Origin of the sequence: Pseudomonas sp. HTZ2, from assembly GCF_033173945.1 — a bacterium.
In the GTDB taxonomy this organism is placed as follows: domain Bacteria; phylum Pseudomonadota; class Gammaproteobacteria; order Pseudomonadales; family Pseudomonadaceae; genus Aquipseudomonas; species Aquipseudomonas guariconensis.
Genome location: NZ_CP137332.1, coordinates 3,638,174 through 3,693,068 on the forward strand (window position 1 = coordinate 3,638,174; position 54,895 = coordinate 3,693,068).

Consider the following 54,895-nt stretch of genomic DNA (forward strand, 5'->3'; position numbering starts at 1 on the left):
GGCGATTTCATCGGCGTTGGTGTTCAGGGTGATCTCGGTGCACAGGTTCGAGCTGTGGACCACGCCCACGTGCTGCTGCGGCGAACGCAGGTTGCACGGGTCCTTGAAGGTCAGCCATGGGTGGCCGGTCTCGAACAGCATCGACAGCATCTTGCGCCACAGGTCTTTGGCCTGGACAGTCTTGAACACCTTGATCTTGTTGTACTCGGTCAGGGCTTCGTAGTACTCGTAGCGCTCTTCGAAGGCCTTGCCGGTCAGGTCGTGCAGATCAGGCACTTCCGAAGGCGAGAACAGGGTCCACTTGCCGTCGTCGAAGACGCGCTTCATGAACAGGTCCGGGATCCAGTTGGCGGTGTTCATGTCGTGGGTGCGACGACGGTCGTCACCGGTGTTCTTGCGCAGCTCGAGGAATTCCTCGATGTCCAGGTGCCAGGTTTCCAGGTAGGCGCAGACCGCGCCCTTGCGCTTGCCGCCCTGGTTGACCGCGACGGCGGTGTCGTTGACGACTTTCAGGAACGGCACGACGCCTTGCGACTTGCCGTTAGTGCCCTTGATGTACGAACCCAGGGCGCGTACCGGAGTCCAGTCATTGCCCAGGCCACCCGCAAACTTCGACAGCATGGCGTTGTCGTGGATGGCTTTGTAGATGCCCGACAGGTCATCCGGCACGGTGGTCAGGTAGCAGCTCGACAGCTGCGGACGCAGGGTACCGGCGTTGAACAGGGTCGGGGTCGAAGCCATGTAATCGAACGAGGAGAGCAGGTTGTAGAACTCGATCGCACGGGCTTCTTTGTCTTTTTCCTGCAGCGCCAGGCCCATGGCCACGCGCATGAAGAACACCTGTGGCAGCTCGAAACGTACGCCATCCTTGTGGATGAAGTAGCGGTCGTACAGGGTCTGCAGGCCCAGGTAGGTGAACTGTTGGTCACGCTCGTGCTCGATGGCCTTGCCCAGACGCTCCAGGTCGTAGCCTTTGAGGGCAGGGTCGAGCAGCTCGAACTCGACGCCTTTCTCGACGTAGGCCGGCAGGGCCTTGGCGTACAAGTCGGCCATTTCGTGGTGGGTGGCGCTGTCGGCCACGCCCAGGAAGCCCAGGGCCTCGGCACGCAGGGTGTCCATCAGCAGGCGCGCGGTGACGAAGGAGTAGTTCGGCTCGCGCTCGACCAGGGTACGGGCGGTCATAACCAGGGCGGTGTTGACGTCCTTGATGGCCACGCCGTCGTACAGGTTCTTCAGGGTGTCGCGCTGGATCAGCTCGCCATCGACTTCGGCCAGGCCTTCGCAGGCTTCGCTGATGATGGTGTTCAGGCGCGCCATGTCCAGCGGCGCCAGGCTGCCGTCGGCCAGGGTGATGCGGATGCTTGGGTGCGGCTCGACCACGGATTCGGTGTTGGCGCGGGTGGCACGCTCCTTGGCGCGCTGTTCGCGGTAGATCACATAGTCACGGGCGACTTTTTGCTCGCCGGCGCGCATCAGGGCCAGTTCGACCTGGTCCTGGATTTCCTCGATGTGGATGGTGCCACCCGATGGCATGCGACGTTTGAAGGTCGCGGTGACCTGCTCGGTCAGGCGAGCGACGGTGTCGTGGATGCGCGACGAGGCAGCGGCGGTGCCGCCTTCAACTGCGAGGAACGCCTTGGTGATGGCCACGGTGATCTTGTCGTCGGTGTAGGGAACGACAGTACCGTTACGCTTGATCACGCGCAGTTGACCGGGTGCGGTCGCGGCCAGATCCTGGTTCGAATCGGCGGCCTGCGGCACCTTGGCCTGCGGGTTCTCGCGAGTTGTGTCGGTTTGCATGGGTGGGTGTCTCCACAGTTTCTATATTGTTCAGGCGCCTTTGGGGCGCCCACCGTTCCATCCACTAGCCTGATGGCCACGCGCGGGGACGCGCATGCACGCGCATCCGCCCGCTCGGGCGTACCGACTTCGGGACAGACTCAGGAATAAGGGGCAATAACCTGCCGCTCCCTGGCCGAAGTCAAAGGTTTTGGGCTGAGCCCAAAAACTGTTGCTGATGAGTGCCAGGCCTGGCCTGCAACACCCATGCCCGAACAAGTCCCTGGATGGGCTTGCCTCGGTCGCCTCCGCAGGAGCGGTTTGGCTGTTGGAATCACGTTAAGTTCAGCCAGACAAATCGCTTGAACTTCTCTGTTGACTTGTGTTTGTGATTTTGCTCGAACCCCAATATCTAGTGGTTCGCTGCGATGGGGATACAAGATAATGCGGTATCAGGGGCTTTGCAAGGTGAGCGCCTGTGGATAACTTGTGCGTACTTTGTGTGTGATCCGTGGGTATTCGCTGTAGGCCTTGTCCTAGCTGGCCTTCACTTTTTTTCTGCGTTCCCATGCCCTGTCGCTGATTTTTTCGGGCGCGAACCCTATCACAAAAATCGTCCCGGCCGAGGGCCTGCGACAGGCGGCTTGGCGTGGTTGGCAGGGGCGAGGGTGGGACGTAGTATCCGGGGGCAATGTTGCCTTTTGGTGAACGGTGGCTGACGGGCCCGATGCCATCGCCGGTTGTACACTGCAACGCCAGCAGGCGGCTCCAGAACAAGAATAATCAGTGAAGGCGGACCATGGACCAGCCCAACAATCGGATTTTGATCGTCGAGGACGACCAGCGACTGGCGGAACTCACCGCCGAGTATCTGCAGGCCAACGGCTACGAGGTGGCAGTGGAGGGCGATGGCGGTCGGGCGGCGCGGCGTATCATCGACAGCCAGCCGGACCTTGTGATCCTCGACCTGATGCTGCCCGGCGAAGATGGCCTGAGCATCTGTCGACGCGTCCGCGGGCAATACGTCGGCCCCATCCTCATGCTCACCGCTCGCAGCGATGAACTCGATCAGGTCCAGGGCCTGGACATGGGCGCCGATGACTATGTGTGCAAACCGGTGCGTCCACGCTTGCTGCTGGCGCGCATCACCGCCTTGCTGCGGCGCAGCGAAGCCCCGCAGAGCAAGCGTCAGGAGCTGCAGTTCGGTGCATTGCGCATCGACAGCCGCGTGCGCGAGGCCTGGTTGGGCGAGCAGGCGATCGAACTGACCGGCGCCGAGTTCGACCTGCTCTGGTTGTTGAGCAGCAATGCCGGGCGGGTGTTGTCTCGCGAAGAGATCTTCACCTCCTTGCGTGGCGTCGGCTACGACGGCCAGGACCGCTCGATCGATGTGCGTATTTCCAAGATCCGCCCCAAGATAGGTGATGACCCGATCCACCCGCGTCTGATCAAGACCCTGCGTAGCAAGGGCTACCTGTTCGTCGGCGAGACCGCCCAGGCAGCGGCCCCGTGAATTCGATCTTCTTGCGCATTTACGGTGGCATGCTCGCCGTGCTGGTGCTGGTGGCAGTGCTTGGGGTGCTCAGCCTGCATCTGGTCAACCAGGTGCGCGCTGAACGGCACCGCGAGGGACTGGCCCAAGGCACCTTCAGCCTCATGGCGGACAACCTGGCCCTGCAAGATCCGGTCGAGCGCAAGCGCTCGCTGTTGATCTGGGAGCGCTTGCTCGGCGTGCCGCTGGACTTGCAGCCGGCCTCGGCCTTCACCTTGGATGGTGGCCAGCGCACGCGCCTTCGTCGGGGCCTGGTGGTGGTGGAAAAGACCGGCCCGCATGCCGTGCGCGTCTTGCGCCAGATCGGCGATGAAGACCAGCTGTTGGTGGCCCAGGTCAAGCAGGTCAGTGAACAGTTGGCCCGCGCCACGCTCTATCTACTGGCCGATGAGCTGGTGCGCTACCCGGTCGCCGAACAGCAGCGACGTCTGGCCGAGATCAGCAAGAGCAAGGGCTTTGGTTTCGACATCGCCCTGCAGCGCCTGGAGCGGGCAGGGCTGGACGACGACCAGCGGCGCCGGGTCGAGGAGGGCGACACGGTGATGGCGTTGGGCAAAGATGGCGATTCGGTGCGGGTGTTTTCCGGATTGACTGGCTCGCCCTGGGTGCTGGAGATCGGGCCGTTGCATCAGCTCAACCCGTATCCGCCGCAGTTGCTGGTCCTCATCGCCTTCCTTGGTTTGTGCCTGATCGGCCTGGTGGTGTACCTGCTGGTGCGCCAGCTGGAGCGACGCCTGTCGGGGCTGGAGGTCGCGGCCACGCGCATTGCCCAGGGTAGCCTGGAGACCCGCGTGCCCGAGGGGGACGCCGACTCGGTGGGGCGCCTGGCCGAGGCCTTCAATGGCATGGCCGAGCATCTGCAGCGTTCCTTGACCATGCAGCGCGAGCTGGTGCGGGCGGTGTCCCATGAGTTGCGTACACCCGTGGCGCGCCTGCGCTTTGGCCTGGAAATGATCGAAAGCGCCAGCAACGAGCAGGCCAGGGCCAAGCACCTGGCTGGGATGGACAGCGACATCCAGGACCTGGACAAACTGGTGGACGAGATGCTGACCTACGCCCGCCTGGAGCAGGGCACACCGGCCTTGAAATTCCAGGCGGTAGACCTCGACGCCCTGCTCGAGCGCGTGATCCAGGAGCTGTCGCCGTTGCGGGTCGAGGTCAAGGTGGTACGCGGCGACTGCCAGGGTGCGGATGCGGCAGGCGCCTGGGTCGATGCCGAACCCCGCTACCTGCACCGGGCGCTGCAGAACCTGGTGGGCAATGCCATGCGGCACGCCGAATCCCAGGTCAGGTTGAGCTATCAATTGGGCCTGGAGCGCTGCCGCATTGATGTGGAAGACGATGGGCCCGGAATTCCCGAAGGGGTCTGGGATCGCATCTTCACCCCTTTCACCCGCCTCGACGACAGCCGTACCCGCGCCTCCGGCGGGCATGGCCTGGGGTTGTCGATCGTGCGCCGGATCATCTACTGGCACGGGGGCCGGGCAATGGTCGGACGCAGCGAGGCGTTGGGCGGGGCCTGCTTCAGCCTGATCTGGCCGAGCCACCGGCCGCAGGTCTAGGGGTTATACGTTGATCAGGCTGAGCAGGTAGCCATCCTGGACACAGAACTGACCTTCCAGCTCGCGGCCAGCCTGCCAGTCGGCTGAAAGGTCGGTGAGCAGGCGCAGGCGGGCATAACCCTCGACAGACCATTCCAGCAGCTCGGCGTGTTCGAAGTAGAAGCGCTGCCGGGTCAAGGGGTAGAGCGCTTTGAACAGGCTTTCCTTGAGTGAGAACGTCAACGTCACGCCCAGGCCGAGCTGGCTATAGTCCAGGCGCTGGAGCTCGGCGGGGGTGAGGATCTCGCCAGCCAGGCGTTCGGCGCGTTCGTCGTTCAGCAAGGATTCCTGGTCCAGGCCCAGGCCAGCGCTGTCGCCATCGGCAGCAACCACAGCGGCGGCCCAGCCTTTGCCATGGGTGATCGAGCCGTGAATGCCGGCCGGCCAGATCGGCGAACGGTCCTCATGGGTGGCGGGCACGTAGTCGCGTCCATCCAGCGCATGCAGCGCCGCACGTGCGCAGACCCGGCCTGCCAGGTACTCGGCCTGGCGCTTGGCCACCGAGCGCTGCAGGCTGGCGCTTTGTTCGATGCCGGCGCGCTGGAAGTCGTCCGGCGCCAGGCGCGCGGGGTCGAAGGTGCAACTGACCAGCACCGCGCCGGGAACCGGGCGGGGCAGGGGCCAGTGGTGCTTGAGGGGGGAGCAGCAGGTGGGGTGTCTGGTCATGGTGAGTATTGTGCCAGTGGCGCCCTGATGCGCAAACCAGGCGAGTGCCGCACCCTTGACTGCCACCCCGACAGTCTTCAGTCGAAGGATTTCTTGAGGAAGGCCTGCATGTCCGCCCACGAGCGGTCATCCGCCTCTTTGTTATAGCCAATGTCCGGCCCGCCATGGTCGCCGTGGCTCAAGCGGTCGGCATCGGGATTGGTGAATCCATGCTTGGCTCCGGCAATGGAGACGAATGTCATGTCGGCGCCGGCGCTTTGCATTTCCTGCTTGAACGCTGCCACTTGCGCTGGCGGGATCATGCTGTCGGCCTCGCCGTGCTCTACCAGGATTTTCGCCCTGATCACACCCGGCTTGGCTGGCGTCTGAGTGGCCAGTGGGCCATGGAAGCTCACCACGGCGTCGAGTTTCTCGCCTCGGCGCGCGGCATCGAGCACCACCTTGCCGCCGAAGCAGTAACCCACCGCCGCCAACTGATGTTTATTGGTGTTGGGCTGGATTTTCAGCAACTCAAGCCCCGCATCGAAGCGCCGTGCAGCAGCCTTGGGGTCCTTCGTCGCCGCCGCCATGAACGCTTGGGCGTCCTTCGGATGTTCGGTGTGCTTGCCATCGCCATACATGTCGATGGCCAAGGCGTTGTAACCCAGCGCCGCCAGGTCCCGGGCCCGGCGCTTGGCATAGTCGTTCAGCCCCCACCATTCATGCACCACGATAATGCCGGGGCGCTTGCCCTCGACTGCATCGTCGTAGGCGTAGTAGCCCACCAGGCGCTGGCCATCGGCGTCCTGATAGGGAATTTCGCGGGTCTGCACCGCCGCCTGGGCGACGGCAGCGCTGCACAACAGGGCCAGGGCAAGCAGGGAACGCATGGTCGGTACTCCTTGGGCAAAGGGTGCGATTCGTTCAGCCGGGGTTCAGTCAGGGTTCAGCCGCGGTTCAGGGCTCACTCCCTACTCTAGCCACCAGACACAGACATCGCATCCAACTGGAGTATCCCACCATGAAAACACTCAATACCTTGATGGTCGCCATGGCCGTATGTGCCGCCAGTCTCACCGCCCAGGCCGCCGATGACACCTTCGCCAGCCTCACCTATGGCCAGACCAGCGACAAGGTCCGCAAGTCCGGCCTGCTGCAACGCAACACCGATCACCTGAACGCCGACGGCATCATCGGCAAGGACGGCACCTGGGGCGTGCGCGTGGGCAAGATCAATGACGATGCCCGCTATTACCTGACCTACGACAATGTCTCGGGCGACCACAGTGGCATCAAGCTGCGCCAGGAAAACCTGCTTGGCAGCTACGATGCGTTCTTGCCGGTGGGCGACACCACCAAGCTGTTCGGTGGCGGCAGCCTGGGCTTGACCAAACTGTCCCAGGAATCCTCCGGTTACAGCCGTGACACCGATGTGGGTTATGCCGTAGGCCTGCAGGCCGGCGTGCTGCAGCAGATCACCAACAACGCCTCGGTGGAGCTGGGCTACCGTTACCTGCGCAGCAACGCCAGCACCGAACTGGCCGAACATGGCGGTCCCAAGGCAGGCACCCTGCGTCTGACCAGCAGCGCCCAGACCTACCTGTCGGCCAACTACACCTTCTGACCCACAGGAGGGGCCAGGGCAACGCTGGTATGCTGCACCGGTCCCTCCGCGACCAAGCCCGCTCCTGCCGCCAGGCGTCGTGCAGAAGCGGGCTTGACCGGCACGGGAGGCGGATACAGGTATGAATCAAGGAGAGTGACATGAAGCTGCTGGTGGTCGAGGACGAGGCGCTGCTACGCCACCACCTGTACACGCGCCTGGGCGAGAGCGGGCATGTGGTCGAGGCGGTGGCCAATGCCGAAGAGGCGCTCTACCAGGCCGAGCAATACAACCACGATTTGGCCGTGGTCGACCTCGGGCTGCCGGGCATGAGCGGTCTGGACCTGATCCGCCAGTTGCGCAGTCAGGGCAAGACCTTTCCGATCCTGATCCTCACCGCCCGCGGCAACTGGCAGGACAAGGTCGAAGGCCTGGCCGCCGGGGCCGACGACTATGTGGTCAAGCCGTTCCAGTTCGAAGAGCTGGAGGCGCGCCTGAATGCCTTGCTGCGCCGCTCCAGCGGTTTCACCCAGTCGACCATCGCGGCAGGGCCCCTGGTGCTGGACCTCAATCGCAAGCAGGCGACCTTGGACGAGCAACCGCTTGCCCTGACCGCCTATGAATACCGCATCCTCGAATACCTCATGCGCCATCACCAGCAAGTGGTGGCCAAGGATCGTCTGATGGAGCAGCTCTACCCCGATGACGAGGAGCGCGATCCGAATGTCATCGAGGTGCTGGTCGGTCGTCTGCGACGCAAGCTCGAGGGCGACCGTGGTTTCAAACCGATCGACACGGTGCGTGGCCTGGGTTACCTGTTCACCGAGCGCTGCCGATGATCCGCTCCCTGCGGGTGCGCCTGATGCTGGCGGCGGCGCTGTTGGCGTTGTTGTTCATGCTGGCGCTGCTACCGGCCCTGCAAAAGACCTTCAGCCTGGCGTTGCAGGAGTCGATCGAACAGCGCTTGGCCTCGGATGTGACCACCTTGATTTCCGCCGCGCGGATCGAGCAGGGGCGGCTGCAAATGCCCGAGCAGTTGCCCGACGAGCGCTACAACCTGCCCTACACCGGCCTGCTCGGCTACATCTTCGATCGCCAGGGTGCTCTGGTGTGGCGTTCGCGCGCCACTAACGGGCAGAACATCAACTACCGCCCCCGATATGACGGGCGCGGCAATGAGTTCGCCCGGATCCACCAGGATGACGGCGAGGAATTCTTCGTCTACGACGTGGAGGTCAAGCTGCTCGGGGGCAAGAGTGCCGCGTTCAGTATCGTGGCGCTGCAGCCGGTGCGTGAGTACCAGCACACCCTCGATGGCCTGCGTGAAAAACTCTACTTGGGTTTCGGGGCGGCCCTGCTGGCGCTGATGGTGCTGTTATGGGCCGGCCTGACCTGGGGGCTTCGTTCGTTGCGCAGGCTGAGCCTGGAGCTTGACGAAGTGGAAGCGGGTGCGCGTGATGGCCTGAGCGGCGAGCACCCGCGTGAACTGCTGCGCCTGACCGGCTCGCTCAACCGCCTGCTGCGTAGCGAACGTGAGCAGCGCCAGCGCTACCGCGATTCGCTCGATGACCTGGCGCACAGCCTCAAGACGCCCCTTGCGGTGCTGCAGGGCGTCGGTGAAAGCCTCGGCCAGGGTGACAGCGAACGCGAGCAGGCGCGGGTGCTGCAAAGCCAGATCGAACGCATGAGCCAGCAGATCGACTACCAACTGCAGCGCGCCAGCCTGCGCAAGAGCGGTCTGGTCCGTCATCGGGTGCAACTACGACCGGTGCTCGACAGCCTGTGCAACACGCTGGACAAGGTCTATCGCGACAAGCGCGTGGCCGTCAGCCTCGACATGCCCCGGGATGCTTGGGTGCCGATGGATCAAGGGGCAGCGCTGGAGCTGTTCGGCAACCTGCTGGAGAACGCTTATCGGCTGAGCCTCGGCCAGGTGCGTGTGAGCCTGCAACAAGCGCCTGGGCAGTTGGTGCTATGCGTCGAAGACGATGGCCCTGGCGTACCGGGCAATCAGCGTGAGCGCATTCTCAAACGGGGCGAACGGCTCGATCGGCAGCATCCGGGGCAGGGCATCGGCCTGGCGGTGGTCAAGGACATCATCGACAGCTATGACGCCGAGCTGAGCCTGGATGATTCGACACTGGGAGGCGCGGCGTTCCGGATCGTGTTCCATCTGGACTGAAACCCACTGAGGCGCTGCGCGGCACGTCCCAAGGCCTCACCCATCCTGGGGCTTGTGGATCCTGTGGGATTTACCCCGAAGTTAACGCCACAGGGCGAGCCGGCCGGGGTACGTTCTCCCTTCCTGGGCGGATTCCCGCCAACAGCCTTGTTCCAAACCCGCCAATGGGCGGAAATCCGCCAACCTCAAACTGCGCGCCTGCCCCGCCATGGGGCGCCGAAAGCCCCGAAATCCGCGGGCTGCACTGATTGCGAGCATTTTGGCATCGGCCTTGCTATCGACCTGGCAGAGGCCTGTCACAAGGCAGCTCGAACACAACGACAAATCCCTCCAAGTGCAGGAGGGTTCGCGCTTTAGGTGCCCCAACGCCCTGGGAAGGGTGGGCTCGGCACACTTGAGGAAAAACTAGCCATGACGACACGTCAGCCGTTGTACAAATCCCTGTATGTCCAGGTGTTGGTCGCCATCACCATCGGTATCCTGCTCGGTCACTACTACCCGGAAACCGGCGTAGCCCTCAAACCCCTGGGCGACGGGTTCGTCAAACTGATCAAGATGGTCATCGCCCCGATCATCTTCTGCACCGTCGTCAGCGGCATCGCTGGCATGCAGAGCATGAAGTCGGTCGGCAAGACCGGTGGCTATGCGCTGCTGTACTTCGAGATCGTTTCCACCATCGCCTTGATCATCGGCCTGGTCGTGGTCAACGTGGTCCAGCCCGGTGCCGGCATGCATGTCGACGTCAGCACCCTGAACGCCAGCAGCGTCGCCGCCTACGCCGCCGCAGGCGCGCAGCAGACCACCGTGGGCTTCCTGCTCAACATCATCCCCAACACCGTGGTGGGCGCATTCGCCAATGGCGATATCCTGCAGGTGCTGATGTTCTCCGTGCTGTTCGGCTTTGCCCTGCACCGCCTGGGCAGCTACGGCAAGCCGGTGCTGGACCTGATCGACCGCTTCGCCCATGTCATGTTCAACATCATCAACATGATCATGAAGCTGGCTCCGGTCGGCGCTTTCGGCGCCATGGCCTTCACCATCGGCCAGTATGGTGTGGGCTCGTTGGTGCAGCTGAGCTACCTGATGATCTGCTTCTACGTCACCTGCCTGCTGTTCATCCTGGTGGTGCTGGGCGGTATCTGCCGGTTCCATGGCTTCAGCGTACTCAAGCTGATCCGCTACATTCGTGAAGAGCTGATGATCGTGCTCGGCACCTCCTCCTCGGAATCGGCCCTGCCACGCATGCTGGCCAAGATGGAGCGCCTGGGTGCCAAGAAGTCGGTGGTCGGCCTGGTGATCCCTACCGGCTACTCGTTCAACCTGGATGGCACCTCGATCTACCTGACCATGGCTGCGGTGTTCATCGCCCAGGCTACCGACACCACCATGGATATCACCCACCAGATCACCCTGCTGCTGGTGCTGCTGATCGCCTCCAAGGGTGCAGCAGGCGTCACCGGTTCCGGCTTCATCGTGCTGGCCGCGACCCTGTCCGCCGTGGGCCACCTGCCGGTGGCAGGCCTGGCGCTGATCCTGGGTATCGACCGCTTCATGTCCGAGGCGCGTGCGCTGACCAACCTGATCGGCAACGCCGTGGCCACGGTAGTCGTGGCCAAGTGGGTCAACGAGCTGGACACCGACACGCTGCAGGCCGAGCTGGCCTCCGGTGGTTCGCCGCTGGTCGACCCTCGTCCGGTCGATGACTTGGGCGTGGCTGAAGGCCCGGCGCGCTGATTGCGTTGTGAAATCGAAGAAGGCGACCCTCGGGTCGCCTTCTTTATTTGTAATGCCTGCCGGCCTGTTCGCAGGTAGACCCGCTTGCACAGGTTTGGCGCAAGCCTTGTGGGGGCGGGGTTAGCCGCGAATGCTGCTTGTCATTCGATGCGGGTCTCGCCGCTGTAAACCAGGATCTCACGACACCGCCTGCACAGATAGCGTCGCCCCTGGCGCACCAGCTTGTGCCGCTGGGCAGTGAACGGGAAGTCACTTTCCGGGCAGGGGCAGCGGTAGATGTAGCGGGTGGCCACGCGCCGCTTCACTTCATAGTTGTGGCAACGGTTCGGTGGCAATTCATACACGCCCCGCATGATCAGTTGCCATTCCTCGCCATGGGCCTGGATCTTGTCGCCGAACAGCTGGTGCGCCACCAAGTGTGCCACTTCGTGGGCAACGGTCTGACGCAGGAAGTCTTCCTGGTTCTCCCGGTACAGCTGCAGATTGAAGCGCAGCAGGTTTTCGTGCAGATGAGCGACGCCGGCCTTCTGGCCGCGCAGCTTGAAGCTGACTTGCGGGCGAGGGAAGGTGCGTTTGAAGAAGGCTTCAGCTTGCTGGTAACAGGTTTCGACGCGTTGTTTGAGCAGCTCGGGCATGGCGGGGTGGTTCTCCTGAGCGGGCAATTATGCCGCAAGCGCCAGGTGCCTGCCGGGCCATCTGTCAGCACACAGCCAGAGGCCGCCTTGCGGCGGCCCCGGGGTGACGCTCCTATGTTGCGTTGGATCTAGTTGGTATAGACAGGCCCCACACCCAGCCCCCAGATGATCACCGTGGAGGCCATGATCGCCACCAGCACCACCAGGCCTACCGCCAGCACGGAGCTGGAGAACAGGAAGCCTTCGTCGGTGGGGATATTCATGAAGGTCGGCAGGCCGACATAGAGCAGGTAGACCGTGTAGCAAATGGCCGCCGTGCCCACCAGCATGCCAAGCCAGAGGTGCGGGTAGAGCGCCGCCAGGCCGCCGATGAACAGCGGGGTGGCGGTGTAGGTGGCAAACGCCACGCATTGCGCCATGGATGGGGTGGCATCGTAGGTGCGGGCCATCCAGTGGATGAAAGCCCCCATGACCGCGACCCCGGCGAGCATCGCCAGGTAGGACATGATGCTCATCCATAGTGCGCTTTCCATCGTCAGCATCACCGCCGGTCGATCGCCTATGACCCAGCCGACCTGGGTGGTGCCGATGAACGCCGACACAGCCGGGATCGCGGCGAGTATCAGCGTGTGGGTCAGGTACATGTGGCTGATGCTTTCGTCCTCGCCACGAATCTCCTTCCACTCCTGGTCAGGGTGGGTAAACAGCCCCAGAACGTGATGGATCATGCCGGTCACTCCTATCGTCGTTGTCAAACGCCCCCCAAGTGGAGCGCTTGCGGCCCGAGGCCTGGACACCGATGCAAGCGGTCGTGTGGCCTTATCTCGCAGTATAGGAAGCCGTTACCTACATAAACCTGGGTTTTTAGAGCAAATTGCGCTGTCAGATGCGCGCTTGATTCTTTATCGGAATGGCCTACGCCCCCGCTCGGTTTGTGCGTAAAATAGCCCGCTTTTGTCACACCTCGCGGATCCAAGCGCTATGGGCACCCTCTCGGTCAACCAGAACAAACTGCAAAAACGCCTGCGTCGCCTCGCTGGCGAAGCCATCACCGACTACAACATGATCGAGGATGGCGACAAGGTCATGGTCTGCCTGTCCGGCGGCAAGGACAGTTACACCATGCTCGACGTTCTGTTGCACCTGCAGAAGGTGGCGCCGATCAAGTTCGAGATCGTCGCTGTGAACATGGACCAGAAGCAGCCAGGCTTCCCTGAGCACGTGTTGCCGGCCTATCTCAAGGAGCTGGGCGTCGAGTACCACATCGTCGAGAAGGACACCTACTCGGTGGTCAAGGAGCTGGTTCCGGAAGGCAAGACCACCTGCTCGCTGTGTTCGCGCCTGCGCCGCGGCACGCTGTACACCTTCGCCGACGAGATCGGTGCGACCAAGATGGCCCTCGGGCACCATCGCGACGACATCGTCGAGACCTTCTTCCTCAACATGTTCTTCAACGGCTCGCTCAAGGGCATGCCGCCGAAGCTGCGCGCCGACGACGGTCGCAACGTGGTGATCCGCCCGCTGGCCTACTGCAGCGAGAAGGACATCCAGGCCTACTCGGACATGAAGGGCTTTCCGATCATCCCTTGCAACCTGTGCGGCTCTCAGGAAAACCTGCAGCGCCAGGTGGTCAAGGACATGCTGGTGGAATGGGAACGCAAGCACCCGGGCCGCACCGAGAGCATCTTCCGCGCTCTGCAGAACGTCGCGCCATCGCAGCTGGCCGATCGCAACCTGTTCGATTTCACCAGCCTCAAGATCGACGAAAGCGCCACTCCGCGTTTTCTCGATGTACTGAACATCTGACCCATGCGCGACTACCAATGGCTGCATGAGTACTGCCTGAACCGCTTCGGCTCGGCACAGGCCCTGGAGGCCTTCCTGCCGCAGCCGCGCACGCCAGCGCAATTGCGTGACATCAGCGATGACCGCTACCTGTCGACGCTGGCCCTGCGGGTGTTCCGTGCAGGGCTCAAGCACAGCCTGGTGGACGCCAAGTGGCCGGCCTTCGAGCAGGTGTTCTTCGGCTTCGATCCGGAAAAGGTCGTGCTGATGGGCGCCGAGCACCTTGAGCGGTTAATGCAGGACGAGCGGATCATCCGCCATTTGGGCAAGCTCAAGAGCGTGCCACGCAATGCGCAGATGATTCTCGATGTGGCGAAGGAGCGGGGCAGTTTCGGCGCGTTCATCGCCGATTGGCCGGTGACCGACATCGTCGGACTATGGAAGTACTTGGCCAAGCATGGCAATCAGTTGGGCGGGTTGTCGGCGCCGCGTTTCTTGCGCATGGTCGGCAAGGACACGTTCATTCCCACCGATGACATGAGCGCAGCCCTCATCGCCCAAGGCGTGATCGACAAGCAGCCGACCAGCCAGCGCGATTTGGCGCTGGTGCAGCAGGCGTTCAATCAGTGGCATGAGCAGAGCGGGCGACCGCTGTGCCAGCTGTCGGTGATGCTGGCGCATACCGTCAATCATTGAGAGGTGCGACGCGGCTTCGCGGCTAAACCCGCTGCCACAGGGGCGGTGCAGTACTTGTGGCAGCGGGTTTACCCGCTAAAAGGCCGCCGCTTCTACTGCCCTTCACCGGCCACACGCCGCTCATGCTGGAACTTCCAGCGCACATACAGCAGGGCACTGACGAACAGCCCCAGGCTCACCAGCACCTCCATCCAGCCGAACACCGCCCGTGCCGGGTCGAACGCCGCCAGCACTCCCTTGATGAAATAGATATTCACCACGAAGCACGTCCAGGCATGGGCCCGGGCGCTGCCCGTCAGCATGCTCGGCACCAGCAGCAACAGAGGGATCAGCTCGATGGCCAGGATCACTTCGACCCGTGCCCCATGCAGGTCCGCGAACCACAGGTTGTTGACCGCCAGCAGGGCGATCAGGCCAAAAAAGCAAGCCAGGCTCAGCGCCCGGGTGACGCGCACCCGTGGCGTGAGCCATTCCAGCGGTGGCAATACCTTGGGCTTTCTAGCCACGCTCGCCCCCCAAAGCCTTGGCGGTGCTCGCCAGGCGTTGGCCCAGGGCGCGGCACAGGGCGATTTCGTGCGGGTCGAGTTCGCGCTTGCCATCAGCTCCAGCGTGGTGGCTGGCGCCATAGGGGGTGCCGCCGCCACGGGTCTCGAGCAGCGCCGACTCACTGTATGGCAGGCCAAGCACCAGCATGCCGTGGTGCATCAGCGGCAGCATCATCGACAGCAGCGTGGTCTCCTGACCGCCATGCAGGCTGGCGGTCGAGGTGAACACTGCCGCGGGCTTGCCGACCAGCTCTCCGCCCAGCCACAAGCTGCTGGTGCCGTCGAGGAAGTACTTGAGCGGCGCGGCCATGTTGCCGAATCGGGTCGGGCTGCCCAGCGCCAGGCCCGCGCAGTGGCGCAGATCGTCGAGGGTGGCGTAGAGCGCGCCGCTGGCCGGGATGTCCGGGGCCACGGCTTCGCATTCGGTGGAGATCGCCGGCACAGTGCGCAGGCGCGCCTCCAGGCCGGCCATCTCGACGCCGCGGGCGATATGCCTGGCCATCTCGCTGGTCGAGCCGTGGCGGCTGTAATAGAGCACTAGAACGTAGGGATCGCTCACGGCAGGATCTCCAGTACTTTCTCCGGCGGACGGCCAATCACCGCCTTGTCACCGGCGACCAGGATCGGACGCTCGATCAGCTTGGGGTGCTGGACCATCGCGTCGATCAGTTGCGCGTCGCTCAGGGCGGGGTTGGCCAGATCCAGGGCCTTGTATTCTTCTTCACCGGTGCGCAGTAGCTGGCGCGGGGCGATGCCCAGCTTGCCGAGCAGGGTTTTCAGGGTGACGGCATCCGGCGGGGTGTCCAGGTAGCGCACGATGGTCGGGGCCAGGCCGCGCGCTTCGAGCAGTTCCATGGCGCCGCGGGATTTCGAACAGCGCGGGTTATGATAGAGGGTCAGATCAGTCATGACGGGTCGCATCCAGCTGGGTGTGGCGGCTATTCTAACCGCAGCGACTGTGTCGTTTGCTTGAAACTTCTAGAAGGATTGACCCATGGCAAGGCGTTTGGCAGCAGTACTGGCCATCACCGCGAGCCTGTTGCTCGGCGGTTGCGGTGCGGACTACGGCGTGGACCAGCACGGCAACACGGTAAAGGCCGAGCAGATCGACGGGCACTGGCTGGTGCTCAACTACTGGGCCGAGTGGTGCGGCCCGTGCCGTACGGAAATTCCCGAGCTCAACGCTGCGGCCAAGCAGTGGGAGGCCCAGGGTATCAAGGTGGTCGGGGTGAACTTCGATGGGTTGCAGGGCCAGGATCTCAAGCAGGCCGCCGAAACTCTCGGCATCGCCTTTACCGTCCTCGCCCAGGACCCGGCCGAGCGCTACGAGCTGCCGCGCAGCGAGGCGCTGCCGGTGACCTACATCATCGATGACAAAGGCAAAGTGCGTGAGCAGTTGATGGGGGAGCAGACCCTCGAAGGACTGCAAGCCAAGATCAAGGCCCTCAAGGGCGCTTAAGCGCTTCGAGCTGCAAGCTTCAAGAAAGAGCGGACCGTGTCGGGCTTGCTTTTCTTGCAGCTTGCAGCTGCTCTTAACCTTCCTCAGGCCAGAAGCGCAGTGGCTTGCCCTCGGCCGGCCAGAAGCGAATCTGCTCGATCGATGAGACGTCCCAGCGTTGCACGGCCTCCAGCGCCTGAAGGAAGCGTTTTTCCTGGTCCATCAATGCAGGGGCGCACAGTTTGCGGGTCTTGCCGACCTTGCCGAAGCTGATGCGGTCGCCTTGCAGGGTGTAGGACGCGAACCAGTGATTGCAGCCAGCATTGCCATAAGCACGGCCGTCCTCGCCGAGGATCAGGGTCAGGTGGCTGTAGTCGATCAACGGGCGCTCGCCGATCCACTCCAGCACATAGCTTTGCTCCGGTTGCAATTTCGAAGGCTCCGATGCGCAGCCGAGCAGGCCGACGGCAATCAGTGCACCGGTCAACAGATGCTTCACTGCGCGCTCCCTTGGCAGGCCGGGCACAGGTGCTGGTCGCCACGGCTGGCCCAACCCAGCTCGGCGATGCGGGCGCTGGCCGCGGGCTGGCGGGCCTTGTTGCCGAGCTTGCCGTCGACGGCGAACTCGAAGTCCAGCTCAGCCTGGCAGCTGTTGCACTTGACCTTCCAGTTGAGGATCTCCAGCTCGTTGAAGATCGGGCCGCTGGCCACGGCGACCCATTGGCCGCGCGGGTTGATCAGGTGGCGCACGCTCTCCACGGTAAGGCGCATGGAAAGATCCTTGCTGCCTTTTAGAGTCACCAGCAGGACATCGTCCTTCTGGATCGAGCCACCGTTGCCAGTCACCTGATAGCGGCCCGGCACCAGGGCGCGGCATTCGATCAGGGTGTGTTGCGGGTTGAAAAGGGTGTAGCGGAAATCGTGTTCGACCATGGGTCCTCCAAAATTGCCGCGTATCCTAGCATCAACCGTTCACCAGATTCTGCGGATCGCCCTCCGTCCAGCGGATGATGTTGTCCAGGGTGGTCGAGGCGATGGCCGCCAGCGCTTCATGGGTGAGAAACGCCTGGTGTGCGGTGACGATCACGTTGGGGAAGGTCAGCAGCCGGGCGAGCACGTCATCCTGCAGCGGCAGGTCGGAACGGTCCTCGAAGAACAGCTGCGCCTCCTCTTCATAGACATCCAGCCCCAGGTAGCCGAGCTGGCCGCACTTGAGCGCGTCGATCAGGGCCGGCGTGTCGACCAGCGCGCCGCGCCCGGTATTGATCAGCATGGCGCCGGGTTGCAGGGTGGCCAGGCTCTGGGCGTTGATCAGATGGCGGGTGTGCTCGGTCAGCGGGCAGTGCAGGCTGATGATGCGGGCCTGGCTCAGCAGTTCGGGCAATTCCACGTAGCGGGCGCCCAGGGCAAGCAGTTCAGGGTTGGGGTAGGGGTCGTAGGCCAGCAACTGGCAGCCGAAACCGGCCATGATGTGGGCGAAGGCGGCGCCGATCTGGCCGGTGCCGACCACGCCGACCGTCTTGCCGTGCAGGTCGAAGCCGGTCAGGCCATGCAGGGTGAAATCACCTTCGCGGGTGCGGTTGTAGGCCCGGTGCAGGCGTCGGTTGAGCGCCAGGATCAAGGCCACGGCATGCTCGGCCACGGCATGGGGTGAATAGGCCGGTACCCGCACCACCGACAGTCCCAGGCGCCGGGCGGCGGCCAGATCGACGTGGTTGTAGCCTGCCGAGCGCAAGGCGATCAGACGGGTCCCGCCGGCAGCCAGGCGTTCGAGCACCGTGGCATCGAGCTCATCGTTGATGAACGCGCAGACCACCTCGAAATCCTGGGCCAAAGCGACGGTGTCCTGGGTCAGCCGGGCCGACTGGTAGTGCAGCTCCAGGCTACTGTCGCGGGAGGCCTGGGTGAAGCTTTCCTGGTCGTAGTGCTGGCTGCTGAACAACAGGACACGCATGGTGTGAATCTCCAGGTTTCGTCATCGCGGCAGTGTAGACAGCCTGCGAAGAAGGACGTTGATCTTGCTCAGTGGCGTCACTGTTCGGATAGTGCAACGCCCCCGATTTTGGGGCCGTCCTGCGGCCCCAGGGCTTTGCGCTCAGGCGCTCAGCCGAGCCTGAGCCGCGAGCCGCACGATGGCCCGGTCCAGCTCGTCCAGGGCTTGCGCCGCCTGGGGGCTGTCCTGTTTGAGCAAGGTCTCGCTGCGCTGGCAGGCCGCGCGCAGTTGCGGCACGCCACAGTAGCGCGATGCGCCGTTGAGGCGATGGACCCGTTCGATCATCGCCGTGCGATCACCCAGCTCGCGGGCGACGCGGATCGATTCACGGTCGGTCTCAAGAGACGCCAGCAGCATGGCCAGCATGTCCGCGGCCAGGTCCGGCTTGCCGGCGGCCAGGCGCAGGCCTTCCTCAGGGTCGAGCACCTTCAGCTCGTTACTGTCGATGGCCCGTTCGCTGCCGCGCTCCTGCATGGACGGCACCAGGCTCATTCCGGTCCATTTCATCACCACCTGGGACAGCTGGCGCTCGCTGATCGGCTTGGTCAGGTAATCGTCCATGCCGCTGTGCAGCAAGGCCCGTTTCTCGTTGGCCATGGCGTGTGCGGTGAGCGCGACGATGGGCAGCGGGCTGCCGCTCTGGCTGGCTTCCCAACGGCGGATCTGCTCGGTGCAGGCGCGTCCGTCCATTCCCGGCATCTGCACATCCATCAGCACCAGGTCGAAAGGCTCGTCCTGCACTGCCTTGACCGCGGCATAGCCGTTGTCCAGCGCCAACACCTCGGCGCCCAGGCCTTCGAGCAGGGTCTGCACCAACAACAGATTGGCAGGGTTGTCGTCCACGCAGAGAATCCTCGGCGCCCGGGTATTGCCGCTGGCGCGCGCGTCGTTGGTCGCTCGGCGCGGTTGCACCAGTTCGAGCAGCAGGCGGCGCAGTTTGCGCGTGCAGGTGGGCTTGGACAGCAACTGGCCATGGGGATTGGGCAGGTAGGGGTGATAGAGCGCCTGCTCGGTAGTCGGGCAAAGCACCACGCACAGGCAGCCCAGGCGTTCCAATTGCTGGTGATAATGGCCCAGTTGCTCCGGCGAGAGCGTACCCAGGTTGGCCCCCAGCACCGCGAACTCGAAGGGTTGGCCTGCCTGGCTCGCCGCCTGCACGCCTTGCAGCAACTGGTCGAAGGAGGCGAACAGGCTGACGCTCAGGCCGCAATCTTCCAACTGGTGCTCCAGGGCTTGGCGCGCCAGCTCGTGGCCATCGACGATGGCGGCGCGGCGCCCGAGCAACGGTTGCAGCGGTTGCTCCTGCGCGTCGTCATGAGCGCGCGGTAGGCTGAGGCTGATCCAGAACTGCGAACCTTCGCCTGGGGTGCTGTCCACGCCGATCTCGCCACCCATCTGCTCGATCAGGCGCTTGGAGATCACCAGGCCCAGGCCGGTACCGCCGGGCTGGCGTGACAACGAGTTATCGGCCTGGCTGAAGGCCTGGAACAAGGTGCGCACATCCTGGGGCGAGAGGCCGATGCCTGTGTCTTGCACGCTGATGCGCAGTTGTACGCTGTCCTCCTGTTCATCCTCGATCATGGCACGCACGACGATGGTGCCTTCGCGCGTGAACTTGATGGCGTTGCTCACCAGATTGGTGAGGATCTGCTTGAGCCGCAGCGGGTCACCGATCAGCGACAGCGGGGTGTCGCGGTAGACCAGGCTGAGCAGCTCCAGCTGCTTGGCGTGGGCCGCAGGGGCGAGGATGGTCAGCGTGTCCTGGATCAGATCGCGCAGGTTGAACGGAATGCTGTCGAGCACCAGTTTGCCGGCCTCGATCTTGGAGAAGTCGAGGATCTCGTTGATGATCCCCAGCAGGTTGTCGGCGGACTTCTCGATGGTATTGAGGTAGTCGAGCTGGCGCGGGGTCATCTCGCTGCGTTGCAAAAGGTGGGTGAAGCCGAGGATGCCGTTGAGCGGTGTGCGGATCTCGTGGCTCATGTTGGCCAGGAACTCGGACTTGATGCGGCTGGCCTCCAGCGCCTCCTTGCGCGCCATGTCCAGTTCGATGTTCTGGATCTCGATGGTTTCTAGGTTCTGGCGCACGTCTTCGGTGGCCTGGTCGATACTGTGCTGCAGTTCCTCATGGGCATTTTGCAGGGTCTCGGCCATGCGGTTGATGCCCGCCGCCAGTTCATCCAGCTCATGGCTGCCCATCGCCGGCAGGCGCTGTTCCAGGTTGCCTTCCTTGAGTTGGGTGACGGCGTGCTTGATGCGACTGAGCGGATCGTTGATCGTCCGGCTCATGCGCAGGGCGAGCAACACGGTGAGCGACAGGCAGCCGAAGATTAACAACAGACTGGTGAACAGGTTGCGATAGCCGCGCAGCAAGGTGCCGTCGTGGGACAGTTCGATTTCGACCCAGCCGAGCAGGCGCTCGGCTTCGGCGGGGACCGCCTGGGAGGCCAGGTCACGATGATGGCCGAAGACGGGCATCAGGTAGCGAGTAGCGTCATTGCCGGTGCGTTGCAGCAATTGAGTGCCGGTGCCCCCGGTCGGCGCCTGGTTGAGCATGCTCGGGCCGGCATGGGCCAGGCGCGAGCGGTCGGGGGCCAGGAATGCCACGGCGCGCACATCGGCTTGCTCCAGGGCTTGGGCGGCGATGCGTTCGAGCAGCTCCTGGGCTTGGGCCGGGTTGGCCAGGGAGGGCGCTGCCAAGGGCGCGAGCTGCTCGGCGAGCATCTTGCCGCGCTGGAGCAACTGAGTCCGCAGCTCGTTTTGCTGTAGCCAGTTGAAATAACTTCCCAGCACCAGGGCCATCAGGCTGGCTGGCAGCAGGGCCAACAGCAGGACCCGGCTTCTGATTCCCAAACGATCGAGCACATTTGTCTCCTGTCATGTGCTTGCCTGCCGTCAGCATAAAGACGGCCCCAGGCGGAACGTTACTCTCCAGGGCCGTCTGATGCACTTCTTTGTAGCTCTTTTTGCGGTTCCCAGCCTTGGCGGCTGAATCATCAGTGGCGCCTGCGTTGGCCTCAGGTCATCGGCGAGCGCGACCCGGTTGCCTTGGGCGGATGCATGGCCAATAATCGCGCAGTTGAGAATTAATGTCAGAAGCCAATGAATCCCGAAGCTATTCACCCGTCTACCATTCTGGCCATCGAGGACGACCCGGTGCTGGGTGCCTACCTGCACGACGAGTTGCAGCGCGACGGCTTCCTGGTGACTTGGTGCCGTAACGGCCTCGAAGGCCTGGAGGCCGCCAGCCGCCAGGCCTTCGATGTGGTGTTGATGGATATCCTGTTGCCCGGCCTCAATGGTCTGGACGCCTTGGCCCGGCTGCGCAAGCACAGCACCACGCCGGTGATTCTGATGTCCGCGCTGGGCGCCGAGTCCGATCGCATCAGCGGTTTCAAGCGTGGCGCCGATGACTACCTGCCCAAGCCCTTCAGCATGGCCGAATTGCGGGTACGCATCGAAGCGATCCTGCGACGGGTGGCGCTGGAGCGCCGGCACCAGGCGCCACGGGAGGTGGTCAGCGGGCAGCTGCGTTTCGACGAAGCGGCTTGCGATGTTTGGCTCGACGGCCGTTCGGCAGGGCTCACACCCAGCGAGTACCGCCTGCTCGAGACGCTGCATCGCAGCCAGGACGAAGTGCTCAGCAAACCCTTCCTTTATCAACAGGTCTTGCAGCGCGGTTATTCCCGCCATGACCGTAGCCTTGACATGCATGTCAGCCAGATACGTCGCAAGCTCAAGGCGCTCGGCTATCACGAACGGCAAATCCGTACTGTCTGGGGCAAGGGCTATACCTTGTGCGCCGGCGAGGCCGAATGACAGTGCTGGATCGGCATTCGCTGTTCTGGAAGCTGGCCATTCTGCTGGTGGGCTTCTGCCTGTTGATGATTGGCCTGAGCTACACCTGGGGCCGGCACATGGAAACCCGCAACGCCTTCCTCGACGCGCCGGCCCAGGCACAGCTGATCGGTTATGCCGCCGAAGCCGAGCAGGCCTGGCGCCAAGAAGGCAGGGCGGGGGTGGACCGCTGGCTAGCCGGCATGCACCAGCGCGAGCCCGGCTGGGTGAATGTGCTCGATGCCCAACTGCGCCCTTTGGGCAGCGCCACGCTGTCCACCGATGAAATCCAGCAACTGACACGTCTGCGTGGAGTCGACTGGCCCATGAGCCGACGCAGCATCACCCAGCCTTGGCTGCGCCTGCCGTTTCCCGAGGCGCCGGAGCAGGGCATGTTGGTGATCGAGTTGCCGCAGCGGCTGAATCCCGGGCGATACCTGCTGTTCTGGCAGATCCTGACCAACGGCGTGATTCCTGGCCTGTTCACCTTGTTGTTGTGTGTCGGTCTGTACCGGATGCTGATCGTGCCGCTGAACCAGTTGCGCGAGCAGGCCAACGCCTGGCGTGCCGACCAGCTGTCGGCCCGTCTGGATTCGCGTACCGTTGGGCGGCATGACGAGCTGGGCGAGCTGGCCAGGGCGTTCGATCAGATGGCCGAGCGCCTGCAGGAGAGCGTGGCCATGCAACAGCAGATGCTGCGCGACCTTTCCCATGAGATGCGCACACCCTTGAGCCGCTTGCGCGTGGCCTGCGACGGCGAGACCGATCATCAATGCCTGCGCGAGCGGGTGGCGCGGGAAATCGACTGCATGCAGCAATTGGTCGAAAACACCTTGCAACTGGCCTGGCAGGATGCCGAGCGGGCACCGATGAACCTCGAGCCGATCCAGCTCCAGGCCCTGTGGGACATGCTCGCCGAGGATGCCTGCTACGAAAGCGGCTGGCCGCCTGAACGCTTGCGCTGTGAATTGCCCGCCCAATGCTGGGTGCAAGGCAACCTCAACCACCTGGCCCAGGCACTGGAGAACATGCTGCGCAATGCGATCCGCCATTCGCCCGAACACGGGCTGGTGCGCTTGGGCGGTTACCGCGAAGGCAATTATTGGCGGCTATGGCTGGAAGATCAGGGGGGAGGCGTGGACGAGGCGGATCTGGATCGGATCTTCGCGCCGTTCTCCCGCCTCGATGGCTCCCGACCCGGGGATGGCGGCTTCGGCCTGGGGCTGAGCATTGCTCGCAGTGCGATTCAGCGCCAAGGTGGCACGTTGTGGGCCGAAAATGGCAAGCAAGGGCTACGCCTGTGCATGCGTTTGCCGGCGCATGTGGCGTCGGATCGCGAGGCAGGTCCGCGCGTTCAGGTTTGGACCGGTACGAGCTTATAGCTTGTAGCTATAGCGACTACAGATTGCGTGATATGGCGAGCAAAGGTTTGCCGGTATGATAGTCGCCCCTGCCGTCCGGATTGCGAACAACGCCATGACCTTGCAGTACCCAACCATCGCCGATTGCGTCGGCAATACGCCTCTGGTTCGCCTGCAGCGTATCGCCGGCGAGACCACCAACACCCTCCTGCTCAAGCTCGAAGGCAACAATCCCGCGGGTTCGGTCAAGGACCGCCCAGCGCTGTCGATGATCACCCGCGCCGAGTTGCGTGGCCAGATCAAACCGGGCGACACGCTCATCGAAGCCACGTCCGGCAACACCGGCATCGCCCTGGCCATGGCGGCGGCGATCAAGGGTTACAAGATGATCCTGATCATGCCGGACAACTCGACCGCCGAGCGCAAGGCGGCGATGACCGCCTACGGTGCCGAACTGATCCTGGTCACCAAGGAAGAGGGCATGGAAGGGGCGCGAGACTTGGCCGAGAAGCTGCAGGCCGAAGGTCGCGGCCTGGTGCTCGACCAGTTCGCCAACGGCGACAACCCGATTGCCCATTATTCCAGCACTGGCCCTGAGATCTGGCAGCAGACGCACGGCACCATCACCCATTTCATCAGCTCCATGGGCACCACCGGGACCATCATGGGCTGCTCCCAATACCTCAAGGAGCAGAACCCGGCAGTGCAGATCGTTGGCCTGCAACCGATGGAAGGCTCGGCCATCCCTGGCATTCGCCGCTGGCCCGAGGAGTACCTGCCGAAGATCTTCGACGCCACCCGGGTCGACCGCGTGGTCGATATGTCCCAAGACGAAGCCGAGCAGACCACCCGTCGTCTTGCTCGTGAAGAAGGGATTTTCTGCGGCGTTTCTTCCGGTGGTGCGGTCGCGGCAATGTTGCGCCTGTCCCGCGAGGTCGAGAACGCGGTCATGGTGGCGATCATCTGCGACCGTGGCGACCGCTATCTGTCCACTGGCCTGTTCGACGCAACCTGATGTCCAGAAAGAAAAGCAACAGCGGCCTGCGCTTCCAGCCGGCCGGCGGCAATCGTGCGCCACAAGTGCCGGTCGGCAAGAAACAACGCCTGCAAATCGAGCGTCTGGCCGGTGACGGTCGTGGCATCGCCTTTGTCGAGGGACGCACTTGGTTCGTCAGTGGCGCTTTGGCTGGGGAGTCCGTCGAGGCCCGCGTGCTGGGCGCCCGTGGCAAGGTGGTCGATGCACGCTTGGAGCGGGTGCTGCAGGCCAGCCCCGAACGGCGCGAGGCGCCGTGCCAGTATTATGAGCGTTGCGGTGGCTGCAACCTGCAGCACCTGCCTCACGACGGCCAATTGACACTCAAGCAGCGGATGCTCGCCGAGCAACTGCAGCGGGTGGCCGGCGTACAACCCGAGCAATGGGCCACGCCACTGGTCGGCCCTGAATTCGGCTATCGGCGCCGGGCCCGGATCGCCGTGCGCTGGGACCCGAAGGCGCGTCATCTGGACGTGGGCTTTCGGGCCGAGGCCAGCCAGGACATCGTCGCCATCGACGAATGCCTGGTGCTGGTACAGCCCTTGCAGGCGATTTTCCGCCATCTGCCGACGGTGCTGCGCAGCCTGAGCAAACCTCAGGCGTTGGGGCATGTCGAGCTGTTCAGCGGCACCGCGCAAGCGGTTCTGGTGCGGCATGTGGCGCCGTTGCCGGCGGAGGATCTGGCGCGCCTGGAGGCCTTCTGCAAGCAGGCTGACGCCCAGCTGTGGTTGCAGGGCGACGGCGAACCGGCGCCGGTCGAGGCCGGTCAGACACTTGGTTTTGCACTCGAGCCTTGGGGGCTGGAGTTGGCCTGGCGGCCGGGGGATTTCGTCCAGGTCAATGCTCAGGTCAATACGTTGATGATCGAGCAGGCGCTGGCGTGGCTGGCCCCTCAACCCGAGGATCGGGTGCTGGATTTGTTCTGCGGCTTGGGCAACTTTGCCCTGCCGCTGGCCCGGCGGGCCCGGGAAGTGGTGGCCGTGGAAGGTGTACAGGCCATGGTCGAACGGGCCGAGGCCAATGCCCGTAGCAACAATGTGCATAATGCACGGTTTTTTCAGGCCGATTTATCGCAGCCTTTGGCGGGCGCCGGATGGGCCGCCGAGGGCTTTTCTGCGGTACTCTTGGATCCACCGCGCGACGGTGCTTTCGAGGTGGTGCAAGGCATCGCACGCCTCAAGGCCAAGCGGCTGGTCTATGTGTCCTGCAACCCGGCCACGCTGGCGCGAGACGCCCAGGTTCTGGTCGGGCAGGGGTACCGGTTAACAAGGGCCGGGATCCTCGACATGTTTCCTCAGACGGCACATGTCGAGGCCATGGCGTTATTCGAAGCGGGCTAGCCAGGCTGGCCCCTTGGTGCGGCGTCCAGGGACTGGGCGGCGTACGGTGATTGCCAGCGCACCCGCGTGGTGCGCTGTATGGAAAGGTAAAAGAAAGATGGTACAGGTGAGAGTGCACCAGCCGGTCAATACCGACGGTAGTATCAATCTCGAAGCATGGCTGGATCATGTGGTGAGCGTCGACTCGGCTCTGGACCGCAAGGCGCTCAAGGAGGCCTGCGATTTCGCCCAGGAGGTCGAGAAGAAGGGCAACCCGGCCAAGCATTCCTGGGCCGACGGTACGTCCAGCTTCCAGGCGGGTCTGGAGATCGCCGAAATTCTCGCCGACCTCAAGCTCGACCAGGATTCCCTGGTGGCTGCGGTGATCTATCGCTCGGTGCGCGAGGGCAAGGTGACCCTGGCCGAGGTCGGCCAGCGCTTTGGCCCGGTGGTGTCCAAGTTGATCGACGGCGTGCTGCGCATGGCCGCCATCAGCGCCAGCCTCAGCCCGCGCCAGTCGCTGGTGCTCGGTTCCCAGGCGCAAGTCGAGAACCTGCGCAAGATGCTGGTGGCCATGGTCGACGACGTGCGCGTTGCCCTGATCAAGCTGGCCGAACGTACCTGCGCCATTCGGGCGGTCAAGGCCGCCGATGACGAGAAGCGCCTGCGTGTGGCGCGCGAAGTGTTCGACATCTATGCTCCGCTCGCCCACCGCCTGGGCATCGGTCACATCAAATGGGAGCTGGAGGACTTGTCCTTCCGCTACCTCGAACCCGACCAGTACAAGCAGATCGCCAAGCTGTTGCATGAGCGCCGGCTCGACCGCGAGCGCTTCATCAGCGACGTGATGAACCAACTGCAGAACGAGCTGCTGGCCACGGGCGTCAAGGCCGACATCAGCGGCCGGGCAAAACACATCTATTCCATTTGGCGCAAGATGCAGCGCAAGGGCCTGGAGTTCAGCCAGATCTACGACGTGCGCGCCGTGCGTGTACTGGTCCCGGAGATCCGCGACTGCTATACCGCGTTGGGCATCGTCCATACCCTGTGGCGGCACATCCCCAAGGAATTCGACGACTACATCGCCAACCCCAAGGAGAACGGCTACCGCTCCCTGCACACCGCAGTGATCGGCCCCGAGGGCAAGGTGCTGGAAGTGCAGATCCGCACCCATTCCATGCACGAGGAAGCCGAGCTCGGTGTGTGCGCCCACTGGCGCTACAAGGGCACCGACGTCAAGTCCAGCTCCAACCACTACGAAGAGAAGATCTCCTGGCTGCGCCAGGTGCTCGAGTGGCACGAGGAACTGGGCGATATCGGCGGCCTGGCCGAGCAACTGCGGGTGGACATCGAGCCGGACCGGGTCTATGTGTTCACCCCCGATGGCCATGCCATCGACCTGCCCAAGGGCGCCACGCCGCTGGACTTTGCCTACCGTGTGCACACCGAGATCGGCCACAACTGCCGCGGCGCCAAGATCAACGGGCGTATCGTCCCGCTCAACTACAGCCTGCAGACCGGCGAGCAGGTGGAGATCATCACCAGCAAGCACGGCAGCCCGAGCCGTGACTGGCTGAACTCCAACCTCGGCTACGTCACCACGTCCCGCGCACGGGCCAAGATCGTCCACTGGTTCAAGCTGCAGGCCCGCGACCAGAACGTCGCTGCCGGCAAGACCCTGCTCGAGCGTGAGCTTAGCCGCCTGGGCCTGCCCCAGGTGGACTTCGAACGCCTGGCCGAAAAAGCCAACGTCAAGACTGCCGAGGACATGTTCGCTGCCCTGGGCGCAGGCGACCTGCGCCTGGCGCATATGGTCAACGCGGCCCAGCAGTTGCTCGAGCCGGAGCGCAGCGAGCAGATCGAACTGATCCCACGCAAGGCCAGCGGTACCCGCTCCGGCAAACGTGGCGATATCCAGATCCAGGGTGTCGGCAACCTGCTCACCCAGATGGCCGGCTGCTGCCAGCCGCTGCCGGGCGACGCCATCGTCGGCTATATCACCCAGGGTCGCGGGGTGAGCATTCACCGCCAGGACTGCGCCTCGGTGCTGCAATTGGCCGGCAAGGAGCCGGAGCGGATGATCCAGGTCAGCTGGGGGCCGATCCCGGTGCAGACGTATCCGGTCGACATCATCATTCGCGCCTATGACCGTCCGGGGTTGCTGCGCGACGTGTCGCAGGTGCTGCTCAACGAGAAGATCAACGTGCTGGCGGTCAACACCCGCTCGAACAAGGAAGACAATACCGCGCTGATGTCCTTGACCATCGAGATCCCAGGCCTGGACGCCCTCGGGCGTTTGCTGGGCAGAATCTCGCAGTTGCCGAACATCATCGAGACGCGGCGTAACCGTACCCCTTGAGACCGAGGTGCCTTTTTCGCGGGTGAACCCGCTTCCACAGCGATTTCACCCCGCTTGTGGAAGCCGGTTCAACCGCCAGAAGCCGCCGCCGAAGGACCTGCCCGATGACCTACACTGTCGATGACCTGCTGCACCTGATGGCCCGTCTGCGCGACCCGCAATACGGCTGTCCGTGGGACCTGAAGCAGGACTACGCGAGCATTGTCCCGCATACCCTTGAAGAGGCCTACGAGGTCGCCGACACCATCGAGCGTGGCGATTTCGAGCACTTGCAGGGCGAGCTGGGCGACCTGTTGTTCCAGGTGGTCTACTACAGCCAGCTGGCGCGGGAGGAGGAGCGTTTCGAGTTCGCAGGCGTGGTCGACGCGATTACCCGCAAGCTGATTCGCCGTCACCCCCATGTGTTTCCTACCGGCGACCTGTATGCCCCGCTGGACACTCCGCGTCTGGACGAGGCGCAGGTCAAGGCGCGCTGGGAAGAGATCAAGGCCCAGGAGCGTGCCGAAAAGAGCGAGCCCGAACAGTTGTCGTTGCTCGACGACGTGCCGGCGGCCCTGCCGGCCTTGTCCCGTGCGGCCAAGCTGCAAAAGCGCGCGGCCACGGTCGGTTTCGACTGGCCGGATGCCCTGCCGGTGCTGGACAAGGTCCGTGAGGAACTGGACGAAGTGCTGCAGGCCATGGCCGATGGCGAAGCTGATGCACTGGAAGATGAAATCGGCGATTTGCTGTTCGCCGCGGTCAACCTGGCCCGCCATCTCAAGCAAGACCCGGAAAACGCCCTGCGCCGGGCCAACCGCAAGTTCGAGCGGCGTTTTCGTTTCATCGAACAGGCATTGCGCGACAATGGCCGGCCGATCGAAGATTGTACCCTCGATGAACTGGACGCCCTGTGGGGCGAAGCCAAGCGTCAGGAAAAGAACCTGCCCAGCTGCGGCTGAGCTGTTGCATAAGTGAGTGAATACATGAGCCTTTCCCTTCGCGACCAATTGCTCAAGGCCGGTCTGGTCAACCAGAAACAGGTCAAGCAGGTCAACAAAGCCGAGAAGAAACAAAAGCGTCTGGAGCACAAAGGCCAGGCCGAGGTCGACGACACCCAGCAGCGCCTGGCCAAGGAGGCCATGGCCGAAAAGGCCAAGAAAGACCAGGAGCTGAACCGCCAGCTTCAGGAAAAGGCCGAGCAGAAGGCCCGCGCCGCGCAGATCAAGCAACTGATCGAGGCGACCCGTCTGCCCAAGCTCAATACCGAGGACTACTACAACTTCGTCGACGACAAGAAGGTCAAGCGCATCGCCGTCAACGCCTTGATGCGCAGCAAACTGAGCAACGGCGCCCTGGCCATCGTGTCTTTCGGCGGCGGTTACGAAGTGATCCCGCGTGAAGCGGCGGTGAAGATCCAGGAGCGTGACCCCAATCGCATCCTGCTGCTCAACACCCATGTCGAAGAAGCGGACGAGGACGATCCGTACGCGGCCTACAAGATCCCTGACGATTTGATGTGGTAAAAGACGAAAACCCCGCTCAGGCGGGGTTTTTCGTGGGCAGTGCGGTCATTGCGGGCTGTGCTGGTTCTCCAGACATTCCAGCTCGCTGCGGTACTGTTGGGCTTCGTGTTCGGAGTGGAACATCCCCACCAGCTCGCCCTGCTGATGCACATCCCAGATCCGCAGGCCGTGGGCCTGGCTTTCGTGGGACATTTTCGATTCGTCGCGTTCGGTTACTTGGACAGTCATCGTTAAACTCCACTTTCGGTTGGCTGCGGCAACATGTCGCAGGCCTTCTTTATAGAGTTAGTTAGCAGGCTAAGTAAATAAAACGACGATGAAACAAAGTTCATGAAGGGCTGTTTGCGGCTAAACCCGCTCCCCTAGGTAAACAGTGTTTATAGGAAGCGGGTTTGCCCGCAAGCCGGCGGGACAGGCAACAAAAAGCCCCGCACTAGGCGGGGCTTCGGGGGCTCACAACGGTGATCAGTTGCCCTTCACCGACTTGCCGTCGACCGTGCCATCCTGCAGCACGATCACGTATTCCTTGCCATCGGTCTCGACCTGGCGCAGTTGCACCAGCAAATAGTCCCACTCTTTGGCGAACCACAGCTCGGTGATGCGCTTGCTCTGGCTCGGGTCGCGGACGCGCTCGACCTTCACGGCATCGACCTGGCCGGTCTTGGTGGTGACTTTCTCGGTACCGAGCACGCGGAAGTCATAGGTGTCGATCTCGTCACCGTCGACGACCTGGTAGGTCATGCTCTTCTTGCCTGCGGCCACGTCATGCTGCAGGGCCAGCTGATAGGACGATTTGTCCAGCACGCCGCGGTTGAGCGGCAGGTTGATCGCATCGCCACGGTCGGTGCCGGTGACCTTCTTGCTGTTCCAGTCGAAATCCAAGTCGACTTTCTTCGCCTTGCCCAGGCCGCCGCGTTCGAAGTGATACTTCTGCGGCAGCAGGGTGTCGTTGTCCAGGCGCAGGGTACTTTGCTCGGTCAGGCTGGCGATCATCATGGACGCCTTGAAGTTCAGGCTCCAGGTACCGTTGGCGTTTTTTTCCAGGCTGCGCTCGGCGGTGCCGCTCATGGGCAGCTGCTTCCAGTCGGCGGTGTAGCTAGCCGAGAAAGGCTTCAGATCAGCTGCCTGGAGGGGCAGGGCGAGCACGGCGAGAGCCAAGAGCAGGGCACGACGCATAAATTCTCCTAGGGTCGAATCAAGTGACCGCTGGCCGCCAGGGGCTGGCCATCCAGTAGTGCACCTTGTTCGCCCAGACGCAAGCGTCCTTCGGCGAACCAGCGCACCGCCAGCGGGTAGATCTGGTGTTCCTGGCGATGAACGCGCTGTGCCAGGCTGTCGGCTGTATCGCCTGGCTCCACCGGTACCACAGCCTGTACGACCAGAGGGCCGCCATCGAGTTCCTCGGTGACGAAGTGTACGCTGCAACCATGCTCCGCGTCGCCCGCCTCCAACGCACGCTGGTGGGTGTGCAGGCCCTTGTACTTGGGCAGCAGCGACGGGTGGATGTTCAGCAGGCGGCCTTGGTAGTGGCGCACGAAGCCGCCGCTGAGGATGCGCATGAAGCCCGCCAGCACCACCAGATCAGGCTTGAAGCCGTCGATCAACGCCATCAGCGCCGCGTCGAAGGCTTCACGGCCATCGAAGCCACCGTGCGCGAGCACGGCGGTCTCGATGCCCGCTGCCTGGGCCCGTTGCAGGCCATAGGCATCGGCGCGATTGGAGATCACGCCACGGATGCGCACCGGGCTGTCTTCGCCACGGCTGTTGTCGATCAGCGCTTGCAGGTTGCTGCCGGAGCCCGACAGCAGTACTACGACATTGCAGGTCTTGCTTGGCATCAGTGCGCCTTGAGGTTCTGCAATTCGACCTGGGCGGCGCCAGCCGGCGCTTCGGCGATGCGGCCGATGACCCATGGCTGTTCGCCGGCGTCACGCAGCACTTGCAGGGCGCTGTCGACTTTGTCCTGGGCCACGCAAATGACCATGCCCACGCCGCAGTTCAGCACGCGGTGCATCTCGTGCTCGTCGACGTTGCCTTTTTGCTGCAGGAAGTCGAATACCGCCGGGCGCTGCCAGCTGGCCACGTCGATGATGGCCTGGGCGTTGTCGGGCAGGACGCGTGGGATGTTGTCCAGCAGGCCACCGCCGGTGATGTGGGCCATCGCCTTGACTGCGCCGGTGTCCTTGATCAGCTTGAGCAGCGGCTTGACGTAGATGCGGGTCGGAGCCATCAGCAGATCGGCCAGAGGCTTGCCGTCGAGCTGGGTATTCTCGATGTCGGTGCCGGAGACTTCGAGGATCTTGCGGATCAGCGAGTAGCCGTTGGAATGCGGGCCGGAGGATGGCAGGGCGATCAGGGCGTCGCCGGTGACGACCTTGGAGCCGTCGATGATTTCGGATTTTTCCACCACGCCGACGCAGAAGCCGGCCAGGTCGTAATCCTCGCCTTCATACATGCCAGGCATCTCGGCGGTTTCGCCACCGACCAGCGAGCAGCCGGCCAGTTCGCAGCCGGCGCCAATGCCGGTGACCACGGTGGCGGCCACGTCGACGTTGAGCTTGCCAGTGGCGTAGTAATCGAGGAAGAACAGCGGTTCGGCACCGCAGACCACCAGGTCGTTGACGCACATGGCGACCAGGTCCTGGCCGATGCTGTCGTGCTTGTTCAGGTTCAGCGCCAGGCGCAGCTTGGTGCCGACGCCGTCCGTGCCGGAGACCAGAACCGGCTGCTTGTAGCCGGCCGGGATCTCGCAAAGGGCGCCGAAGCCGCCCAGGCCACCCATGACTTCAGGGCGTGCGGTGCGCTTGGCCACGCCCTTGATGCGTTCGACCAGTGCTTCGCCGGCGTCGATGTCTACACCGGCGTCCTTGTAGCTCAGGGAGGGTTGCTTGCTCATTGATCCAGGCCTTTAAGAGGGAGGGATTCGGGAAAACGACCGCGACGGCCAAGGCCGGCTCGAAGGGCGGCGGCTGCCTGTACGTCACTGGTCTGCGAAGGCGCGCGATTTTATCAGGGTTGCCGGGCAGCGGCCATCCTCAGGCCGACGGGCAGGCCGCGAATCTGGCAAAAAACATCCTTTCACAGGCCGCGACTGGTTGCCGCGCCAGTGCCTGTATAAGGTAATAGCAATGGCGGCGGGCCGAATCTGTCCGGCATGGCGGAGCGTTTTGCGCGGTGTCGTGGTCACAGCAGCAGATTCGGGGCTCGGTGCCCCTTGGTCATCTGGACAGGAATCCTCCATGCGTTTTCTCAATTACCTGGCTGCCGCCTGCCTGATCGCGGGCAGTGTCGTCGCACAGGCCGAGCCGGTTTCCGGGCTCTACCAAGTCCGTGAACCGATCGAAGGGCAGGGCAGCGACGCCCGCGCCCAAGCCACTGGCAAAGCTTTGGACACACTGGTGCTGCGTTTGACCGGCGATCCCAAGGCCGCGCAAAGCCCAGCCCTGGCGGCCCTGCGCAAGGACCCGCAACAAATCATCAACCAGGTGGGCTCCGAAGCCGGTCCGCCTGAAACCCTGTTGGTGGAATTCGACCCCGGCAGCACCGAGCGTGCCCTACGCCAGGCTGGCCTGGCACTGTGGGGCAGCAACCGTCCCTCGATACTCGGCTGGTGGCTGAACGACAGTGCCGAGGGCAGCAACCTGGTCGGCGACGGCCAGTCGACAGCTGCGCCACTGCGCCGCGCCGCCCAGCACCGAGGTTTGCCGCTGCGCCTGCCTTTGGCCGATCTGCAGGAGCAACTGGTCGCCAACGCCAAGCAGCTCGAAGGCAGCGACCCTGCGCCGCTGCGCGAGGCATCCGAGCGCTACGGCGCCGATGCGTTGCTGGCTGTGCATGCCCACGAGGCCGATGGCAAGTGGCAGGGCAAATGGCAGTTGTGGCTGGGCGACCAGCGTGAGCAAGGCACTGCCGAAGGCGCCGACCAGGCCGCCCTGGCCGATGCGGTGATGCTGGCGATCAGCACGCGTCTGGCGCCGCGCTACGTCACCCGCCCGGGCGCCAGCAGCGAGCTGCAACTGCAGGTGCAGGGCATGAACCTGCAGCATTATGCAGAGCTCAGTCGGGTACTCGAACCCTACGCCCCGCGTTTGCGGCAAGTCGACGGCGGTACCCTGACCTACAGCGTCACCGGTAACCGCGAACAGTTGCGTGCTCAGCTGGGGCTGGCCAAGTTGCAGGAGTTGCCCCCTGAGCAGTCCTCTGCTCCGGCACCTGCTCCGGCGGCAGATGGACAGCCCGCCGCCGCCCAGCCGGCTGCGCCCAAGCCGTTCGACGGCCTGCGTTTTCGCTGGTAAGGAGTGCCAGGCATGATCGAGGTTCGCCGTTGGGCGTGGCTGGGTGTGGCGCTGCTGGTCGCTGCGCTGCTTTATTTCCTGCACAACATCTTGTCGCCGTTTTTGGTAGGCATTCTTTTAGCGTATCTGGCCGACCCGCTGGTCGATCGGCTGGAGCGCATGGGGCTGTCGCGCACCTGGGGCGTGGTGGTGGTGTTCAGCCTGTTCACGCTCATTTTCCTGGCCTTGCTGCTGGTGCTGGTTCCGATGCTGGCCAAGCAGCTGGTGCGCCTGTACGAACTGACACCACAGATGCTCGACTGGTTGCAGCATGTCGCCTTGCCCTGGGTGCAGAGCCGCCTGGGCCTGGCCGATGGGTTCTGGAAGTTCGACAAGATCAAGGCCGCCATCGGTGCGCACATGGGCCAGACCACCGATATCGTCGGCATGCTGTTGTCCCAGGCCACTGCCTCGGGCCTGGCATTGCTCGCCTGGCTGGCCAATCTGGTGCTGATTCCGGTGGTGGGCTTCTACCTGCTGCGCGATTGGGACCTGATGATGGCCAAGCTGCGCAGCCTGCTGCCGCGTCAGCGTGAGCGCCAGGTGATGGGGCTGGCGGGCGAGTGCCATGAAGTGCTGGGGGCGTTCGTGCGTGGCCAGTTGCTTGTAATGCTGGCGCTTGGTTTGATCTATGCAGGAGGTCTGATGCTGGTAGGCCTGGAGCTGGGCCTGTTGATCGGCCTTCTGGCAGGGCTTGCGGCCATCGTGCCATACATGGGCTTCATCATCGGTATCGGTGCGGCCTTGATCGCCGGTCTATTCCAGTTTGGCGGCGACCTGTACCCGATGTTGGGCATCGTTGCGGTGTTCATGGTCGGCCAGGCTCTCGAGGGGATGGTGCTTACGCCACTGTTGGTGGGCGATCGAATCGGGCTGCACCCGGTAGCGGTGATTTTCGCCATCCTGGCCGGGGGCGAGCTGTTCGGCTTTACCGGTGTGCTGCTCGCGCTGCCAGTGGCGGCGGTGATCATGGTGCTGTTGCGCCATGTGCACGACCTCTACAAGGAGTCGGACATGTATGCGGGGGATATCGATCCGCAGCTTTGATGCGAGAGGGCTGCTTTGCGGCCCTTTTCGTAGGCAAGGGGGGCGATGGGCTTCAAACGGTAAAATGCTCTCGCAACTCCTTGATTTTCCTTATGCTCTTACCCTCGCGCATTGTGCCGCCCGCGCTGCGGGTATAGACTTTGCACACTATTCACCAAAGGCCCCCTGTGGTCCTCGCGACCGCCCGCCAGCATGAAACCGATCCAGTTGCCCCTGGGTGTGCGCCTGCGCGATGACGCCACCTTCATCAACTATTATCCGGGCGCCAATGCCGCGGCATTGGGCTACGTCGAGCGGCTATGCGAAGCCGACGCCGGCTGGACCGAGAGCCTCATCTACTTGTGGGGCAAGCAGGGCGTGGGTCGTACCCATCTGCTCCAGGCCGCCACCCACCGCTTCCAGCAGTTGGGTGAACCTGCGGTCTACCTCCCTCTGGCACAACTGCTCGACCGAGGCGTGGAATTGCTCGATTACCTTGAGCAGTACGAGCTGGTGTGCATCGACGATCTGCATGTCATCGCGGGCAAGGCGGATTGGGAAGAGTCCATGTTCCATCTGTTCAACCGCCTGCGCGATAGCGGTCGACGCCTATTGCTCGCGGCCTCCGCCTCGCCGCGCGAGCTGCCGATCAAACTCCCTGACCTCAAATCCCGGCTGACCTTGGCGCTGATCTTCCAGATGCGCGGATTGTCCGACGAGGACAAGCTGCGCGCTTTGCAACTGCGCGCTTCCCGGCGCGGTCTGCACCTTACCGATGAGGTCGGTCATTTCATCCTGACACGCGGTGCGCGCAGCATGAGCGCGCTGTTCGACCTGCTCGAGCGTCTCGACCAGGCTTCGCTTCAGGCCCAGCGCAAGCTGACCATTCCGTTTCTCAAGGAAACCTTGGGCTGGTAACCCCCGAAAAGCGCGGGCCAGAGCCCGAAAACAGAAAAGTCACATTTTTTTCGATAAAATTTGCAAATGGCCATGATAGAGGGCATAGTTTCACCCTTCTAAAGGATTACAGACACGGTCGTGCCCATGCTGAAGCGCTTCGCACCCCTCGTGCCACTTGCACTCGTGACCCTGCTTTTTGGCTGCGCCTCCCAAGGCCCCGTTTCCCAGCCGCAGGATCAACACTCGATCGCCGCGCACTCCGCGAGCCTGATCAAACCCTCTGCCTCTTCCGTCTTCGGTGAAGAGCCGCTGGCCACTGAAGAAGACTTGGAAGCCTTTTCCAGCAACAGCAAGCCCTACGAGCTGCCAGCCCTGGCCGACAGCATCCTGGAGCGTGGCATGTCGCTGATCGGCACCCGTTACCGTTTTGGCGGTACTTCGGAGAAGTCCGGCTTCGATTGCAGTGGTTTCATTGGTTATCTGTTCCGCGAAGAAGCCGGTCTGAACCTGCCGCGCTCGACGCGTGAAATGATCAACGTCGATGCGCCGAAGGTGTCCCGCAACAAGCTCAAGCCTGGCGACCTGCTGTTCTTCAGCACCAACGGCCGTGGCCGTGTCAGCCATGCCGGCATCTACCTGGGTGACAACCAGTTCATCCACTCCAGCAGCCGCCGCAGCGGCGGTGTACGCATCGACAGCCTTGGCGATCGTTACTGGAGCAAGACCTTCATTGAAGCCAAGCGCGCCTTGGCGATGGCGCCGACCACAATCTCGCGCAACTGATATCAAAATGATGTACCCTGCCGCGGCGGCGATGCTGAAAAGCTCGCCGCCGTGCGCATTTACAGAAAGCGTCTAATCTAAATTCTCACCACTTTTGGCTTCGGCTGCGGCCGAACGGTTCCAGACAGGATGTTCTGACCATGGCGATGTTGGCGCGCTTCGCATTCCTTTCCCTGGCGGCACTGCTCGCGGCCTGCTCCAGCCATGCTCCGGCACCGGCTCCGGTGGTCAAGCCGAAGGTCATCTTCAATCAGCAAGGGTCGTCTTCGCCCATGGCCGAGGACGTGCTGTTCCGTGCGATCGGCCTGGTAGACACGCCGTATCGCTGGGGCGGCAACACGCCGGATTCGGGGTTCGATTGCAGTGGCCTGATCGGCTACGTCTATCGGGACGCCGCCGGGATCAGCCTGCCGCGTTCGACCCGCGAGATGATCGTCATGCGGGCGCCCAATGTGGACATCAACGCCCTGCAGTCCGGAGATCTGGTGTTCTTCGCCACCAGCGGCGGGTCGCAGGTCAGCCACGCCGGGATCTACGTGGGGGAGGGGCGTTTCGTGCATGCGCCATCCACAGGCGGCACGGTGCGCTTGGATTACCTCTCCAACAGCTACTGGTCCCGGGCCTATCTGCAGGCCAAACGCGTATTGCCAACCGGGCATCTGGCTCAAAATCCCTGAGCTGCGCTCACTTTCGGCTCACGCGCCAAACCACATTGCCCACATCATCTGCCACCAAGAGCCCGCCTCGGTCATTGACCACGCCCACCGGGCGTCCCATGGCCTTGCCCTTGCCATCGAGAAAACCGGTCAACAGGTCGATCGGTTTGCCTGCGGGCTTACCCTCGCTGTCGAACGGCACGAAGATCACCTTGTAGCCACTGTGCGGCTTGCGGTTCCAAGACCCATGCTGGCCCACGAAGGCTCCCTGCTCGAAGGGCGGCGGCAACGCGCCGGCCTGGGCAAACGCCAGCCCCAGCGATGCGGTATGGGCCCCCACTGCGTAGTCTGGGACGATCGCCTGGGCGACTTTGCCAGGATCCTGCGGCTCGACCCGTTGATCCACATGCTGCCCGTAGTAACTGAAAGGCCAGCCATAGAAGCCGCCGTCCTTCACCGAGGTGATGTAGTCGGGCACCAAGTCGCTGCCGATCTCGTCGCGTTCATTGACCGCCGTCCATAGCGCGCCGGTACGGGGCTCCCACGCCAGCCCGTTGGGGTTGCGCAGGCCTGAGGCGAAGATGCGGTGTTCACCGCTGGCCGGGTTCACCTCCCAGATCGCGGCGCGGCCTTGTTCCTTTTCCAGGCCGTTCTCGCCGACATTGCTGTTGGAACCCACGGTAACGTAAAGCTTCTTGCCATCGGGGCTGGCGATGACGTTTTTGGTCCAGTGGTGATTCAACGGGCCGCCAGGCAGGTCGGTGACCGGGCGTCCTTCGGCGCGGATCTGCATCGCGCCCTCCTCGTAGTGAAAGCGCAACAGCCGGTCAGTGTCGGCCACATAGAGGTCCTTGCCTACCAAGGTCATGCCGAAGGGGGAGTTGAGCCCTTCGATGAACGTACTGCGCACCTCGGCGACACCATCATGGTCGGCATCGCGCAGCAGGGTGATGCGATTGGCGCTGGGGACCCCGGCACCGGCACGCTCCATGACTTTGCCCATTACCCAGCCGCGCAGGCCCTTGCCGTCTTCGGGCTTGGGCGGGGCATTGGTTTCGGCCACCAGGACATCGCCATTGGGCAGTACGTAGAGCCAGCGTGGGTGATCGAGGTCCCTGGCGAAGGCCACCACTCGGGTGCCCGCGGCGGCCGTCGGCGTGGCGCCGTCCGGCCAGCCGGTCGCCGGGGCGATGTTGACGGTCGGGATCAGGGTCTTGTTGGGCTCGGGCAGGCGAGGCGAGGGGCCGAAGCCGTCGCTGACCTCCAGGCGCGCGGACTCGCCGCAGGCGCTTAGGCTGGCACTCAGGGCCAACACCATCGCGATACGCATCCTGTCCATGCTCGCAATCCTCATTGGCTTGTGAGAATTGAGAGTCGGATGCGTCGGGGTAGGTTCACTCCAGGCGAATGGGCCTAGCGACCGCCGGATGGCTTCCGCGTGGGCTCATCGGCTTGCCTACGCCTGCTTGAGCAACAATGCCACCCCAGGGAAATACTGCCCCAGTTCGTTGTGCAGCGAACGGTAGGCGTAGGGGAAATGCCAGGCGATGGCGCAGGCTGTGTGTTTTTGCAGGTCGTCGACCAAGTCTTGCAGCTCCTCGGGACTAGCGTGCTGCCCGGCCTTCCAGGGGCTGACGAACAACGCGCCGGCCTTGAGCTGGCTGGGGTAGGCGATCGGGCGGGCGAGAGTGGCGGTTTCCTGCAGGGCAGTGGCCAGGTCCAGGCGGGCGATGCGCGGCCAGCGTTGGCTGACATGTAGATGAACGGATTGCTCGGCGGTGCTGATCGACAGGTCGCAGCGGCCTTCGCGTTCGCCTTCGTCGCGTTGCTTCTTGCTGGGATAGTGCGCCAACGCGACCTGTTCGGCCTGCCAGGCGGCGGCTGCGAGCAGTCCGCTGTTGGTGGCCGCGCCGTGCCAGTAGGGCGCCTCGCTGTCGCCATGGACCTGGTTGAAGCGGTCGATGCACTCGATCCAGCCTTCCAGGGCCGGTCGCAGGAATTCCAGGTTCTGGTTGTTGATGATCAGGCCTCGCATGCTGCGCTCTCCTTATAGTTTTGATCGCATTGCCGAACGCTGATGGCTATGTGATATCACTGCTGCACGTCCGGCACAAGCCATGAAGTCGAGCATTGCCTCGGGCGCGCTTCATTGACGCTCCCGCCCCAACCCTCTAACCTTCGCGGCGTGTTTCAGGTGCTCTGCCAGCCTTCGGTTGGGCAGGGTGAAACTGGGAAGCCGGTGGGCGCCAGCAAGGCGCGAATCCGGCGCTGCCCCCGCAACGGTAGGTGAGTCAAAGGTCGTGCAGGGCCACTGGATACAGGTATCCGGGAAGGCGCGCGATCCATGGGCCAAGGCCCTGCTCACGAGCCCGGAGACCGGCCTGTCACTGCCAACGGCATCACGGAGGGTGATGCGCGGTGCACCGTGGCCTTCTGCCGCGGCCTCTGCGCGTTCTCCGTCTGCCTGTCTATCGACCTGTCGTCGCCTTCCGTGCGCGTCGACAGCTTGCGGAGAATCCTGATGAGCGAATCCACCGAACGCGACGAACGCCACCTGGCGCGCATGCAGCGCAAGAAGGCGATCATCGACGAGCGCATCGCCAATGCCCCCAATGAATGCGGCCTGCTGCTGGTGCTCACCGGCAATGGCAAAGGCAAGAGCAGCTCGGCCTTCGGCATGCTCGCCCGCGCCATGGGGCATGGCATGCAGTGCGGCGTGGTGCAGTTCATCAAGGGCCGCGACAGCACAGGCGAAGAGCTGTTCTTCCGCCGCTTCCCCGAACAGGTGCGCTACCACGTCATGGGAGAGGGCTTCACCTGGGAGACCCAGGATCGCCAACGTGACATCGCCGCCGCCGAAGCCGCCTGGGCGGTGTCGCGCCAGCTGTTGCAGGACCCTTCGGTACAGTTCGTGGTGCTGGACGAGCTGAACATCGCCCTCAAGCACGGCTACCTGGACCTCGACCAAGTGCTGTCGGATCTGCAGGCCCGCCCGCCCATGCAACACGTGATCGTCACCGGCCGCGCCGCCAAGCCCGAAATGATCGAGCTGGCCGACACCGTCACCGAGATGGGCGTGATCAAGCACGCCTTCCAGGCTGGCATCCGTGCCCAGAAGGGCGTGGAGCTATGAGCCAGCCCCGGCATTGTCCGGCGGTGCTGATCGCGGCACCCGCTTCTGGCCAGGGCAAGACTACTGTCACCGCTGCCCTGGCGCGCCTGCACCGCAACCTTGGCCGTAAGGTCCGAGTGTTCAAGTGCGGGCCAGATTTTCTCGACCCGATGATCCTCGAGCGCGCCAGCGGCGCGCCGGTGTACCAACTCGACCTGTGGATGATCGGGGCTGACGAGAGTCGGCGTCTGCTCTGGGAGGCGGCAGGCGATGCCGACCTGATCCTGATCGAAGGGGTCATGGGGTTGTTCGATGGCACGCCATCGAGCGCGGACCTTGCGCGCCACTTCGGCGTACCAGTGCTCGCGGTGATCGATGGCACAGCCATGGCGCAGACCTTCGGTGCCCTGGCCCTGGGCCTTGCGCACTACCAGCCCGACCTGCCCTTTGCCGGCGTGCTGGCCAACCGGGTCGGCAGCCTGCGTCATGCACAGTTGCTCGAAGGCAGCCTCACTGAAGGCTTGCGCTGGTATGGCGGGCTGTCCCGCGAGCGCGGCATCGAGCTGCCCAGCCGTCACCTGGGATTGGTCCAGGCCAGTGAACTCAACGATCTGGACCTGCGCCTGGACGCCGCTGCTCAGGCCCTGGGCGAAAGCTGTGATGCCGCCTTGCCGCCCCCGGTGGTATTCGCCGCCCCCACAACTGCACAGGCGCTGCCGTGCATGGCGGGTGTGCGCATTGGCGTGGCCCGGGATGAAGCCTTTGCCTTCACCTATGGCGCTAACCTCGATTTGCTGCGTGCGCTGGGTGCGGAGTTGGTGTTTTTTTCTCCTGTACACGATCAGGCGTTGCCGTCCGTGGACAGCCTTTACCTGCCTGGCGGCTATCCCGAACTGCACCACCACGCCCTGGCCAGCAACGCGCCGATGCGCGAGGCGATCCGCGCCCATCACGTCCAGGGCAAGCCTTTGCTGGCCGAATGCGGCGGCATGCTCTATTTGCTCGACGCCCTGACTGATGTGGCAGGCGAGCGCGCCGAGTTGCTGGGTCTGCTGCCGGGTGAAGCGGTGATGCAAAAGCGCCTGGCTGCCCTTGCCCTGCAAGCGGTGGAATTGCCGGAGGGCACCTTGCGCGGCCACACCTATCATCACTCCTTGACCGAGACGGCGCTCGAGCCGATCGCCCGAGGCCAGAGCCCCAACGGTGGGCGCGGCAACGAGGCGGTCTATCGGATCGGGCGCCTGACTGCGTCGTACGTACACTTCTATTTCCCCTCCAACCCCCACGCGACGGCGGCGCTGCTGCGACCATGAGCGAACATGCCTTTTCCGCTGCCGAGCGCGCCGCGGTCTACCGCGCTATCGGCGAGCGTCGCGACATGCGCCATTTCGCAGGCGGCGAGGTCGCGCCCGAGCTGCTCGCCCGCCTGCTGGCCGCTGCCCATCAGGCGCCCAGTGTCGGGTTGATGCAGCCTTGGCGCTTCATCCGCATCAGTGATCGCGCCTTGCGTGGCCAAGTCCAGGCGCTGGTGGAACAGGAGCGAGCCTGCACCGCCCAGGCCCTTGGAGAGCGCTCCGATGAATTCATGAAGCTCAAGGTCGAAGGTATCCAGGATTGTGCCGAGGTATTGGTGGCGGCACTGATGGACCACCGCGAAGCGCACATCTTCGGCCGCAGGACCTTGCCGGAGATGGACCTGGCATCGCTGGCCTGCGCCATTCAGAACCTTTGGCTGGCAGCCCGTGCCGAGGGCCTGGGCATGGGGTGGGTGTCGTTGTTCGACCCGCAGGCACTGGGCGATCTGCTGGGCATGCCGGCGGGCGCCAAGCCGATGGCCGTGCTGTGCCTGGGGCCAGTGGTCGAGTTCTACCCGGCGCCAATGCTGGTGCTGGAGCAATGGGCCCAGGAGCGGCCGCTGAGTGAAATGCTCTATGAGAACCATTGGGGAGAGCGGCAATGAGCGTGGCTTTGCTGACTGTGGCCGGGGTGGCCCTGGATGCCTTGCTGGGCGAGCCGAGACGGCGTCATCCGCTGGTGGGGTTCGGCAACTTCGCCGCGCGCCTGGAGCAGCGGCTGAACGCGGGCGGTCGGGGTTGGCGCAGCCATGGCGTCAGTGCCTGGCTGCTTGCCGTGGTGCCGTTGACTCTGCTGGCGCTGGTGCTCTCCTGGTTGCCCTTTATCGGCTGGCTGGTGGATGTGCTGGCGCTGTATTGCGCCCTGGGGCTACGCAGCCTGGGCGAGCATGTTCAGCCGGTGGCTGAAGCTCTGCGTCGGGGGGATCTGGACGAGGCGCGGCGGCGGGTGGGGTATCTGGTGAGCCGTGAAACCCGCGAGCTGGATGAGCCCGCCGTGGCCCGCGCCGCCACCGAATCGGTACTGGAGAACGGCAGTGATGCGGTCTTTGCGGCGTTGTTCTGGTTTGTCGTGGCCGGTGCGCCCGGGGTGGTGCTGTATCGCCTGAGCAATACCCTCGATGCCATGTGGGGCTATCGCAATCAACGCTTCGAACGCTTCGGCTGGGCCGCGGCGCGTATCGACGATGTCCTGAACTACATTCCAGCCCGGCTGGTGGCGCTGACCTACGCGCTGCTGGGCAAGACCCGCCTGGCCCTGGCCTGCTGGCGCAACCAGGCGCCGTTGTGGGACAGCCCGAATGCCGGCCCGGTGATGGCAGCGGGTGCAGGTGCCCTGGGTGTCGAGCTGGGCGGACCTGCGGTGTACCACGGCGAGTTGCACGAGCGTGCGCGCCTGGGGGAGGGGCCTGTGGCCGACGCCGAGGCCATCGAACGCGGTTGGAGCCTGGTGCAGCGCGGGGTATGGCTGTGGTTGCTGGTGATCTGCCTGGGAGCGTATTGGAATGCTTGAACATGGTGGTCGTCTGCTGCGCGCAGTGCGGCAGTACGGCATTGCCCGTGAACACTGGCTAGACCTTTCCAGCGGCATCGCCCCGTGGCCCTACGCCATCCCGGCGATTGCGGTGGAGGCTTGGGCGCGCCTGCCCGAGGTCGAAGATGGCCTGGAGCAGGCAGCGCGCACCTACTATGGCGTCGACAGCCTGCTGGCGGTGGCCGGCTCCCAGGCGGCGATCCAAGGCTTGCCGTCCCTGCGGCCCGCCGGACGGGTTGGCGTGCTCGCGCCTTGCTATGCCGAGCACCCTCACGCCTGGCGGCGTGCAGGACACCAAGTGGTCGAACTGGCCGATGAGCAGGTCGAACAGGCCCAGGACAGCCTCGATGTGCTGGTGCTGGTCAACCCCAACAACCCTACGGGGCGGTGCGTACCGCGCGAGCGCTTGCTCGACTGGCACGCTCGCCTGACGCGTCGTGGCGGTTGGTTGTTGGTCGACGAAGCCTTCATGGACAACACCCCCGCCCAGAGCATCGTTGATTGCGCCGATCGCGCGGGCCTGATCGTGTTGCGCTCGTTCGGCAAGTTCTTTGGCTTGGCGGGGGTGCGACTAGGCTTCGTCATGGCCGAGCAGGTCCTGTTGCAGCGCTTGGCCGAACTGCTCGGACCCTGGACCATCAGCGGACCGACGCGGGTTTTGGGGCAGTCTTGCTTCAATGACGCAGCGGCCCATCGCATCCAGATCAGCCGTTGTGCTCAAGCCAGTCAGCGTCTGGCGGCGCTGCTCGAAGAGGCGGGGCTGATGCCCAGCGGCGGCTGCGATCTGTTCCAGTACGTGCGTACGCCGCGAGCCGCGCACCTGCATGAGTTTCTCGCCCGTCGGGGCATCCTGGTGCGGCTGTTCGAACAGCCTCAGGCCGTGCGTCTGGGGCTACCGGCCAACGAAGCGGACGAACAGCGCCTGCGCCAGGCGCTGGCGCAATACCAGAAGGAATCGGCATGACCACGCTCATGGTGCAAGGCACCACCTCCGATGCCGGCAAAAGCACGCTGGTCACCGCCTTGTGCCGCTGGCTGTTGCGCCAAGGCATCGGTGTGGTGCCGTTCAAGCCGCAGAACATGGCGCTCAACAGCGCGGTGACTGCCGACGGCGGTGAGATCGGTCGCGCCCAGGCGGTACAGGCCCAGGCCTGCCGCCTGGCGCCACACACCGACATGAACCCGGTACTGCTCAAACCCAACAGCGACACCGGGGCCCAGGTGATCGTCCATGGTCGTGCCGTCACGTGCATGAATGCCGTGGCCTACCACGACTACAAGGCCATCGCCATGCAAGCGGTGCTGCAATCCCACCAGCGCCTGAGCTCCGCCTATCCGGTGGTGATGGTCGAGGGCGCGGGCTCGCCGGCGGAAATCAACCTGCGTGCGGGTGATATCGCCAACATGGGCTTTGCCGAAGCGGTGGACTGCCCAGTGATTCTGGTGGCGGATATCAATCGTGGCGGTGTGTTCGCCCACCTGGTCGGTACCCTGGAGCTGCTGTCGCCGAGCGAGCAGGCGCGGGTCAAGGGCTTCGTCATCAATCGTTTTCGCGGTGACATCGCCTTGCTGCAGCCTGGCCTGGACTGGCTGGAGCAGCGCACCGGCAAGCCGGTACTGGGCGTGTTGCCGTACGTGACCGACCTGCATCTGGAAGCCGAGGATGCCATCGATGCACGGCAGGCGACCCAGGCCGGGCGCCTGTTCAAGGTGATCGTCCCGGTGTTGCCGCGCATCAGCAATCACACCGACTTCGACCCGCTGCGCCTGCACCCGCAGGTCGACCTGCAGTTCGTCGGCCCTGGTCAGCCGATCCCTGCGGCGGACCTGATCATCCTGCCCGGCTCCAAGAGCGTGCGGGGCGATCTGGCGCAATTGCGCGCGCGCGGCTGGGACACTGCCATCGCCCGGCACCTGCGCTATGGCGGCAAGCTCATCGGTATCTGTGGCGGGCTACAGATGCTCGGCCGTGAAGTTCACGATCCGCTTGGCCTGGAAGGCCCAGCAGGCTCGAGCCCGGGGTTGGGTCTGCTGGATTACGTCACGCAGCTGGAGGCTGAAAAGCAACTGCGTAACGTACGCGGCACCCTGAGCCTGGAGCAGGCTGAGGTAGGGGGATATGAAATCCACGCAGGCGTCACCCGCGGCCCGGCCCTGGAGCACCCCGCCGTGCACCTGGAAGATGGCCGTTGTGACGGCGCGATCAGCGCCGACGGACAGGTGCTCGCTACCTACCTGCACGGCCTGTTCGAGGGCAGCCACTCGTGTGCGGCGCTGCTGCGTTGGGCCGGGCTGGAAGACGCCCAGACCATCGACTACGACGCCCTGCGCGAGCGGGACATCGAGCGCCTGGCCGACCTCGTGGAACAACACCTGGACACCGCGCGCCTGCGCCAACTGTGTGGAGTCGCCTGACATGCGCAACCTGATCCTGGGCGGTGCCCGCTCCGGCAAGAGCCGCCTGGCCGAGCAATTGGCCCAGGCCAGCGGCCTGCCGGTGACCTACATTGCCACCAGCGAGCCGCTGGACGGTGAGATGAACGAGCGCGTGCAACTGCATCGCCAACGTCGCCCCGCCGATTGGGGGCTGATCGAAGAGCCCTTGGCCTTGGCCAGCGTGCTGCGTGCCGAAGCCGCCGAAGGGCGCTGCCTGCTGGTGGACTGCCTGACCCTGTGGCTGACCAACCTGCTGATGCTGGACGACGACACACGCCTGGCCCAGGAGCGCGATGCGCTGCTCGAATGCCTGCAGACACTGCCAGGCACCATCATCCTGGTCAGCAACGAAACCGGCCTGGGCGTGGTGCCCATGGGCGAGCTGACCCGTCGCTATGTCGACCAGGCCGGCTGGCTGCACCAGGCGGTGGCCGAGCGCTGCGAGCGCGTGGTACTGACGGTGGCTGGCCTTCCTCTCATGCTCAAAGGACCCTCCCTATGACTCAACCCTGGTGGCGTGGCGCCTGCCAACCCCTCGACAGCGCCGCCATGGAGCAGGCCCGTGCCCGTCAGCAGCAACTGACCAAGCCGGCCGGCTCGCTCGGTCAACTGGAAGGCCTGGCTGTGCAACTGGCGGGCCTGCAAGGCTGTGAACGACCGACCCTGGAACGGGTGGCCATCACGATCTTCGCAGGTGACCACGGGGTGGTGGAGGAGGGCATCTCCGCGTATCCACAAGCGGTGACCGGCCAGATGCTGCGCAATTTCGTCGGGGGGGGCGCTGCGATCAGCGTACTGGCGCGCCAACTTCAGGCCACTTTGGACGTGGTCGATCTGGGCACCATTGACCTTGAGCTTGCCATGCCTGGGGTACGCCATCTGCGCCTGGGCGCCGGCACGGCCAACTTCGCCCGCCAACCGGCGATGACCGAGGCGCAATGGCAGGCGGCGCTCGCTGCCGGGCGCGACAGTGCGTTGCGTGCCGCCGAACAGGGCGCCACGTTGTTCATCGGTGGCGAAATGGGCATCGGCAACACCACCGCCGCAGCTGCGTTGGCCAGTGTCCTGTTGGAGTGCTCGGCGCAGGCCCTGAGCGGTCCAGGCACCGGTCTGGATGCTGTCGGCGTGCAGCACAAGGCGCAGGTGATCGAGCGTGCCCTGGCGCTGCACGGCTTGCGTGCCGACGACCCGCTGCAGGCCCTGGCCTGTGTCGGTGGTTTTGAAATCGCCGCGCTGGTCGGTGCTTATCTGGCCTGTGCCCAGCAGGGGGTGGCGGTGTTGGTGGACGGCTTCATCTGCAGTGTCGCTGCCCTGGTGGCGGTGCGCCTGAACCCTGACTGCCGACCTTGGCTGCTGTTCGCTCACCAGGGCGCGGAACCGGGACATCGGGCCTTGCTCGAAGCGCTGCAAGCGACCCCCTTGCTCGCCCTCGGCTTGCGGCTGGGCGAGGGCAGCGGTGCGGCATTGGCCGTGCCGCTGATGCGTCTGGCCTGCGCCTTGCACGGGCAGATGGCGACCTTCGCCGAAGCCGCCGTGGCGGATCGCTCGGTATGAGGCTCGACCTGCTGCGCCACGGCGAAACCGAATTGGGCGGTGGCCTGCGCGGTAGCCTGGACGACGCCTTGACCGAGCGCGGTTGGGCACAGATGCGCGAAGCGGTAGCCGAGGCGGGGCCCTGGGACGTGCTGGTCAGTTCCCCCCTGCGTCGCTGCGCACAGTTTGCCGATGAGCTCGGCACGCGACTGGCGCTGCCGGTGCAACGCGAAGCTGGCGTGCGTGAGCTGCACTTTGGGGATTGGGAAGGGCGCAGTGCCGCGCAGATCATGCAGGAACAAGCGGATGACCTGGGGCGCTTCTGGGCCGACCCGTATGGCTACACGCCGCCCAATGGCGAGCCAGTGAGTGCATTTGCCGAGCGGGTGCTCGCGGCCGTCGACGACTTGGCCAGGCAGCATCAGGGCAAGCGCGTACTGCTGATCACCCATGGCGGCGTGATGCGGCTGCTGCTGGCACGTGCCCGCGGCCTGCCGCGTGAACAGCTGCTTCAAATCGAGGTCGGGCACGGGGCGTTGCGGCGCCTGAACCTGGCGAGCGATGGCCAACTGCGAGAGGAGGGCTGAAGTGCTGCCGTTCTGGATCGCCCTGCAGTTTCTCAGCAGTTTGCCGGTGCGCTTGCCGGGGATGCCGGAGCCTCGGCAGATGGGCCGTTCGTTATTGTTTTACCCGGTGATCGGTCTGCTGTTCGGCCTGCTGCTGTGGTTGGCCAGTCAGTGGCTCGCAGGTGTCGCCGCGCCCTTGCACGCGGCCTTGCTGCTCACACTGTGGGTGCTGCTCAGTGGTGCGCTGCACCTGGATGGCCTGGCCGACACCGCCGACGCGTGGCTCGGGGGCTTTGGTGATCGCGAGCGCACCTTGCAGATCATGAAGGACCCACGCAGCGGACCGATTGCTGTCGTTACTGTGGTGTTGGTGCTGTTGCTCAAGTTCTGCGCTCTCTGGGTGCTGGTGGAGCGCGACGCAGGTGCCTGGCTGGTATTGGGCCCGGTGGTCGGGCGCGCTGCCTTGCTGGGGCTGTTCATGGGCACCCCTTATGTGCGCCCGGGAGGGCTTGGACAAGCGCTGGCCGATCACCTGCCCAGACAGGCGGCGGGTTGGACGCTGGTTGGCAGTGCGCTGGTCTGCGTGCTGCTCGGTGGCTTGACGGTACTTTGGGTGCTGCTGGTGTCGGCCGTGGTCTTTTTCTGGATTCGTCACCTGATGTGCCGGCGCCTGGGCGGGACAACAGGGGACACCGCCGGAGCCCTGTTGGAGCTATTGGAGCTGACGGTGGTATTGGGGCTGGCGTTGTCTGGGCATTGAGGTCTCTGTTGTCAAAGCTGGACTTTTCGCGTGCAAAGGCCTGACACAACGACACCATGCAACTTCCCGCAATGTTGCTGAACGGTTTCCCTGGCGAGGCGGGCGTATGCTCACGGGCCGACCCATGCATCAGGGAACCCTCGCATGCGCCACTGGATGTTCGCCAGCCTCTTGGCGCTGGCAAGCCTGCCGGCCAACGCTGCAGACCTCATCGATTTCTGGAACAGCCCCCGCCATGGCGGCAACAGTTTCAACCGTTTGCCTCCCGATCGATCCTACTTCCAGGCATTGAGTGGCTACGGCGCCACCTGGGTACGGTTGTCTTACGACAAGTGGAAGCCTCAGGGGCGTGATTTCCTGCTCGGCGATGCTGACGCCTACAAGGGGCTTTCGCCCCAAGACCTGGCGCAGTTGAAGACCGTGCTGGACAACGCCCACGCCGCGGGACTGAAGGTTGTGATCGCCCCGCTTTCGTTGCCGGGCATGCGCTGGTCACAAAACAACCAAGGCCAGTTCGACGACCGGCTCTGGCGGGACAAACGCTACTGGACCCAGGCGGCAACCTTTTGGCATGACCTTGCCCAAGAACTGAAAGATCACCCCGCCGTGGCGGCCTACAACTTGATCAACGAGCCGGCGCCAGAGCGCCATGGCGGCCTGGCCGAGCATGCCGAGCTGCAACGTATGCAGCAGTGGTACGCCGGTGAGCAAGGCGGCCCGCGTGATTTGCCGGCCTTGTATCGCGAGCTGGTCGCGGCAATTCGTGAGGTGGATGCGACCACCCCGATCATGGTCGATGCCGGCTGGTACGCAGCAGCCGATGCCTTCGGTTATTGGCCGACGGCGTTGCCAGATCGGCGAGTGCTCTACAGCGTTCATATGTACGAGCCCTATTCGGCTACCAGTGCGCCGAATATGGCGCGCAAGCAGCCGATTCCCTATCCGGGGCCGGCACCCTTCGGCGGCAAGCGTGAACGATGGGATGGTGAACGGGTAGCGGCTTATCTTCAAAAGCCGCTGGATTGGGCGGATGCGGTGGGGGTTCCCCGCTCTCGTCTGGTGGTGGGGGAGTTCGGCTGCATGCGACGACTGGCCGGGTGCAAGCAATACCTCGAGGATGTCCTCACTGTCTTGGACAAGCAGCAACTGCACTGGGCCTTCTACAGCTTCCGGGAAGACAACTGGGACGGCATGGACTACGAACTGGGCGCGGCCAAGGTGCCCTGGCGCTACTGGCAGGCGATCGAAAAGGGTGAGCCTGATCCGCTGGCGCGCCAGGCTACGGCTGAGTTCGAGCCGATTCGCCGGCGGTTGGCGCCATAACATCAGATTTGAAATTTATTGCAACATTTCGGTTGCGGGTATATACACGCATTCATGCTGACCAGTGAATGCATCTGTACCCATCTTCGCCGAGCCGCCCGCGGGGTGAGCCGGCACTACGACGAAGCCCTTGCCGGCTTCGGGGTCAATGTCGCGCAGTTTTCCCTGCTACGTCACCTGCAGCGGCTCGATCGGCCAAGTATCACCACCTTGGCCGAAGCCATGGGCCTGGATCGCAGCACCCTAGGGCGCAACTTGCGCGTACTGGAGGCTGAAGGGCTGGTGAAACTGTCCGATGGCGACGACCAGCGCAATCGCCTGGTGCTCCTGAGTGCGGCGGGCGAAGCGTTATTGCGCGCTGCGCATCCCGCATGGGAACAGGCTCAGCGGAAATTGATCGAGCGATTGGGCGAAGGGCAGCGGGACGTGCTGATTGGGCTGCTGGAACGCCTGGCCTGATGTTTTACAACTAAAAGTGGGTATATACCCGCATGAACCTTGCGATGTGCTGGAGAGAACGACGATGACCTCGGTATGGCGAACCAGCGGGTGGGTATTGTTGGGGGCGGCGCTGATTCTGGCGTTGTCCCTGGGGGTGCGGCATGGCTTTGGCCTGTTCCTGGCGCCCATGAGTGCCGAGTTCGGCTGGGGGAGGGAAGTGTTCGCCTTTGCCATCGCCCTGCAGAACCTTATCTGGGGTCTGGCCCAGCCGTTTGCCGGAGCCTTGGCTGACCGCTTGGGCGCCGCGCGGGTCGTGATCATCGGCGGGATTCTCTACACCGTTGGGCTGGTATTGATGGGCATGGCCGACTCGGCTTGGTCGCTCTCGCTCAGCGCCGGTCTGCTGATCGGCATTGGGCTGTCTGGCACATCCTTCTCGGTCATTCTCGGTGTTGTGGGACGCGCAGTCCCGGCGGAAAAACGCAGCTTGGCCATGGGTATCGCCAGTGCCGCCGGCTCATTCGGCCAATTTGCCATGCTGCCGGGGACGCTCGGCCTGATCCAGTGGTTGGGTTGGTCGGCGGCCTTGCTGGTACTAGGCTTGCTGGTGGCCTTGATCGTGCCGTTCGTGGGCCTGTTGCGTGATCGACCACTTCCGAATCACGGTACCGAGCAGACACTCGGCCAGGCGCTGCGCGAGGCGTGTTCGCATTCAGGGTTCTGGTTGCTGGCGCTGGGCTTTTTCGTCTGCGGTTTCCAAGTGGTGTTCATCGGCGTACATCTGCCGGCCTACCTGGTAGACCAGCATCTGCCGGCGACCACCGGCACCACCGTGCTGGCGTTGGTCGGGCTGTTCAATATCGTCGGTACCTACACCGCCGGTTGGTTGGGCGGGCGCATGTCCAAACCGCGTTTGCTCACGGGCTTGTACCTGTTGCGGGCGGTGGTGATCGTGTTGTTCCTATGGGCGCCGGTGACTCAGGTCAGTGCTTATCTGTTTGGCATCGCCATGGGGCTTTTGTGGTTGTCCACGGTCCCGCTGACCAATGGCACCGTGGCCACAGTGTTCGGTGTACGTAACCTGTCCATGCTCGGTGGCATCGTCTTCCTGTTCCATCAGTTGGGCGCCTTCCTCGGTGGTTGGCTGGGCGGCGTGGTGTACGACCGTACCGGCAGCTACGAGCTGGTCTGGCAGATCTCGATTCTGTTGAGCGTGTTGGCTGCTGCCTTGAACTGGCCCGTGCGCGAGCGTCCTGTGGCACGCCTGCAGGCCCAGCCGGCATGAACCGCTCCCTGACGCGTGGGTTGCTGGCAGCGGGCGCGCTCGTGCTGCTGGCGCTGGCGTGGTGGGGCTGGCATGAGGGTGGTCTGGCGTTGATGCAGTTGGGCATGGGTGTTTGTTAGGCGCTACCCTGCAGGTAACGGATTTTCATCTTGCAGGAGTGCCGTACGATGTCTTTACGCAGGTTTACCCTTTCGTTACTGGTTCTTGCCGCCGCTTCGTCCAGTTGGGCGGCCGATTGCCCCGCCTTGCTGCAAGGTAGCCTGCCCGAACTGCGTGGCAAGGAGCAGATCGATTTGTGCGAGCGCTTTGCCGGCAAACCGCTGGTGGTGGTCAATACCGCCAGCTATTGCGGTTTTGCCCCGCAGTTCGAGGGCTTGGAATCGACCTACAAGGCTTATCACGAAAAGGGCCTGGAAATGCTCGGCGTGCCTTCGAACGACTTCAAGCAGGAAGATGCCGACAGTGAGAAGACCGCCAAGGTGTGCTACGCCAACTATGGCGTGACCTTCACCATGACCAAGGCCCAGGCTGTGCGTGGCAAGGATGCGGTGCCCTTGTTCGTTGAGTTGGCGCGTCAGAGCAGTGCGCCGAAATGGAATTTCTACAAATACGTGATCGATCGCCAGGGCAAGGTGATCGCCAATTTCTCCAGCCTGACCAAGCCTGACGACCCCGCCTTCCAGGCAGCGATCGAAAAAGCCATCGCTTCCCAGCCATGATGTTCAGTGCGCGTGGGGTCGTTGATCCCACGTTGGCCGAGCCTTGGTTGGTACAGGCATGAAAAAACCGCCACGAGGGCGGTTTCTTCATGTAGCGGGTGCAACTCAGAAGCGGTAGGTGAGGGATGCACCGATGCCGTGAGCGCTGTTTTCGTACTTGGCCTGGTAGGCGCCTTTAGAGTTGGTTTGGCTGCCCAGGTTGACCTTGGTGTCTTCTTCCCACAGGTAGGAGTAAGCCACGTCGATAGTCATGTCGTCGTTCGGGCTCCAGCCAGCACCGAAGCTGACCGCCTTGCGATCGCCAGTCGGGATACGTGGCGAACGGTCGTGGTTGTTGGTAGGCGACTGGTCGACGGAGAAACCGGCGCGCAAGGTCCACTCCTTGTTAACCTTGTAAGCTGCGCCGATGGCGTGAGCCCAGGTGTCATGCCAATTCTGCTCTTCGGTGATGGTTTCGAATGGAGAGCCTTTGAGTGGGCCGGGTACATCGTTTTCTACGACGATACTCTCCAGGCGGCTCCAACGGGTCCAAGTGCTGCCAGCATAGAGGGTCCACTGATCATTCAGCTCATGAGTGATCGAAAGGTCGACGGACTCTGGGGTCTTGATCTTCAGGCTGGCGTCGAACTTGTCACCGTTGAATGGACCGATCAGCGGGGTGCTGACACGGGTTTTACCTTCGAGCTTGTAATCGACCATCGAATGATAGGTCAGACCAAGGCGGGTCTTGTCAGTGGCCTGGACCAGAACACCGATGTTGTAACCCACGGCAGTGTCATCACCTTTGATCTTCACTTCGCCGTCATTGAAGCCAGGGCTGCTCGGATTGAGCAGATTCGAACCCAGTTCGCCCTTGATGCGGTTGATGGTGGGACCAAAGCCGACCGATACCTTGTCGTTGAAGGCATAGCTCACAGTTGGCTGGAAGGTGATGACTTCCACATGGCTCTTTTTGCCCCAGTAGCGTGCGGCGTCGTCGCTACCATAGTCGGTGACCAGGCCAAACGGCACGTAGACACCAAAACCGACGCTCCAATGATCATCAAGTGGCTTGACGTAGTAGCCCATGGGGACGCCCACGGTCGGTACCATGTCGCCATCGGTTTCACCCGGCAGGTTTCTCCCCGCGACGCTGGCACCCCGACCCGAGATATCGGTCTTGGCGATGACGGCAGCACCGCCGACGGTAACTTGTTCACGCTTCAGGCGCGACATGCCGGCAGGGTTGCCATAGACAGTGCTGGCATCTTCGGCAGAAGACGAACGCCCTGCGAAACCTGTCCCCATACCGCTGACGCTTTGTTCGTTGAGGGCGAAACCTGCTGCGAACAGTTGGCTGGATGCGAGGGCGACAGCTACACCGAGGGAGGTTTTGAGCATTGCTTTTTTCATTATTGTGAAACTCCTTGGGTTCTCCGGGGCGAAAAGCTACCAACAATTTACGTGCTGCGCTATAGGCTCAATCGCAGCAGTTCGTGTAGTTTTGTAGGACAATCCGACCAAAATTCCCTTTTTTCCGGTTAATTTGTAAGGCACCTCTTAAGATGCTTCCGAAAGAATGGGGTTCACACAAAGATGCCAAGCGTGGGTGAAATCGCGCAGGCGCCCTTGGGGGTGGAAGATTTGGCGCCAGATGCGCGCCAGTCCCAACAGGTCATCGGCAGCTGGCAATCGAGGGGCCTGCTCTTCGATGAGCATCCAGGCGATCGCGGTGGAATAACGCAGGTTGACTGCAAGTTCTAGGTGAGGACCGCGAAGGAATGCATGTTGGCTGGCCAGGCCGCGGACTAGGCTCGCCAGATCCGGATCGCGTGCCAGGTAGTCGTCCCAGAGGGCCTGATGGCGAGTTTCGCCGATTCGGTAGAGGCCGTGACCACGCCTGTCGTGCAATGCCGAGCCGAGTGCCGACTGGCTAGCGGCCACGCCCAGCAGCAAGGCTTCGGCGCTTTCGCAATGACGATCCAGGTAGATCAGGGTCGGTCGGATCACATACTGACACAACTCTTTCGCTGCGATGCCCATGATGCCCTCGATCAGTTAAGGGCCGACGGGCGCTGGAGCTTGGCAGCTGGTGAATTGATCAGGCCCGCCGGAAGCGGCTCGCACCGCTCGAGTTGAAGTGTAGTGTGATAATCGTGGTGTAAAGGACTGTTTTTAAATCGATTGCTGCCGGACGCCCCGGCGTATATGCCTTGTAGCAATTACGCCAAGAACGATCAGGCTGGCAAGCGAAGGGGTTACCGAGCGTGTGAATACATGGGTATATGTCGTTCACGCGGCCAACGACTGGCGAGTGCGCTCGATGATGGCCTGCAGCGGCGCGCTGCGGTTGTACTGCTCAGGGTACAGGCGTTCGGTATGGCATGCGACGCCATGCTCGTCGACCAGAGTGAAACTGAAGCTGCCCTTGCGAGGTGCGACGATGAGGCACTTCAAGGGTGCGAAGGCCTGGGACAGGGTGCCGATGGCGGATTGGATCTGATGATGAGTATTCATATTGTTTGGATGTTCCTGCATTTAACACGGGGTTCGATCC

Annotated in this window: 57 protein-coding genes and 1 riboswitch (1 of these 58 only partly in view); of the genes, 36 read left to right on the forward strand and 21 right to left on the reverse strand. The window is 63.6% G+C overall.

All coding sequences use genetic code 11. The annotated features are described in order from the left end of the window. On the reverse strand, positions 1–1,800 hold the 5' portion of the coding sequence (locus tag R6G97_RS16855; protein WP_043214572.1) for a ribonucleoside-diphosphate reductase subunit alpha. 1,080 nt of this gene lie to the left of the window's left edge; 1,800 of the gene's 2,880 nt are visible here — the first part of the coding sequence; the start codon lies at positions 1,798–1,800; its stop codon lies beyond the left edge, outside the window. A 778-nt stretch (positions 1,801–2,578) separates the two neighbouring features. Between R6G97_RS16855 and R6G97_RS16860 the strand changes: the two genes are divergently transcribed. Beyond that, positions 2,579–3,292, forward strand: coding sequence for a response regulator transcription factor (locus R6G97_RS16860; protein ID WP_317847251.1), 714 nt, complete (start codon positions 2,579–2,581; stop codon positions 3,290–3,292). A 29-nt stretch (positions 3,293–3,321) separates the two neighbouring features. After that, positions 3,322–4,893 (forward strand): ATP-binding protein, encoded by a 1,572-nt coding sequence (locus R6G97_RS16865; protein ID WP_090344016.1) that lies wholly within the window; start codon positions 3,322–3,324, stop codon positions 4,891–4,893. Positions 4,894–4,896: 3 nt separating this feature from the next. On the opposite strand, the gene R6G97_RS16870 is transcribed toward R6G97_RS16865, so the two are convergent. Then, positions 4,897–5,598, reverse strand: a complete 702-nt coding sequence (locus tag R6G97_RS16870) for a 4'-phosphopantetheinyl transferase family protein (protein ID WP_043214567.1) — start codon at positions 5,596–5,598, stop codon at positions 4,897–4,899. A 77-nt stretch (positions 5,599–5,675) separates the two neighbouring features. Continuing rightward, on the reverse strand, positions 5,676–6,467 hold the full coding sequence (locus R6G97_RS16875) for a dienelactone hydrolase family protein (protein WP_182942452.1): 792 nt from the start codon (positions 6,465–6,467) through the stop codon (positions 5,676–5,678). Positions 6,468–6,598: 131 nt separating this feature from the next. Between R6G97_RS16875 and R6G97_RS16880 the strand changes: the two genes are divergently transcribed. From R6G97_RS16880 to R6G97_RS16895, 4 genes are all read left to right on the forward strand, one after another. After that, positions 6,599–7,201: an outer membrane beta-barrel protein gene (locus tag R6G97_RS16880; protein WP_043214562.1), complete on the forward strand. Its 603-nt coding sequence runs from the start codon at positions 6,599–6,601 to the stop codon at positions 7,199–7,201. A gap of 140 nt (positions 7,202–7,341) precedes the next feature. After that, the gene (locus tag R6G97_RS16885) at positions 7,342–8,019 is read left to right on the forward strand and encodes a response regulator (protein ID WP_043214559.1); all 678 of its coding nucleotides are present in this window, start codon (positions 7,342–7,344) and stop codon (positions 8,017–8,019) included. After that, positions 8,016–9,362, forward strand: a complete 1,347-nt coding sequence (locus tag R6G97_RS16890; RefSeq protein ID WP_317847252.1) for an ATP-binding protein — start codon at positions 8,016–8,018, stop codon at positions 9,360–9,362. Before R6G97_RS16885 ends, R6G97_RS16890 begins: the two co-directional genes overlap by 4 nt. Positions 9,363–9,773: 411 nt before the next feature. Then, complete coding sequence (locus R6G97_RS16895) at positions 9,774–11,096, forward strand: dicarboxylate/amino acid:cation symporter (RefSeq protein ID WP_043214554.1); 1,323 nt, start codon at positions 9,774–9,776, stop codon at positions 11,094–11,096. Between the two features lie 140 nt (positions 11,097–11,236). On the opposite strand, the gene R6G97_RS16900 is transcribed toward R6G97_RS16895, so the two are convergent. Both R6G97_RS16900 and R6G97_RS16905 read right to left on the reverse strand, forming a co-directional pair. Continuing rightward, positions 11,237–11,731, reverse strand: a complete 495-nt coding sequence (locus tag R6G97_RS16900; RefSeq protein WP_043214551.1) for a SprT family zinc-dependent metalloprotease — start codon at positions 11,729–11,731, stop codon at positions 11,237–11,239. A gap of 128 nt (positions 11,732–11,859) precedes the next feature. Continuing rightward, positions 11,860–12,459: a Yip1 family protein gene (locus tag R6G97_RS16905; RefSeq protein ID WP_043214549.1), complete on the reverse strand. Its 600-nt coding sequence runs from the start codon at positions 12,457–12,459 to the stop codon at positions 11,860–11,862. Positions 12,460–12,712: 253 nt separating this feature from the next. Here R6G97_RS16905 and ttcA point away from each other — a divergent pair, with 253 nt between their 5' ends. After that, entirely contained in the window at positions 12,713–13,537 is an 825-nt protein-coding gene (ttcA, locus tag R6G97_RS16910; protein ID WP_043214547.1) for a tRNA 2-thiocytidine(32) synthetase TtcA, read from the forward strand. A 3-nt stretch (positions 13,538–13,540) separates the two neighbouring features. Beyond that, entirely contained in the window at positions 13,541–14,212 is a 672-nt protein-coding gene (locus tag R6G97_RS16915; protein WP_090343573.1) for a DNA-3-methyladenine glycosylase I, read from the forward strand. Positions 14,213–14,304: 92 nt separating this feature from the next. Here R6G97_RS16915 and R6G97_RS16920 read toward each other — a convergent pair whose 3' ends face one another. Genes R6G97_RS16920 through arsC form a run of 3 tightly spaced genes read right to left on the reverse strand, consistent with a single transcriptional unit; the run spans position 14,305 to position 15,666 of the window. Continuing rightward, on the reverse strand, positions 14,305–14,718 hold the full coding sequence (locus R6G97_RS16920; RefSeq protein WP_317847253.1) for a DUF2069 domain-containing protein: 414 nt from the start codon (positions 14,716–14,718) through the stop codon (positions 14,305–14,307). Then, positions 14,711–15,316: an NAD(P)H:quinone oxidoreductase gene (gene wrbA, locus R6G97_RS16925; RefSeq protein WP_070572948.1), complete on the reverse strand. Its 606-nt coding sequence runs from the start codon at positions 15,314–15,316 to the stop codon at positions 14,711–14,713. Before wrbA ends, R6G97_RS16920 begins: the two co-directional genes overlap by 8 nt. Beyond that, complete coding sequence (gene arsC / locus R6G97_RS16930; RefSeq protein WP_317847254.1) at positions 15,313–15,666, reverse strand: arsenate reductase (glutaredoxin); 354 nt, start codon at positions 15,664–15,666, stop codon at positions 15,313–15,315. Before arsC ends, wrbA begins: the two co-directional genes overlap by 4 nt. Positions 15,667–15,751: 85 nt before the next feature. Between arsC and R6G97_RS16935 the strand changes: the two genes are divergently transcribed. After that, positions 15,752–16,216 carry a TlpA disulfide reductase family protein gene (locus R6G97_RS16935; RefSeq protein WP_043215201.1) on the forward strand — a complete coding sequence of 155 codons (465 nt, stop codon included), beginning with the start codon at positions 15,752–15,754 and terminating at the stop codon, positions 16,214–16,216. 73 nt (positions 16,217–16,289) lie between these two features. On the opposite strand, the gene R6G97_RS16940 is transcribed toward R6G97_RS16935, so the two are convergent. The 4 genes from R6G97_RS16940 to R6G97_RS16955 form a co-directional block, all read right to left on the reverse strand. After that, positions 16,290–16,694, reverse strand: a complete 405-nt coding sequence (locus tag R6G97_RS16940) for an META domain-containing protein (RefSeq protein ID WP_197853303.1) — start codon at positions 16,692–16,694, stop codon at positions 16,290–16,292. Next, the gene (locus R6G97_RS16945) at positions 16,691–17,128 is read right to left on the reverse strand and encodes a hypothetical protein (protein WP_043215198.1); all 438 of its coding nucleotides are present in this window, start codon (positions 17,126–17,128) and stop codon (positions 16,691–16,693) included. The genes R6G97_RS16940 and R6G97_RS16945 overlap by 4 nt, the downstream gene beginning before the upstream one ends. 31 nt (positions 17,129–17,159) lie before the next feature. Then, positions 17,160–18,149, reverse strand: a complete 990-nt coding sequence (locus R6G97_RS16950; RefSeq protein WP_090343580.1) for a 2-hydroxyacid dehydrogenase — start codon at positions 18,147–18,149, stop codon at positions 17,160–17,162. A 141-nt stretch (positions 18,150–18,290) separates the two neighbouring features. Further along, the gene (locus R6G97_RS16955) at positions 18,291–21,053 is read right to left on the reverse strand and encodes a response regulator (RefSeq protein ID WP_182816203.1); all 2,763 of its coding nucleotides are present in this window, start codon (positions 21,051–21,053) and stop codon (positions 18,291–18,293) included. Positions 21,054–21,290: 237 nt separating this feature from the next. Here R6G97_RS16955 and R6G97_RS16960 point away from each other — a divergent pair, with 237 nt between their 5' ends. The 7 genes from R6G97_RS16960 (at position 21,291) to R6G97_RS16990 (ending at position 29,599) form a co-directional block, all read left to right on the forward strand. Further along, entirely contained in the window at positions 21,291–22,007 is a 717-nt protein-coding gene (locus R6G97_RS16960; RefSeq protein ID WP_043215192.1) for a response regulator transcription factor, read from the forward strand. Positions 22,008–22,009: 2 nt separating this feature from the next. Then, positions 22,010–23,407, forward strand: coding sequence for a sensor histidine kinase (locus R6G97_RS16965; protein WP_052352514.1), 1,398 nt, complete (start codon positions 22,010–22,012; stop codon positions 23,405–23,407). A gap of 94 nt (positions 23,408–23,501) precedes the next feature. Then, positions 23,502–24,401 (forward strand): cysteine synthase CysM, encoded by a 900-nt coding sequence (cysM, locus tag R6G97_RS16970; RefSeq protein ID WP_043215206.1) that lies wholly within the window; start codon positions 23,502–23,504, stop codon positions 24,399–24,401. Further along, a complete protein-coding gene (gene rlmD, locus R6G97_RS16975) occupies positions 24,401–25,759 on the forward strand; it encodes a 23S rRNA (uracil(1939)-C(5))-methyltransferase RlmD (protein WP_182816201.1) in 1,359 nt (452 codons plus the stop codon). Before cysM ends, rlmD begins: the two co-directional genes overlap by 1 nt. Positions 25,760–25,856: 97 nt before the next feature. After that, a complete protein-coding gene (gene relA / locus R6G97_RS16980) occupies positions 25,857–28,097 on the forward strand; it encodes a GTP diphosphokinase (protein WP_043215189.1) in 2,241 nt (746 codons plus the stop codon). A 104-nt stretch (positions 28,098–28,201) separates the two neighbouring features. Then, positions 28,202–29,035, forward strand: a complete 834-nt coding sequence (gene mazG / locus R6G97_RS16985) for a nucleoside triphosphate pyrophosphohydrolase (protein WP_043215186.1) — start codon at positions 28,202–28,204, stop codon at positions 29,033–29,035. 24 nt (positions 29,036–29,059) lie between these two features. Beyond that, positions 29,060–29,599: a DUF2058 domain-containing protein gene (locus R6G97_RS16990; protein ID WP_043215184.1), complete on the forward strand. Its 540-nt coding sequence runs from the start codon at positions 29,060–29,062 to the stop codon at positions 29,597–29,599. A 45-nt stretch (positions 29,600–29,644) separates the two neighbouring features. Here R6G97_RS16990 and R6G97_RS16995 read toward each other — a convergent pair whose 3' ends face one another. The 4 genes from R6G97_RS16995 to purM form a co-directional block, all read right to left on the reverse strand. After that, positions 29,645–29,827, reverse strand: a complete 183-nt coding sequence (locus R6G97_RS16995; RefSeq protein ID WP_043215180.1) for a hypothetical protein — start codon at positions 29,825–29,827, stop codon at positions 29,645–29,647. Between the two features lie 237 nt (positions 29,828–30,064). Then, positions 30,065–30,775: a DUF3108 domain-containing protein gene (locus R6G97_RS17000; RefSeq protein WP_043215178.1), complete on the reverse strand. Its 711-nt coding sequence runs from the start codon at positions 30,773–30,775 to the stop codon at positions 30,065–30,067. An 8-nt stretch (positions 30,776–30,783) separates the two neighbouring features. Continuing rightward, on the reverse strand, positions 30,784–31,437 hold the full coding sequence (gene purN, locus R6G97_RS17005; RefSeq protein WP_090343586.1) for a phosphoribosylglycinamide formyltransferase: 654 nt from the start codon (positions 31,435–31,437) through the stop codon (positions 30,784–30,786). Beyond that, positions 31,437–32,495, reverse strand: coding sequence for a phosphoribosylformylglycinamidine cyclo-ligase (gene purM / locus R6G97_RS17010; protein ID WP_070572965.1), 1,059 nt, complete (start codon positions 32,493–32,495; stop codon positions 31,437–31,439). The genes purN and purM overlap by 1 nt, the downstream gene beginning before the upstream one ends. 343 nt (positions 32,496–32,838) lie before the next feature. On the opposite strand from purM, the gene R6G97_RS17015 reads away from it, so the two are divergent. The 5 genes from R6G97_RS17015 to R6G97_RS17035 all read left to right on the forward strand — a co-directional run bounded on the left by R6G97_RS17015 (position 32,839) and on the right by R6G97_RS17035 (position 37,319). Further along, the gene (locus R6G97_RS17015) at positions 32,839–33,894 is read left to right on the forward strand and encodes a DUF2066 domain-containing protein (protein WP_090343588.1); all 1,056 of its coding nucleotides are present in this window, start codon (positions 32,839–32,841) and stop codon (positions 33,892–33,894) included. A gap of 12 nt (positions 33,895–33,906) precedes the next feature. Further along, positions 33,907–34,980, forward strand: coding sequence for an AI-2E family transporter (locus R6G97_RS17020; RefSeq protein WP_043215674.1), 1,074 nt, complete (start codon positions 33,907–33,909; stop codon positions 34,978–34,980). 192 nt (positions 34,981–35,172) lie between these two features. Further along, positions 35,173–35,877 (forward strand): DnaA regulatory inactivator Hda, encoded by a 705-nt coding sequence (gene hda / locus R6G97_RS17025; protein ID WP_070091725.1) that lies wholly within the window; start codon positions 35,173–35,175, stop codon positions 35,875–35,877. Between the two features lie 126 nt (positions 35,878–36,003). Further along, positions 36,004–36,642, forward strand: coding sequence for a C40 family peptidase (locus R6G97_RS17030; RefSeq protein ID WP_043215669.1), 639 nt, complete (start codon positions 36,004–36,006; stop codon positions 36,640–36,642). Between the two features lie 140 nt (positions 36,643–36,782). Further along, a complete protein-coding gene (locus R6G97_RS17035; RefSeq protein ID WP_317847256.1) occupies positions 36,783–37,319 on the forward strand; it encodes a C40 family peptidase in 537 nt (178 codons plus the stop codon). A 7-nt stretch (positions 37,320–37,326) separates the two neighbouring features. Here R6G97_RS17035 and R6G97_RS17040 read toward each other — a convergent pair whose 3' ends face one another. Next, on the reverse strand, positions 37,327–38,628 hold the full coding sequence (locus R6G97_RS17040; RefSeq protein WP_414628459.1) for a PQQ-dependent sugar dehydrogenase: 1,302 nt from the start codon (positions 38,626–38,628) through the stop codon (positions 37,327–37,329). Positions 38,629–38,754: 126 nt separating this feature from the next. Continuing rightward, positions 38,755–39,333 (reverse strand): hypothetical protein, encoded by a 579-nt coding sequence (locus tag R6G97_RS17045; protein ID WP_043215665.1) that lies wholly within the window; start codon positions 39,331–39,333, stop codon positions 38,755–38,757. Between the two features lie 140 nt (positions 39,334–39,473). Beyond that, positions 39,474–39,697: riboswitch (cobalamin riboswitch) on the forward strand. 122 nt (positions 39,698–39,819) lie between these two features. On the opposite strand from R6G97_RS17045, the gene cobO reads away from it, so the two are divergent. The 15 genes from cobO to R6G97_RS17120 all read left to right on the forward strand — a co-directional run bounded on the left by cobO (position 39,820) and on the right by R6G97_RS17120 (position 52,359). Beyond that, a complete protein-coding gene (gene cobO / locus R6G97_RS17050; RefSeq protein WP_043215681.1) occupies positions 39,820–40,431 on the forward strand; it encodes a cob(I)yrinic acid a,c-diamide adenosyltransferase in 612 nt (203 codons plus the stop codon). Continuing rightward, positions 40,428–41,723, forward strand: coding sequence for a cobyrinate a,c-diamide synthase (locus R6G97_RS17055; RefSeq protein WP_317847257.1), 1,296 nt, complete (start codon positions 40,428–40,430; stop codon positions 41,721–41,723). Before cobO ends, R6G97_RS17055 begins: the two co-directional genes overlap by 4 nt. Further along, positions 41,720–42,370 (forward strand): 5,6-dimethylbenzimidazole synthase, encoded by a 651-nt coding sequence (gene bluB / locus R6G97_RS17060; protein WP_043215661.1) that lies wholly within the window; start codon positions 41,720–41,722, stop codon positions 42,368–42,370. Before R6G97_RS17055 ends, bluB begins: the two co-directional genes overlap by 4 nt. Further along, positions 42,367–43,275, forward strand: a complete 909-nt coding sequence (gene cbiB / locus R6G97_RS17065; RefSeq protein ID WP_090343599.1) for an adenosylcobinamide-phosphate synthase CbiB — start codon at positions 42,367–42,369, stop codon at positions 43,273–43,275. Before bluB ends, cbiB begins: the two co-directional genes overlap by 4 nt. Continuing rightward, positions 43,268–44,260: a threonine-phosphate decarboxylase CobD gene (gene cobD, locus R6G97_RS17070; RefSeq protein ID WP_317847258.1), complete on the forward strand. Its 993-nt coding sequence runs from the start codon at positions 43,268–43,270 to the stop codon at positions 44,258–44,260. The genes cbiB and cobD overlap by 8 nt, the downstream gene beginning before the upstream one ends. Next, entirely contained in the window at positions 44,257–45,711 is a 1,455-nt protein-coding gene (locus R6G97_RS17075) for a cobyric acid synthase (RefSeq protein WP_043215724.1), read from the forward strand. The genes cobD and R6G97_RS17075 overlap by 4 nt, the downstream gene beginning before the upstream one ends. 1 nt (position 45,712) lies before the next feature. Next, the gene (gene cobU / locus R6G97_RS17080) at positions 45,713–46,234 is read left to right on the forward strand and encodes a bifunctional adenosylcobinamide kinase/adenosylcobinamide-phosphate guanylyltransferase (protein ID WP_043215725.1); all 522 of its coding nucleotides are present in this window, start codon (positions 45,713–45,715) and stop codon (positions 46,232–46,234) included. Beyond that, positions 46,231–47,286: a nicotinate-nucleotide--dimethylbenzimidazole phosphoribosyltransferase gene (cobT, locus tag R6G97_RS17085; RefSeq protein WP_317847259.1), complete on the forward strand. Its 1,056-nt coding sequence runs from the start codon at positions 46,231–46,233 to the stop codon at positions 47,284–47,286. Before cobU ends, cobT begins: the two co-directional genes overlap by 4 nt. Continuing rightward, positions 47,283–47,852, forward strand: coding sequence for an alpha-ribazole phosphatase family protein (gene cobC / locus R6G97_RS17090; protein ID WP_102082292.1), 570 nt, complete (start codon positions 47,283–47,285; stop codon positions 47,850–47,852). Before cobT ends, cobC begins: the two co-directional genes overlap by 4 nt. Position 47,853: 1 nt before the next feature. Further along, positions 47,854–48,591, forward strand: a complete 738-nt coding sequence (locus tag R6G97_RS17095) for an adenosylcobinamide-GDP ribazoletransferase (RefSeq protein WP_197853312.1) — start codon at positions 47,854–47,856, stop codon at positions 48,589–48,591. Positions 48,592–48,735: 144 nt separating this feature from the next. Further along, on the forward strand, positions 48,736–49,914 hold the full coding sequence (locus tag R6G97_RS17100; RefSeq protein ID WP_197853313.1) for a glycoside hydrolase family 5 protein: 1,179 nt from the start codon (positions 48,736–48,738) through the stop codon (positions 49,912–49,914). A gap of 54 nt (positions 49,915–49,968) precedes the next feature. Further along, positions 49,969–50,373 carry a MarR family winged helix-turn-helix transcriptional regulator gene (locus R6G97_RS17105; RefSeq protein ID WP_043215729.1) on the forward strand — a complete coding sequence of 135 codons (405 nt, stop codon included), beginning with the start codon at positions 49,969–49,971 and terminating at the stop codon, positions 50,371–50,373. A gap of 64 nt (positions 50,374–50,437) precedes the next feature. After that, entirely contained in the window at positions 50,438–51,640 is a 1,203-nt protein-coding gene (locus tag R6G97_RS17110) for an MFS transporter (protein WP_090343611.1), read from the forward strand. After that, positions 51,637–51,759: a hypothetical protein gene (locus R6G97_RS17115; RefSeq protein ID WP_256664366.1), complete on the forward strand. Its 123-nt coding sequence runs from the start codon at positions 51,637–51,639 to the stop codon at positions 51,757–51,759. The genes R6G97_RS17110 and R6G97_RS17115 overlap by 4 nt, the downstream gene beginning before the upstream one ends. A 48-nt stretch (positions 51,760–51,807) precedes the next feature. Next, positions 51,808–52,359 carry a glutathione peroxidase gene (locus R6G97_RS17120; protein ID WP_043215731.1) on the forward strand — a complete coding sequence of 184 codons (552 nt, stop codon included), beginning with the start codon at positions 51,808–51,810 and terminating at the stop codon, positions 52,357–52,359. Between the two features lie 105 nt (positions 52,360–52,464). Here R6G97_RS17120 and R6G97_RS17125 read toward each other — a convergent pair whose 3' ends face one another. The 3 genes from R6G97_RS17125 to R6G97_RS17135 form a co-directional block, all read right to left on the reverse strand. Beyond that, on the reverse strand, positions 52,465–53,751 hold the full coding sequence (locus R6G97_RS17125; protein WP_182816192.1) for an OmpP1/FadL family transporter: 1,287 nt from the start codon (positions 53,749–53,751) through the stop codon (positions 52,465–52,467). A 147-nt stretch (positions 53,752–53,898) separates the two neighbouring features. Beyond that, entirely contained in the window at positions 53,899–54,381 is a 483-nt protein-coding gene (locus R6G97_RS17130) for a hypothetical protein (RefSeq protein WP_070572996.1), read from the reverse strand. Positions 54,382–54,630: 249 nt separating this feature from the next. Then, the gene (locus R6G97_RS17135; protein ID WP_043215552.1) at positions 54,631–54,855 is read right to left on the reverse strand and encodes a hypothetical protein; all 225 of its coding nucleotides are present in this window, start codon (positions 54,853–54,855) and stop codon (positions 54,631–54,633) included. Between the last annotated feature and the right edge of the window lie 40 nt (positions 54,856–54,895).

Excerpts from the sequence above, each read along its gene's own strand:
- R6G97_RS17015 (WP_090343588.1), top strand. The coding sequence starts at position 32,839 with ATGCGTTTTCTCAATTACCTGGCTGCCGCCTGCCTGATCGCGGGCAGT.
- R6G97_RS16995 (WP_043215180.1), bottom strand. The coding sequence starts at position 29,827 with ATGACTGTCCAAGTAACCGAACGCGACGAATCGAAAATGTCCCACGAA.
- R6G97_RS17045 (WP_043215665.1), bottom strand. The coding sequence starts at position 39,333 with ATGCGAGGCCTGATCATCAACAACCAGAACCTGGAATTCCTGCGACCG.
- R6G97_RS16935 (WP_043215201.1), top strand. The coding sequence starts at position 15,752 with ATGGCAAGGCGTTTGGCAGCAGTACTGGCCATCACCGCGAGCCTGTTG.
- R6G97_RS16900 (WP_043214551.1), bottom strand. The coding sequence starts at position 11,731 with ATGCCCGAGCTGCTCAAACAACGCGTCGAAACCTGTTACCAGCAAGCT.
- R6G97_RS17130 (WP_070572996.1), bottom strand. The coding sequence starts at position 54,381 with ATGGGCATCGCAGCGAAAGAGTTGTGTCAGTATGTGATCCGACCGACC.
- R6G97_RS17030 (WP_043215669.1), top strand. The coding sequence starts at position 36,004 with ATGCTGAAGCGCTTCGCACCCCTCGTGCCACTTGCACTCGTGACCCTG.
- cobU (WP_043215725.1), top strand. The coding sequence starts at position 45,713 with ATGCGCAACCTGATCCTGGGCGGTGCCCGCTCCGGCAAGAGCCGCCTG.
- R6G97_RS16905 (WP_043214549.1), bottom strand. The coding sequence starts at position 12,459 with ATGATCCATCACGTTCTGGGGCTGTTTACCCACCCTGACCAGGAGTGG.
- R6G97_RS16915 (WP_090343573.1), top strand. The coding sequence starts at position 13,541 with ATGCGCGACTACCAATGGCTGCATGAGTACTGCCTGAACCGCTTCGGC.
- R6G97_RS16865 (WP_090344016.1), top strand. The coding sequence starts at position 3,322 with ATGCTCGCCGTGCTGGTGCTGGTGGCAGTGCTTGGGGTGCTCAGCCTG.
- R6G97_RS17100 (WP_197853313.1), top strand. The coding sequence starts at position 48,736 with ATGCGCCACTGGATGTTCGCCAGCCTCTTGGCGCTGGCAAGCCTGCCG.
- arsC (WP_317847254.1), bottom strand. The coding sequence starts at position 15,666 with ATGACTGATCTGACCCTCTATCATAACCCGCGCTGTTCGAAATCCCGC.
- cysM (WP_043215206.1), top strand. The coding sequence starts at position 23,502 with ATGACCTTGCAGTACCCAACCATCGCCGATTGCGTCGGCAATACGCCT.
- R6G97_RS16885 (WP_043214559.1), top strand. The coding sequence starts at position 7,342 with ATGAAGCTGCTGGTGGTCGAGGACGAGGCGCTGCTACGCCACCACCTG.
- R6G97_RS16960 (WP_043215192.1), top strand. The coding sequence starts at position 21,291 with ATGAATCCCGAAGCTATTCACCCGTCTACCATTCTGGCCATCGAGGAC.
- cobO (WP_043215681.1), top strand. The coding sequence starts at position 39,820 with ATGAGCGAATCCACCGAACGCGACGAACGCCACCTGGCGCGCATGCAG.
- purN (WP_090343586.1), bottom strand. The coding sequence starts at position 31,437 with ATGCCAAGCAAGACCTGCAATGTCGTAGTACTGCTGTCGGGCTCCGGC.
- mazG (WP_043215186.1), top strand. The coding sequence starts at position 28,202 with ATGACCTACACTGTCGATGACCTGCTGCACCTGATGGCCCGTCTGCGC.
- R6G97_RS17110 (WP_090343611.1), top strand. The coding sequence starts at position 50,438 with ATGACCTCGGTATGGCGAACCAGCGGGTGGGTATTGTTGGGGGCGGCG.
- ttcA (WP_043214547.1), top strand. The coding sequence starts at position 12,713 with ATGGGCACCCTCTCGGTCAACCAGAACAAACTGCAAAAACGCCTGCGT.
- R6G97_RS17135 (WP_043215552.1), bottom strand. The coding sequence starts at position 54,855 with ATGAATACTCATCATCAGATCCAATCCGCCATCGGCACCCTGTCCCAG.
- purM (WP_070572965.1), bottom strand. The coding sequence starts at position 32,495 with ATGAGCAAGCAACCCTCCCTGAGCTACAAGGACGCCGGTGTAGACATC.
- R6G97_RS17000 (WP_043215178.1), bottom strand. The coding sequence starts at position 30,775 with ATGCGTCGTGCCCTGCTCTTGGCTCTCGCCGTGCTCGCCCTGCCCCTC.
- R6G97_RS17040 (WP_414628459.1), bottom strand. The coding sequence starts at position 38,628 with ATGCGTATCGCGATGGTGTTGGCCCTGAGTGCCAGCCTAAGCGCCTGC.
- R6G97_RS16895 (WP_043214554.1), top strand. The coding sequence starts at position 9,774 with ATGACGACACGTCAGCCGTTGTACAAATCCCTGTATGTCCAGGTGTTG.
- R6G97_RS17035 (WP_317847256.1), top strand. The coding sequence starts at position 36,783 with ATGGCGATGTTGGCGCGCTTCGCATTCCTTTCCCTGGCGGCACTGCTC.
- R6G97_RS17055 (WP_317847257.1), top strand. The coding sequence starts at position 40,428 with ATGAGCCAGCCCCGGCATTGTCCGGCGGTGCTGATCGCGGCACCCGCT.
- relA (WP_043215189.1), top strand. The coding sequence starts at position 25,857 with ATGGTACAGGTGAGAGTGCACCAGCCGGTCAATACCGACGGTAGTATC.
- hda (WP_070091725.1), top strand. The coding sequence starts at position 35,173 with ATGAAACCGATCCAGTTGCCCCTGGGTGTGCGCCTGCGCGATGACGCC.
- R6G97_RS16945 (WP_043215198.1), bottom strand. The coding sequence starts at position 17,128 with ATGGTCGAACACGATTTCCGCTACACCCTTTTCAACCCGCAACACACC.
- cobT (WP_317847259.1), top strand. The coding sequence starts at position 46,231 with ATGACTCAACCCTGGTGGCGTGGCGCCTGCCAACCCCTCGACAGCGCC.
- R6G97_RS17075 (WP_043215724.1), top strand. The coding sequence starts at position 44,257 with ATGACCACGCTCATGGTGCAAGGCACCACCTCCGATGCCGGCAAAAGC.
- cobD (WP_317847258.1), top strand. The coding sequence starts at position 43,268 with ATGCTTGAACATGGTGGTCGTCTGCTGCGCGCAGTGCGGCAGTACGGC.
- R6G97_RS17125 (WP_182816192.1), bottom strand. The coding sequence starts at position 53,751 with ATGAAAAAAGCAATGCTCAAAACCTCCCTCGGTGTAGCTGTCGCCCTC.
- R6G97_RS17020 (WP_043215674.1), top strand. The coding sequence starts at position 33,907 with ATGATCGAGGTTCGCCGTTGGGCGTGGCTGGGTGTGGCGCTGCTGGTC.
- R6G97_RS16880 (WP_043214562.1), top strand. The coding sequence starts at position 6,599 with ATGAAAACACTCAATACCTTGATGGTCGCCATGGCCGTATGTGCCGCC.
- cobC (WP_102082292.1), top strand. The coding sequence starts at position 47,283 with ATGAGGCTCGACCTGCTGCGCCACGGCGAAACCGAATTGGGCGGTGGC.
- R6G97_RS16860 (WP_317847251.1), top strand. The coding sequence starts at position 2,579 with ATGGACCAGCCCAACAATCGGATTTTGATCGTCGAGGACGACCAGCGA.
- R6G97_RS17115 (WP_256664366.1), top strand. The coding sequence starts at position 51,637 with ATGAACCGCTCCCTGACGCGTGGGTTGCTGGCAGCGGGCGCGCTCGTG.
- R6G97_RS17120 (WP_043215731.1), top strand. The coding sequence starts at position 51,808 with ATGTCTTTACGCAGGTTTACCCTTTCGTTACTGGTTCTTGCCGCCGCT.
- R6G97_RS16990 (WP_043215184.1), top strand. The coding sequence starts at position 29,060 with ATGAGCCTTTCCCTTCGCGACCAATTGCTCAAGGCCGGTCTGGTCAAC.
- R6G97_RS16870 (WP_043214567.1), bottom strand. The coding sequence starts at position 5,598 with ATGACCAGACACCCCACCTGCTGCTCCCCCCTCAAGCACCACTGGCCC.
- rlmD (WP_182816201.1), top strand. The coding sequence starts at position 24,401 with ATGTCCAGAAAGAAAAGCAACAGCGGCCTGCGCTTCCAGCCGGCCGGC.
- bluB (WP_043215661.1), top strand. The coding sequence starts at position 41,720 with ATGAGCGAACATGCCTTTTCCGCTGCCGAGCGCGCCGCGGTCTACCGC.
- R6G97_RS16950 (WP_090343580.1), bottom strand. The coding sequence starts at position 18,149 with ATGCGTGTCCTGTTGTTCAGCAGCCAGCACTACGACCAGGAAAGCTTC.
- cbiB (WP_090343599.1), top strand. The coding sequence starts at position 42,367 with ATGAGCGTGGCTTTGCTGACTGTGGCCGGGGTGGCCCTGGATGCCTTG.
- R6G97_RS16890 (WP_317847252.1), top strand. The coding sequence starts at position 8,016 with ATGATCCGCTCCCTGCGGGTGCGCCTGATGCTGGCGGCGGCGCTGTTG.
- R6G97_RS17105 (WP_043215729.1), top strand. The coding sequence starts at position 49,969 with ATGCTGACCAGTGAATGCATCTGTACCCATCTTCGCCGAGCCGCCCGC.
- R6G97_RS16875 (WP_182942452.1), bottom strand. The coding sequence starts at position 6,467 with ATGCGTTCCCTGCTTGCCCTGGCCCTGTTGTGCAGCGCTGCCGTCGCC.